Source organism: Pseudomonas sp. IT-P74 (assembly GCF_949768175.1).
Classification (GTDB): Bacteria; Pseudomonadota; Gammaproteobacteria; order Pseudomonadales; family Pseudomonadaceae; genus Aquipseudomonas.
The window spans coordinates 341,258-395,529 of record NZ_CATKQD010000044.1; the positions used below are offsets into that span (position 1 = coordinate 341,258).

Annotated in this window: 61 protein-coding genes, 1 tRNA gene and 1 riboswitch (1 of these 63 cut by a window edge); of the genes, 31 read left to right on the forward strand and 31 right to left on the reverse strand. The window is 60.8% G+C overall.

Annotated elements, in window-relative coordinates:
• Nucleotides 1-297 carry the beginning of an L-ornithine N(alpha)-acyltransferase gene (olsB, locus tag ACM6J5_RS19990; RefSeq protein WP_150673107.1) on the reverse strand. 459 nt of this gene lie to the left of the window's left edge, so 297 of the gene's 756 nt are visible here — the first part of the coding sequence; its start codon is at nt 295-297; its stop codon lies off the left edge, out of view.
• Between the two features lie 155 nt (nt 298-452).
• Here olsB and ACM6J5_RS19995 point away from each other — a divergent pair, with 155 nt between their 5' ends.
• The 5 genes from ACM6J5_RS19995 (at nt 453) to ACM6J5_RS20015 (ending at nt 4,789) form a co-directional block, all read left to right on the forward strand.
• Entirely contained in the window at nt 453-1,340 is an 888-nt protein-coding gene (locus ACM6J5_RS19995; protein WP_414929197.1) for an acyl-CoA dehydrogenase family protein, read from the forward strand.
• Between the two features lie 155 nt (nt 1,341-1,495).
• Nucleotides 1,496-2,590: a serine hydrolase domain-containing protein gene (locus tag ACM6J5_RS20000; protein WP_150673105.1), complete on the forward strand. Its 1,095-nt coding sequence runs from the start codon at nt 1,496-1,498 to the stop codon at nt 2,588-2,590.
• Nucleotides 2,587-2,910 carry an amidase gene (locus ACM6J5_RS20005; RefSeq protein ID WP_095945417.1) on the forward strand — a complete coding sequence of 108 codons (324 nt, stop codon included), beginning with the start codon at nt 2,587-2,589 and terminating at the stop codon, nt 2,908-2,910. The genes ACM6J5_RS20000 and ACM6J5_RS20005 overlap by 4 nt, the downstream gene beginning before the upstream one ends.
• 129 nt (nt 2,911-3,039) lie before the next feature.
• Nucleotides 3,040-3,630, forward strand: coding sequence for a YceI family protein (locus ACM6J5_RS20010; protein ID WP_414929198.1), 591 nt, complete (start codon nt 3,040-3,042; stop codon nt 3,628-3,630).
• Nucleotide 3,631: 1 nt separating this feature from the next.
• On the forward strand, nt 3,632-4,789 hold the full coding sequence (locus ACM6J5_RS20015; protein ID WP_095945419.1) for a phospholipase D-like domain-containing protein: 1,158 nt from the start codon (nt 3,632-3,634) through the stop codon (nt 4,787-4,789).
• 141 nt (nt 4,790-4,930) lie between these two features.
• On the opposite strand, the gene bglX is transcribed toward ACM6J5_RS20015, so the two are convergent.
• Nucleotides 4,931-7,222 carry a beta-glucosidase BglX gene (gene bglX / locus ACM6J5_RS20020; protein WP_095945420.1) on the reverse strand — a complete coding sequence of 764 codons (2,292 nt, stop codon included), beginning with the start codon at nt 7,220-7,222 and terminating at the stop codon, nt 4,931-4,933.
• A 263-nt stretch (nt 7,223-7,485) separates the two neighbouring features.
• Between bglX and ACM6J5_RS20025 the strand changes: the two genes are divergently transcribed.
• The 6 genes from ACM6J5_RS20025 to ACM6J5_RS20050 all read left to right on the forward strand — a co-directional run bounded on the left by ACM6J5_RS20025 (nt 7,486) and on the right by ACM6J5_RS20050 (nt 10,588).
• Nucleotides 7,486-8,091 carry a LemA family protein gene (locus ACM6J5_RS20025; RefSeq protein ID WP_095945421.1) on the forward strand — a complete coding sequence of 202 codons (606 nt, stop codon included), beginning with the start codon at nt 7,486-7,488 and terminating at the stop codon, nt 8,089-8,091.
• 37 nt (nt 8,092-8,128) lie between these two features.
• Nucleotides 8,129-8,884 carry a TPM domain-containing protein gene (locus ACM6J5_RS20030; protein WP_414929199.1) on the forward strand — a complete coding sequence of 252 codons (756 nt, stop codon included), beginning with the start codon at nt 8,129-8,131 and terminating at the stop codon, nt 8,882-8,884.
• 28 nt (nt 8,885-8,912) lie between these two features.
• A complete protein-coding gene (locus ACM6J5_RS20035) occupies nt 8,913-9,530 on the forward strand; it encodes a TPM domain-containing protein (RefSeq protein WP_095945155.1) in 618 nt (205 codons plus the stop codon).
• A gap of 131 nt (nt 9,531-9,661) precedes the next feature.
• The gene (locus ACM6J5_RS20040; RefSeq protein WP_095945154.1) at nt 9,662-9,964 is read left to right on the forward strand and encodes a helix-turn-helix domain-containing protein; all 303 of its coding nucleotides are present in this window, start codon (nt 9,662-9,664) and stop codon (nt 9,962-9,964) included.
• Nucleotides 9,951-10,310 (forward strand): putative holin, encoded by a 360-nt coding sequence (locus tag ACM6J5_RS20045; protein ID WP_095945153.1) that lies wholly within the window; start codon nt 9,951-9,953, stop codon nt 10,308-10,310. The genes ACM6J5_RS20040 and ACM6J5_RS20045 overlap by 14 nt, the downstream gene beginning before the upstream one ends.
• Nucleotides 10,307-10,588: a phage holin family protein gene (locus tag ACM6J5_RS20050; RefSeq protein WP_095945152.1), complete on the forward strand. Its 282-nt coding sequence runs from the start codon at nt 10,307-10,309 to the stop codon at nt 10,586-10,588. Before ACM6J5_RS20045 ends, ACM6J5_RS20050 begins: the two co-directional genes overlap by 4 nt.
• A 16-nt stretch (nt 10,589-10,604) precedes the next feature.
• On the opposite strand, the gene ACM6J5_RS20055 is transcribed toward ACM6J5_RS20050, so the two are convergent.
• Nucleotides 10,605-11,033, reverse strand: a complete 429-nt coding sequence (locus ACM6J5_RS20055) for a helix-turn-helix domain-containing protein (protein WP_095945151.1) — start codon at nt 11,031-11,033, stop codon at nt 10,605-10,607.
• Between the two features lie 300 nt (nt 11,034-11,333).
• On the opposite strand from ACM6J5_RS20055, the gene ACM6J5_RS20060 reads away from it, so the two are divergent.
• The 3 genes from ACM6J5_RS20060 (at nt 11,334) to ACM6J5_RS20070 (ending at nt 13,324) form a co-directional block, all read left to right on the forward strand.
• Complete coding sequence (locus tag ACM6J5_RS20060) at nt 11,334-11,612, forward strand: ogr/Delta-like zinc finger family protein (RefSeq protein ID WP_095945150.1); 279 nt, start codon at nt 11,334-11,336, stop codon at nt 11,610-11,612.
• A 2-nt stretch (nt 11,613-11,614) separates the two neighbouring features.
• Nucleotides 11,615-11,977 (forward strand): hypothetical protein, encoded by a 363-nt coding sequence (locus ACM6J5_RS20065; RefSeq protein WP_095945149.1) that lies wholly within the window; start codon nt 11,615-11,617, stop codon nt 11,975-11,977.
• 132 nt (nt 11,978-12,109) lie between these two features.
• Nucleotides 12,110-13,324, forward strand: a complete 1,215-nt coding sequence (locus tag ACM6J5_RS20070; protein ID WP_095945148.1) for a class I SAM-dependent methyltransferase — start codon at nt 12,110-12,112, stop codon at nt 13,322-13,324.
• A 48-nt stretch (nt 13,325-13,372) separates the two neighbouring features.
• Here the strand turns inward: ACM6J5_RS20070 and ACM6J5_RS20075 are convergent, their stop codons facing one another.
• Nucleotides 13,373-14,293: a DMT family transporter gene (locus ACM6J5_RS20075; RefSeq protein WP_150673101.1), complete on the reverse strand. Its 921-nt coding sequence runs from the start codon at nt 14,291-14,293 to the stop codon at nt 13,373-13,375.
• A gap of 266 nt (nt 14,294-14,559) precedes the next feature.
• On the opposite strand from ACM6J5_RS20075, the gene ACM6J5_RS20080 reads away from it, so the two are divergent.
• The 3 genes from ACM6J5_RS20080 (at nt 14,560) to ACM6J5_RS20090 (ending at nt 15,992) form a co-directional block, all read left to right on the forward strand.
• Complete coding sequence (locus ACM6J5_RS20080; RefSeq protein ID WP_008051822.1) at nt 14,560-15,141, forward strand: DJ-1/PfpI family protein; 582 nt, start codon at nt 14,560-14,562, stop codon at nt 15,139-15,141.
• Between the two features lie 14 nt (nt 15,142-15,155).
• A complete protein-coding gene (locus ACM6J5_RS20085; RefSeq protein WP_095945146.1) occupies nt 15,156-15,461 on the forward strand; it encodes a ribbon-helix-helix domain-containing protein in 306 nt (101 codons plus the stop codon).
• Between the two features lie 186 nt (nt 15,462-15,647).
• Entirely contained in the window at nt 15,648-15,992 is a 345-nt protein-coding gene (locus tag ACM6J5_RS20090) for a YegP family protein (protein ID WP_150673100.1), read from the forward strand.
• Between the two features lie 80 nt (nt 15,993-16,072).
• Here the strand turns inward: ACM6J5_RS20090 and ACM6J5_RS20095 are convergent, their stop codons facing one another.
• Together ACM6J5_RS20095 and ACM6J5_RS20100 are read right to left on the reverse strand one after the other, a co-directional pair.
• A complete protein-coding gene (locus tag ACM6J5_RS20095; RefSeq protein ID WP_414929200.1) occupies nt 16,073-16,960 on the reverse strand; it encodes a dihydrodipicolinate synthase family protein in 888 nt (295 codons plus the stop codon).
• 26 nt (nt 16,961-16,986) lie between these two features.
• Nucleotides 16,987-17,769 (reverse strand): aldolase, encoded by a 783-nt coding sequence (locus ACM6J5_RS20100; protein WP_095945143.1) that lies wholly within the window; start codon nt 17,767-17,769, stop codon nt 16,987-16,989.
• Between the two features lie 159 nt (nt 17,770-17,928).
• Here ACM6J5_RS20100 and ACM6J5_RS20105 point away from each other — a divergent pair, with 159 nt between their 5' ends.
• Nucleotides 17,929-18,471: a helix-turn-helix domain-containing protein gene (locus tag ACM6J5_RS20105; protein WP_095945142.1), complete on the forward strand. Its 543-nt coding sequence runs from the start codon at nt 17,929-17,931 to the stop codon at nt 18,469-18,471.
• Between the two features lie 117 nt (nt 18,472-18,588).
• Here ACM6J5_RS20105 and ACM6J5_RS20110 read toward each other — a convergent pair whose 3' ends face one another.
• Nucleotides 18,589-19,608, reverse strand: coding sequence for a DUF4917 family protein (locus ACM6J5_RS20110; RefSeq protein ID WP_414929201.1), 1,020 nt, complete (start codon nt 19,606-19,608; stop codon nt 18,589-18,591).
• A 131-nt stretch (nt 19,609-19,739) separates the two neighbouring features.
• On the opposite strand from ACM6J5_RS20110, the gene ACM6J5_RS20115 reads away from it, so the two are divergent.
• From ACM6J5_RS20115 to ACM6J5_RS20130, 4 genes are all read left to right on the forward strand, one after another.
• Nucleotides 19,740-20,648 (forward strand): LysR family transcriptional regulator, encoded by a 909-nt coding sequence (locus ACM6J5_RS20115; protein WP_095945140.1) that lies wholly within the window; start codon nt 19,740-19,742, stop codon nt 20,646-20,648.
• 225 nt (nt 20,649-20,873) lie between these two features.
• Nucleotides 20,874-22,067 (forward strand): CaiB/BaiF CoA transferase family protein, encoded by a 1,194-nt coding sequence (locus ACM6J5_RS20120; protein ID WP_414929202.1) that lies wholly within the window; start codon nt 20,874-20,876, stop codon nt 22,065-22,067.
• A complete protein-coding gene (locus tag ACM6J5_RS20125) occupies nt 22,064-22,990 on the forward strand; it encodes a hydroxymethylglutaryl-CoA lyase (RefSeq protein ID WP_414929203.1) in 927 nt (308 codons plus the stop codon). Before ACM6J5_RS20120 ends, ACM6J5_RS20125 begins: the two co-directional genes overlap by 4 nt.
• A gap of 172 nt (nt 22,991-23,162) precedes the next feature.
• On the forward strand, nt 23,163-24,494 hold the full coding sequence (locus ACM6J5_RS20130) for an MFS transporter (RefSeq protein ID WP_150673096.1): 1,332 nt from the start codon (nt 23,163-23,165) through the stop codon (nt 24,492-24,494).
• 131 nt (nt 24,495-24,625) lie between these two features.
• Here ACM6J5_RS20130 and ACM6J5_RS20135 read toward each other — a convergent pair whose 3' ends face one another.
• Nucleotides 24,626-25,111 carry a DMT family transporter gene (locus ACM6J5_RS20135; RefSeq protein ID WP_095945136.1) on the reverse strand — a complete coding sequence of 162 codons (486 nt, stop codon included), beginning with the start codon at nt 25,109-25,111 and terminating at the stop codon, nt 24,626-24,628.
• Nucleotides 25,112-25,188: 77 nt separating this feature from the next.
• Between ACM6J5_RS20135 and ACM6J5_RS20140 the strand changes: the two genes are divergently transcribed.
• From ACM6J5_RS20140 to ACM6J5_RS20160, 5 genes are all read left to right on the forward strand, one after another.
• Nucleotides 25,189-26,097 carry a LysR family transcriptional regulator gene (locus ACM6J5_RS20140; RefSeq protein ID WP_150673095.1) on the forward strand — a complete coding sequence of 303 codons (909 nt, stop codon included), beginning with the start codon at nt 25,189-25,191 and terminating at the stop codon, nt 26,095-26,097.
• Nucleotides 26,098-26,184: 87 nt separating this feature from the next.
• Complete coding sequence (locus ACM6J5_RS20145) at nt 26,185-26,823, forward strand: LysE family translocator (RefSeq protein ID WP_095945134.1); 639 nt, start codon at nt 26,185-26,187, stop codon at nt 26,821-26,823.
• 79 nt (nt 26,824-26,902) lie between these two features.
• Entirely contained in the window at nt 26,903-28,249 is a 1,347-nt protein-coding gene (locus ACM6J5_RS20150) for a diguanylate cyclase domain-containing protein (protein ID WP_414929204.1), read from the forward strand.
• A gap of 118 nt (nt 28,250-28,367) precedes the next feature.
• Nucleotides 28,368-28,526: a KGG domain-containing protein gene (locus ACM6J5_RS20155; protein ID WP_150673094.1), complete on the forward strand. Its 159-nt coding sequence runs from the start codon at nt 28,368-28,370 to the stop codon at nt 28,524-28,526.
• A 72-nt stretch (nt 28,527-28,598) separates the two neighbouring features.
• Entirely contained in the window at nt 28,599-29,102 is a 504-nt protein-coding gene (locus ACM6J5_RS20160; protein ID WP_095945131.1) for a DUF4142 domain-containing protein, read from the forward strand.
• Between the two features lie 55 nt (nt 29,103-29,157).
• On the opposite strand, the gene ACM6J5_RS20165 is transcribed toward ACM6J5_RS20160, so the two are convergent.
• A complete protein-coding gene (locus tag ACM6J5_RS20165; RefSeq protein ID WP_095945130.1) occupies nt 29,158-29,568 on the reverse strand; it encodes a low affinity iron permease family protein in 411 nt (136 codons plus the stop codon).
• Between the two features lie 154 nt (nt 29,569-29,722).
• On the opposite strand from ACM6J5_RS20165, the gene tam reads away from it, so the two are divergent.
• Nucleotides 29,723-30,493, forward strand: a complete 771-nt coding sequence (gene tam / locus ACM6J5_RS20170) for a trans-aconitate 2-methyltransferase (protein ID WP_095945129.1) — start codon at nt 29,723-29,725, stop codon at nt 30,491-30,493.
• A gap of 40 nt (nt 30,494-30,533) precedes the next feature.
• Here tam and ACM6J5_RS20175 read toward each other — a convergent pair whose 3' ends face one another.
• From ACM6J5_RS20175 to ACM6J5_RS20260, 18 genes are all read right to left on the reverse strand, one after another.
• On the reverse strand, nt 30,534-31,262 hold the full coding sequence (locus tag ACM6J5_RS20175; RefSeq protein WP_150673092.1) for a class I SAM-dependent methyltransferase: 729 nt from the start codon (nt 31,260-31,262) through the stop codon (nt 30,534-30,536).
• An 80-nt stretch (nt 31,263-31,342) separates the two neighbouring features.
• Complete coding sequence (locus ACM6J5_RS20180) at nt 31,343-31,612, reverse strand: short-chain dehydrogenase (RefSeq protein ID WP_414929205.1); 270 nt, start codon at nt 31,610-31,612, stop codon at nt 31,343-31,345.
• A gap of 442 nt (nt 31,613-32,054) precedes the next feature.
• A complete protein-coding gene (locus ACM6J5_RS20185) occupies nt 32,055-32,462 on the reverse strand; it encodes a type II toxin-antitoxin system HicB family antitoxin (RefSeq protein ID WP_095945156.1) in 408 nt (135 codons plus the stop codon).
• Between the two features lie 37 nt (nt 32,463-32,499).
• The gene (locus ACM6J5_RS20190) at nt 32,500-32,679 is read right to left on the reverse strand and encodes a type II toxin-antitoxin system HicA family toxin (RefSeq protein ID WP_077184214.1); all 180 of its coding nucleotides are present in this window, start codon (nt 32,677-32,679) and stop codon (nt 32,500-32,502) included.
• Between the two features lie 301 nt (nt 32,680-32,980).
• Nucleotides 32,981-33,340 (reverse strand): helix-turn-helix domain-containing protein, encoded by a 360-nt coding sequence (locus ACM6J5_RS20195; protein WP_414929206.1) that lies wholly within the window; start codon nt 33,338-33,340, stop codon nt 32,981-32,983.
• Entirely contained in the window at nt 33,340-33,642 is a 303-nt protein-coding gene (locus ACM6J5_RS20200) for a type II toxin-antitoxin system HigB family toxin (protein ID WP_414929207.1), read from the reverse strand. Before ACM6J5_RS20200 ends, ACM6J5_RS20195 begins: the two co-directional genes overlap by 1 nt.
• Before the next feature lie 252 nt (nt 33,643-33,894).
• Nucleotides 33,895-33,968 (reverse strand) — tRNA-Gly (locus tag ACM6J5_RS20205).
• Between the two features lie 180 nt (nt 33,969-34,148).
• A complete protein-coding gene (locus ACM6J5_RS20210; protein WP_046041531.1) occupies nt 34,149-35,033 on the reverse strand; it encodes an alpha/beta fold hydrolase in 885 nt (294 codons plus the stop codon).
• Nucleotides 35,034-35,346: 313 nt separating this feature from the next.
• Complete coding sequence (locus ACM6J5_RS20215) at nt 35,347-36,039, reverse strand: pseudouridine synthase (protein ID WP_150673091.1); 693 nt, start codon at nt 36,037-36,039, stop codon at nt 35,347-35,349.
• A gap of 37 nt (nt 36,040-36,076) precedes the next feature.
• On the reverse strand, nt 36,077-36,292 hold the full coding sequence (locus ACM6J5_RS20220) for a cysteine-rich CWC family protein (RefSeq protein WP_150673090.1): 216 nt from the start codon (nt 36,290-36,292) through the stop codon (nt 36,077-36,079).
• Nucleotides 36,279-37,772, reverse strand: a complete 1,494-nt coding sequence (locus ACM6J5_RS20225) for a diguanylate cyclase (protein WP_414929208.1) — start codon at nt 37,770-37,772, stop codon at nt 36,279-36,281. The genes ACM6J5_RS20220 and ACM6J5_RS20225 overlap by 14 nt, the downstream gene beginning before the upstream one ends.
• A 219-nt stretch (nt 37,773-37,991) precedes the next feature.
• A complete protein-coding gene (atzF, locus tag ACM6J5_RS20230) occupies nt 37,992-39,770 on the reverse strand; it encodes an allophanate hydrolase (RefSeq protein ID WP_414929209.1) in 1,779 nt (592 codons plus the stop codon).
• Between the two features lie 25 nt (nt 39,771-39,795).
• The gene (gene uca, locus ACM6J5_RS20235; RefSeq protein ID WP_414929210.1) at nt 39,796-43,443 is read right to left on the reverse strand and encodes an urea carboxylase; all 3,648 of its coding nucleotides are present in this window, start codon (nt 43,441-43,443) and stop codon (nt 39,796-39,798) included.
• A gap of 266 nt (nt 43,444-43,709) precedes the next feature.
• Nucleotides 43,710-44,351, reverse strand: coding sequence for an urea amidolyase associated protein UAAP2 (locus ACM6J5_RS20240; protein WP_150673087.1), 642 nt, complete (start codon nt 44,349-44,351; stop codon nt 43,710-43,712).
• A gap of 11 nt (nt 44,352-44,362) precedes the next feature.
• The gene (locus ACM6J5_RS20245; protein ID WP_150673086.1) at nt 44,363-45,088 is read right to left on the reverse strand and encodes an urea amidolyase associated protein UAAP1; all 726 of its coding nucleotides are present in this window, start codon (nt 45,086-45,088) and stop codon (nt 44,363-44,365) included.
• A 13-nt stretch (nt 45,089-45,101) separates the two neighbouring features.
• Nucleotides 45,102-45,890 (reverse strand): ABC transporter ATP-binding protein, encoded by a 789-nt coding sequence (locus ACM6J5_RS20250; protein WP_150673085.1) that lies wholly within the window; start codon nt 45,888-45,890, stop codon nt 45,102-45,104.
• Nucleotides 45,887-46,702 carry an ABC transporter permease gene (locus tag ACM6J5_RS20255; RefSeq protein WP_150673084.1) on the reverse strand — a complete coding sequence of 272 codons (816 nt, stop codon included), beginning with the start codon at nt 46,700-46,702 and terminating at the stop codon, nt 45,887-45,889. The genes ACM6J5_RS20250 and ACM6J5_RS20255 overlap by 4 nt, the downstream gene beginning before the upstream one ends.
• A gap of 15 nt (nt 46,703-46,717) precedes the next feature.
• Nucleotides 46,718-47,785, reverse strand: coding sequence for a putative urea ABC transporter substrate-binding protein (locus tag ACM6J5_RS20260; protein ID WP_414929211.1), 1,068 nt, complete (start codon nt 47,783-47,785; stop codon nt 46,718-46,720).
• Nucleotides 47,786-47,845: 60 nt separating this feature from the next.
• A riboswitch (guanidine-I (ykkC/yxkD leader) is annotated at nt 47,846-47,946 on the reverse strand.
• Nucleotides 47,947-48,225: 279 nt separating this feature from the next.
• On the opposite strand from ACM6J5_RS20260, the gene ACM6J5_RS20265 reads away from it, so the two are divergent.
• Both ACM6J5_RS20265 and ACM6J5_RS20270 read left to right on the forward strand, forming a co-directional pair.
• A complete protein-coding gene (locus ACM6J5_RS20265; RefSeq protein WP_150673082.1) occupies nt 48,226-48,474 on the forward strand; it encodes a hypothetical protein in 249 nt (82 codons plus the stop codon).
• A gap of 167 nt (nt 48,475-48,641) precedes the next feature.
• Complete coding sequence (locus ACM6J5_RS20270; RefSeq protein WP_414929212.1) at nt 48,642-49,097, forward strand: hypothetical protein; 456 nt, start codon at nt 48,642-48,644, stop codon at nt 49,095-49,097.
• Between the two features lie 133 nt (nt 49,098-49,230).
• On the opposite strand, the gene ACM6J5_RS20275 is transcribed toward ACM6J5_RS20270, so the two are convergent.
• Nucleotides 49,231-50,343: an enoyl-CoA hydratase/isomerase family protein gene (locus ACM6J5_RS20275; protein ID WP_095945112.1), complete on the reverse strand. Its 1,113-nt coding sequence runs from the start codon at nt 50,341-50,343 to the stop codon at nt 49,231-49,233.
• 132 nt (nt 50,344-50,475) lie between these two features.
• Here ACM6J5_RS20275 and ung point away from each other — a divergent pair, with 132 nt between their 5' ends.
• Nucleotides 50,476-51,168 carry a uracil-DNA glycosylase gene (gene ung, locus ACM6J5_RS20280; protein ID WP_008050720.1) on the forward strand — a complete coding sequence of 231 codons (693 nt, stop codon included), beginning with the start codon at nt 50,476-50,478 and terminating at the stop codon, nt 51,166-51,168.
• Between the two features lie 92 nt (nt 51,169-51,260).
• Here ung and ACM6J5_RS20285 read toward each other — a convergent pair whose 3' ends face one another.
• From ACM6J5_RS20285 to ACM6J5_RS20295, 3 genes are read right to left on the reverse strand one after another with little or no spacing between them, the layout of a single operon-like run.
• Nucleotides 51,261-52,295: an AbrB family transcriptional regulator gene (locus tag ACM6J5_RS20285; protein ID WP_414929213.1), complete on the reverse strand. Its 1,035-nt coding sequence runs from the start codon at nt 52,293-52,295 to the stop codon at nt 51,261-51,263.
• Nucleotides 52,288-53,802: a tripartite tricarboxylate transporter permease gene (locus tag ACM6J5_RS20290; protein ID WP_095945110.1), complete on the reverse strand. Its 1,515-nt coding sequence runs from the start codon at nt 53,800-53,802 to the stop codon at nt 52,288-52,290. Before ACM6J5_RS20290 ends, ACM6J5_RS20285 begins: the two co-directional genes overlap by 8 nt.
• A 1-nt stretch (nt 53,803) precedes the next feature.
• Entirely contained in the window at nt 53,804-54,262 is a 459-nt protein-coding gene (locus ACM6J5_RS20295) for a tripartite tricarboxylate transporter TctB family protein (protein WP_095945109.1), read from the reverse strand.
• Between the last annotated feature and the right edge of the window lie 10 nt (nt 54,263-54,272).

Sequence of the window (54,272 nt, forward strand, 5' to 3'; positions counted from 1 at the left end):
GAATTCTTCTTCGCTGTAGAACTTGCCCAGGCTACTGGCGGCGGTGTGGTCGAGCAAACGGGTGGTCGCCACTAGACGGCCGGTGTTCAGGTCACGCACGCCGATGTGGGCGCAGTGAACATCATAGTCATCCATGTCCAGACCCAGTTCCGCGCCTTTCAGCTTGGCGTTGAATTCGCCGCTGAACACGTTGAAACGCAAGGCCTGAGCTTCCTGCAAAGCCTCGGCGCCCATCAGGCGTTCGGCTTGCAGGCGGCGTTCGTTGCCGGTGTCGCTGATGCGGGCGATCTGAGTCATGGCGAATCTCCGTGCGGGCTGCTCACCCGTCTCTGGGCTACAGCGAATCGACTTTCTTTGTCTAGCCGTGTTGTGCAAAGTCAGGCTATGTAGCCCCGGTGTCATCGCCATTAAGCTTTGGTGATGCTTATATGACAGCCCTCGAGGAGCCTCTTATGCCCTGGCAAACCCTGTTGAACCGCCGTGATCGCTTGCCCGCCAACCCGGACCTGGCCGAAGGTTTCGCGACCTTGTTGCAACAGCTGGGAACGGTCACGCCATTTGAGTTGGCGGTGCTTGGCGGGCGGTTGATGGCGACGCCGGGGCTGGCGTTTCTGGTGGGGTATCAAGCGGCCTTGCGCATGCTCTGGCCGAGCGCGCCCCTGAGTCTTGGCGCGCTGTGCGCCACCGAACAGCGCAGCCTGCGCCCGGCCGACATGCAAACCCGACTGAGCGATTTGCGCCTGAGTGGACGCAAGGATTTCGTCACGGCCGGCGATGCCGCCGACTGGCTGCTGGTGGCGGCGCGCAGCGAGGAGCCCGGCACCGACCCTCGCTTGAGCCTGGCGGTGATCTATCGCGATGAACCGGGTGTGCGGGTTGAAAAACTGGCGTCGATCCCGTTGATGCCGGACATCAGCCATGGTCGGTTGTTTCTGGATAACGCACTGTGCGAGTTGCTCGCGGGGGATGGTTGGGACGCGTACGTCAAACCGTTCCGCACGCTGGAAGACATCTATGTGCTGAGTGCGATGACGGCGTGGTTGTATGGCGTCGGCCAGGAATGCGCTTGGCCGCAAGGCCTGCAGCTGCGGTTGCTGGGGTTGCTGGTCGGGTGCGCGGAAACCAGCCGCCAGCCACCGAGCCATCCGACCGGGCATGTGTTGCTTGGCGGGTTGTTTGCGCAGTTCGAAGGGCTCAAGGCTGAGGTGAACGAGTCGCTGGCTGGAGGGTCGCCGGAGTGGGCGGCGATGTGGCAGCGGGACCAGGCCGTGATGGATTTGGCGGCGGGGGCTCGGGGGAAGCGGTTGGCCAAGGCTTTGGCGGAATCTTCATTGAACTGACTGGCCTCATCGCGAGCCGGCTCGCTCCTACATTTGGAACGCATTCCCCTGTAGGAGTGAGCCTGCTCGCGATAGCAATCTTTCAGGCAATACAAATTTCAGAACTGTCATCAACCTCGACTAGGCTCAGCAGGTTCAACCTCCGAGCCCCCGCCATGTCCAAAGGCTTGTCCCTGACTTTCCTGCTGTTGCTCAGCCTCACGGCCCAGGCCGAAAACTGGCCCGCCGAGCAATGGCCGACCGCCCCGACGCCGACCGGACCGGCGCTTCAAGCCCTGGAGGCTTACGCCTTTCCATCCCGCGATGACAGCACTCGCCAGGGCATCCGCACCGATGCTTTGTTGGTAATCCGCGACGGCCAGTTGATCTACGAACGCTACGTCGGCCCGACGACGGCCGAGACGCCGCACCTGACCTGGTCGATCAGCAAGAGCCTGATGGCGACGGTCCTCGGTGTGGCCTACGGTGAAGGCTTGTTCAAGCTTGGCGACCCTGTCGCGAAGTTTTATCCGCCCCTGCAAAAACACCCCGACATGACCATGGCCGACCTGCTGCACTGGGCCTCGGGTCTGGATTGGCAGGAAGACTACGAATACGCACCGCTGAAGTCTTCGGTGGTGGCCATGCTCTACACCCGCGGTCACCACGACATGGCCGCGTTCACCGCAGCCCATGATTCATACGCGATGCCGGGCCAGGCATTTCGCTACTCCAGCGGTGACAGCAACCTGTTGTCGGCCGCATTGAAAACCATCGTCGGTCCCAGCCGCTATCCGGACTATCCGTGGATTGCGCTGTTCGAGCCGCTGGGCATTCGCCATGCCGTGTGGGAAACCGATGCCACCGGCACTTTCGTCGCGTCGTCCTATGCCTACCTCACGGCACGGGATCTGGCCCGGATCGGTCTGTTGATGGCCCGCGAGGGGCGCTGGGGCGACAGGCAACTGCTGCCCAAGGACTGGGTGGCGTTCAACCGCGAGCCGTTCGTTCACTATCACACGCACCAGGACGATGCCGTCCCCGGCGGCCAGTGGTGGCTCAATCGGGCCGTTGAGGGCGCGGCACGACCCTGGCCCGATGCTCCCGCCGACACCTTCGCCGCACTGGGGCATTGGGGGCAGGCGATGTATGTGATCCCCAGTGAACAGCTGGTGATCGTGCGCTACGGCGATGACCGCGACGGTACTTACCGGCACAACCAACTGCTCCAGCTCGCACTCAAGGCCTTTGCCGGAAAGGTGCAGCCATGAGCGGTTTCATTCGCCGTCGACCGGTCAGCTCCCTGTTGCTGATCCCGCTGATCGCCTTGCTTGGCTGGATCTGGCACGAGCGGGTGGCGCTGTGGGCGTTCCCCGACATCATCAGCGCCTACACCGCCAAGGAATACTGTTCGTGCCGCTACGTGATGAACAACGACCTCGAGTACTGCCACGGTTATGTGAAACAGTGGCTGCCCGCCAGCGCCTTTGTCGATGATCCGGCCGGCAAGCGTGTCACGGTCAGCGGCATGGGTCGCAGCAACAGTGCGGTGTGGATCGGCGAACGCCAGGGCTGTCGCTTGCAGCCCTGACTGCGATGAAATTGTGAGGCCGGGCGAGGGCTCCCTCGCCACAAAGGCAGGTTTGGAGTAATAGACGGCTTGCAATGCGCTGAAGGCCAGTTAAGGTTCAGCACAGGTTTATCTGCCCTACGAGTCTCTATGTTCAAGCGCTCCACCTTCCAGACCATCACTTTCCTGCTGCTGGCCAGCGCCGCATTGTCGGCCCGTGCCGACTGGTACCTCGACGGCGAGTCTTCGCGCCTGTCGTTTGTCAGCACCAAGAATGCCAATGTTTCCGAAGTGCAGCGCTTCCTGGTGCTGCACGGCAAGGTCGACCCAGAGGGGCTGGCGCAGGTGGAAGTCGAGCTGGAATCGATCAACAGCGGCGTACCGCTGCGCGATGAACGCATGCGTAAGGAGCTGTTCCAGATCGACCGGTTTCCCGACGCCTTGATCACCACGAAAATCGATCTGCGCCCGATCAATGATCTCGCTCCCGGCGCACAGCTGGAATTGCGCCTGCCACTGACCGTCGACCTGCATGGCAAGCAACACGAATACAACGCACAGCTACTGGCGACCCGTCTCGATGACCGGCGCTTTCAGGTGGTGACCCTCGAACCGCTGGTGATCAACGCCGAGGATTTCGATTTGGCTCCCGGCCTGGAGTCGTTGCGCAACCTGGCCGGTCTGTCGGCGATCAGTTTTTCAGTGCCGGTGAGTGCGGTGCTGATTTTCACGGCGCGCTGACATGGCCGGAGCGATTTTTCCGTGGCGTGAAGGCAACCACTTTGAACTGCTGGTCGATGGCCCGCAGTTTTTTCCGCGCATGCTGGTGGCGATTGCCCGGGCTGAAGAACAGGTCGAACTGGAGCTGTATCTGGTGGAGGCGGGCGCCTGCGCCGAAGCCATGGTCCAGGCCTTGGTGCAGGCCGCCGAGCGCGGTGTGCGGGTGCGTTGTCTGTTCGATGATTACGGCAGCCTCGCTTTCACCCTGACCTTGCGCCAGCGGCTGATGTCTGCCGGTGTGGAGCTGCGTTTTTACAATCGCCTGAGCTGGCGACGCTGGGTCGGCAACTTCTACCGCGATCACCGCAAGCTGTTACTGGTGGACCAGAGCCTGGCCGTGGTCGGCGGCACCGGTGTCACTGATGAGTTCTGGACACCGGGCGAAGACGTCAGCGAATGGCATGAAGTGATGGTGGAAATCACCGGTCCGCTGGTGCTCGACTGGCAACTGCTGTTCGATCGTCAGTGGATTGCCAACCGCCATCGACGTGCCTGGCGACCGGCCTCGCATTTCGGTCTGCCGCGCCTGCCACGGGTGCCGTCGATAGGCGAGGGTATGGGCCGGGTGGCCTATGCCGATGCCCGTCAACACCGGGACATTCTGCAGTCGCTGGTGCGCGCCCTGAACAGCGGTCAGCGACGGATCTGGCTGGCCACGCCGTACTTTTTGCCGACCTGGAAAGTCCGCCGCTCCCTGCGCCGGGCAGCTGCCCGGGGCGTTGATGTGCGGTTGCTGCTGACCGGGCCCCGAACCGATCACCCGTCCGTGCGCTATGCCGGCCATCGCTACTACCCGCGACTGCTCAGGGCCGGCGTGACGATTTACGAATACCAGCCGTGTTTCCTGCACTTGAAAATGGTCCTGATCGATGACTGGGTGAGCATCGGCTCGTGCAATTTCGATCACTGGAACCTGCGCTTCAATCTGGAAGCCAACCTGGAAGCGCTGGACCCCGGATTGACCCGAGCGGTAGCCGCGAGTTTCGAACGGGACTTCGGGTTGAGTGAGCAAGTCAGTCTGGAAGAGTGGAAGCGTCGGCCACTGTGGCGGCGGATCAAGCAGCGGGTGTGGGGATGGGTGGATCGGGTGGTGGTGAATCTGCTGGATCGACGGGGTTGAACGGGATTTTTCAAACACCCTGAAACCACCGTAGGAGCGAGCCTGCTCGCGATGAGGCCATAACATTCAACATCATTGTTGACTGTCAGGCCGCCATCGCGAGCAGGCTCGCTCCTACAAGTTTTTGCGTTGTTTCAGGTATTACAGCAACTCAAAACTCTGCTGCGTCACGTCCTCTGAATCCAGGCCGATCTGTACGTTGAACTTGCCCGGTTCCGCCGCGTACTTGAGCTGGGTGTTGTAGAACTTCAGGTCGTCCTCGGTGATGGTGAAGTGCACGACTTTCTGTTCGCCGGCCTTGATCATCACTTTCTGGAAGTTCTTCAGTTCCTTGATCGGGCGGATCATCGAGCCTGCCACGTCCTGGATGTACAACTGCACCACGGTTTCGCCGTCGCGCTTGCCGGTGTTTTTCACCGTGACGCTGGCGTCGAGCTTGCCGGTCTTGTTCAGAGTGGTCGACGACAGGGCCATGTCGCTCAGGCTGAACTCGGTGTAGCTCAGGCCGTAACCGAACGGATACAGGGGACCGGTGGTGTCATCGAAGTACTGCGAGGTGTAGTTGCCCGGCTTGCCCGGAGTGAACGGCCGGCCAATGGTCAGGTGGTTGTAGTAGGTCGGAATCTGGCCGACCGAACGCGGGATGCTGATCGGTAGTTTGCCCGACGGGTTGTAGTCGCCGAACAGCACATCGGCGATGGCGTTGCCGCCCTCGGTGCCGGTGAACCAGGTTTCCAGGATCGCGTCGGCCTGTTCTTTCTCTTCGAGGATCGTCAGCGGACGGCCGTTCATCAACACCAGTACCAGCGGTTTGCCGGTGGCTTTCAAGGCTCGGATCAGCTCGCGCTGGTTTTCCGGGATGTTCAGGTCGGTGCGGCTCGACGATTCGTGGGACATGCCACGGGATTCACCGACGGCGGCAACGACCACATCGGCATCCTTGGCCGCTTTCACCGCTTCGTCGATCAGCACCTTCGCCGGGCGCGGGTCATCCACCACTTCCGGGGCGTCGAAGTTGAGGAAGTTCAGGTAGCCGAGGATTTTCGGGTCGCTGGTGATGTTGGCGCCACGGGCGTAGATCAGTGTCGATTTGCCGCCCAGCGCGTTGGTCATGCCGTCGAACAGGGTCACCGACTGGGCTGGCTTACCGGCGGCAGCCCAACTGCCCATCATGTCGATGGGCGCCTTGGCCAGCGGACCGACCAGGGCGATTTTCGCGGTTTTCTTCAGTGGCAGGGTTTCGTTGCGGTTTTTCAGCAGCACCTGGCTGCGGCGTGCCACATCACGGGCCTCGGCGCGATGCAGGCGACTGTCGGCGTAGGTGTCGACCGGATCATCCTCGGCCTTGCCGATGCGCAGGTACGGGTCCTTGAACAGGCCCATGTCGTACTTGGCGCCGAGCACCGCACGCACGGCATTGTCGATGTCGCTCTGCTGGATATCGCCGGACTTCAGCAGCCCTGGCAGCTCTTTGCCGTACAGGGTGTCGTTCATGCTCATGTGGATACCGGCCTTGATCGCCAGCTTCGCCGCTTCGCGACCGTCGGCGGCAACGCCGTGCTTGATCAGCTCGAAAATCGCTCCGTGGTCGCTGACCGCCAGGCCCTTGAAGCCCCACTCCTTGCGCAGCAGGTCATTCATCAGCCAGGTGTTGGCAGTGGCGGGCACGCCGTTGATCGAGTTCAGCGCAACCATCACGCCGCCCGCGCCGGCCTCAATCGCCGCGTGGTAGGGCGGCAGGTAGTCCTGGTACATCTTGACCGGGCTCATGTCGACCACGTTGTAGTCGCGGCCACCCTCGACCGCGCCGTACAGGGCGAAGTGCTTGACGCTGGCCATGATGCTGTCGGCCGCGTTCGCGCCTGTGCCCTGGAACGCCTTGACCATCACGCCGGCAATGCGCGACACCAGGTAGGTGTCTTCGCCGAAGCCTTCGGAGGTACGGCCCCAGCGCGGATCGCGGGAGATGTCGACCATCGGCGCGAAGGTGATGTCGAGGCTGTCAGCCGCGGCTTCCTTGGCGGCAATGCGCCCGGACAGGCCGATGGCGTCCATGTCCCAGCTCGAGGCCAGGGCCAGCGGGATCGGGAAAATGGTGCGGTGGCCGTGGATCACGTCGTAGGCGAAGAACATCGGGATCTTCAGGCGGCTGCGCATGGCCGCGTCCTGCATCGGGCGGTTTTCCGGGCGGGTGATCGAGTTGAACGTACCGCCGATGTTGCCGGCCGCGATCTCCTTGCGGATCATTTCGCGCGGCATTTCCGGGCCGATGCTGATCAGGCGCAGCTGGCCGATTTTTTCATCGAGGGTCATTTGCTTCATCAGGTTGCTGACGAAGGCTTCCTTGTTCTCCAGGGGTGCGGGCGTCGTGGCGGCCAATACGTTATGACTGGCCAGGCTGACGAACAGGCCCAGCAAACACAGCTTCTTCATGAATAGTTTTCTCAAGGGCCCAAACGGCGATGTACACGCCGGCCAGCCAAAATTTAGGGAGCGTCTATTGTTGTTCGGGTGCCGGCTCAAAAGACCAGAGCCAAAAAACCACAGCCAGATGGCGGATGCGTTTTCGCGCAGGGCCTCTTTTTAGCCCATCGGCCCGCTGCAATCCAGAGGCGCGGGCGATTATGCCCCAAGAGCCGGCCCAGAAGGTTTCGCGGTCGGTTTTTTCATGAAATGTACAAGGGAGCATCATCCTGATGAATGTAAGTCCAACCTACCGTTCGCGTTTGCAGGTCGTCACGCTGCTGATGCTGGCCTCGTTGCTGACCGCCTGCGGCATCAACAACATCCCCACCCTCGACGAGCAGGCCAAGGCCGCCTGGGGCCAGGTGCAGAACCAGTATCAGCGGCGCGCCGACCTGATTCCCAACCTGGTGGAAACCGTCAAGGGCTATGCGGCCCACGAGCAGGAAACCCTGACCGCCGTCATCGAGGCCCGGGCCAAGGCTACGTCGATCCAGGTGGATGCCTCGACCCTCGACAACCCGGAAAAGCTCAAGCAGTACCAACAGGCCCAGGACCAGCTCAGCGGCGCATTGAGCCGTTTGATGGTGGTTTCCGAGCGTTACCCGGATCTCAAGGCCAACCAGAATTTCCTCGCCTTGCAATCGCAGCTTGAAGGCACTGAGAACCGCATCAGCGTGGCCCGGCGCGATTTCATCCTCGCGGTGCAGAAATACAACACCGAGATCCGCACGTTCCCCGGTCGCCTGTGGCACACCGTGATGTACAGCGACCTGCCGATGCGCGAGACCTTCGAAGCCACGCCGGGTTCGGAAAAGGCCCCCGAGGTCAAGTTCTGAACAGCGGTAATCGGCGTCGCCATACAAGAGGTTGCCCATGCGCGTCCTGAAAACAGGCCTGTTGCTGTTGTTGTGGGTGGTGACGATCGCTGCCCGGGCCGAGCTGAACTTTCCGGCGCTGACCGGGCGGGTGGTCGACAACGCGCAGATGATCGAGCCATCGGTGCGCCAACAGCTCACCCAACAACTTCAGGCCCATGAACAAGCCACCGGCGAACAGCTTGTGGTCGTGACTTTGCCGGATTTGCAAGGTGCCGACATCGCCGACTTCGGTTACCAACTCGGCCGCCACTGGGGCATTGGGCAGAAGGACAAGAACAACGGCGCCTTGCTGATCATCGCCCGGGACGAGCGCCGGCTGCGCATCGAAGTCGGCTATGGTCTGGAGGATCGACTGACCGATGCCCAGAGTTCGGTGATCATCAATCAGGTCATCACCCCGTCATTCAAGACCGGCAACTTCAGTAAGGGAATCAGTGACGGTGTGGCGGCGATGCTGGTGGTGCTGGGCGGCAATCCCCTGGACGAACCCTCCACGGCGTATGAATCCAGAGGCGATCCGGGGGACGATTTCATCGCACGGCATCCCGGTTTGTTCGTGTTTTTGGTGATGTTGCTCATCCTGGCTGTTTTTGTGTGCCAGATGCTCGGTATCCTCCCTGCTGGCCGGGGCGGTTCCGGTGGATCCGGGGGTGGATTTGGCGGTGGTGGATTTGGCGGCGGCGGTGGAGGGGGAGGCTTCAGCGGCGGCGGGGGCAGTTTCGGCGGGGGCGGTTCATCCGGCGGCTGGTGATAATAAAAACGAGCAGGCACTTCACGACATGGCATTACTGACTGAACACGAACAACGCAAGGTGGCCGAGGCCATTGCCCGGGTCGAGCGCGACACCGACGCGGAGCTGGTGACCGTGCTCGCGGCCCGCGCCGACGACTATGCGTACATCCCGCTGCTGTGGGCCAGTCTGCTGGCGCTGCTGGTACCGGGCATCGTGCATTACTTCACCGGTTGGCTGACCCTGCACAGCCTGCTGCTGGTGCAGTGGGCCATCTTCATCGTGCTGTGCCTGGTGTTCCGCCTGCCGAAAGTCACCACCCATCTGGTCCCGCGCTCGGTGCGCCACTGGCGCGCCTCGAACCTGGCGCGCCGGCAGTTCCTGGAGCAGAACCTGCACCACACCGAGGGCAGCACCGGCATGCTGATTTTCGTTTCCGAGGCCGAGCGTTACGTGGAGATCCTGGTGGATGAGGGGATTTCCAGTCGCCTGGACAACAAGAACTGGGACGCGATCGTCGCGACGTTCACCCGGCAGGTTAAGCAGGGGCAGACGCTGCAGGGCTTTGTCAGTTGCGTCGAGGCCTGTGGCGAGTTGCTCAAGGTGCATGTGCCGGTGACCCATGTGCGCAATGAGCTGCCGAATCGTCTGGTGGTGCTGGGGTAAGCCTGGGCTTCACCAGCTTTTGTAGTACGCCGCGACACAGTTCCCGAGCGTTGTCCGCCGGGGAGCTTGTCTTCAACATCTCTCACATGGTGCACGCCCTGCGATGGGCGTTCTGTGTAGAGGGAGTTCTTATGAAAACGCAACAATCGCTGGACATCTCGGTGGAGGATGCCCCCAGTCGCGCAATGTACGCTCCGCCAGTGCAACTGACAGCGAAAGAGACGCAAGCCCTGGAGTGGTGCCTCAAAGGCAAAACGTCCTGGGAAATCGCCAGGATTCAGAGTTGCTCGGAATCCACTATCAACTTCCATTTCTCCAATATCCGCCGCAAGTTCGCCGTCGGTTCTCGCAACGCTGCCGTATTCAAGGCGCTGAAGTCGGGAGCCATTTCTGTTGAGCCATTGCAGTCGCGAGATATCCATGAGCCTGACTGATTCGACTTACAACAGTATCAGCGGGCTCATGGTGGGGTTGGGTATTGCGACGTTGCCGGTTATCGATGGAGAAGTCCTGTTCGGGGCAACGCTTGGCGCGTGGCTGGTCACGACCACTCGCGCCAACTTCAAGGCCTGGCAACGCATCGGCTCCTGGCTGTTGTCGGCGGGTGTCGGTTACCTGTTTGCCCCGGTCGCCCAGCCATTGGCGCCTTTTCTGACAGCCGGTGTGACGGCCTTCCTGTGCGCGTTGCTGGTCATTCCCCTCAGCATCAAGCTCATGCAATGGATCGATGGCGCCGGCCTCGGGGACATCCTTCGTCATCTCAGAGGGCGAGGGCAATGACCTTTGAGATGGCGGCTCTGGTGTGGGTGACGGGCGTGGCTCACCTGATCAGTGCGTTCAGGCTGGCGTGTTACCAGCGCGACGAGCAGCGCTACAACTGGCGAGACAGGATATTGATCAACTTGTGTGGCGCAGTGTTCTATATCGCCGGCATCGATATATTGCTGACATTCCTGCCGGTGAGCCCATGGCATGCAGCGGTGAGTGTTTTTTCATGCGTAATGATTGTTCGCAGTAGTGGCAACATTATTGTTTTGTGGCATGCCTTCAAGCATTGAAACGTCGGGCTTCAAGTCAGGTTTTGTTCGAATGTCCAAGTGTTGCCAGGATAGCGGCCATTTCCGAAAGTTGCGTTTCCAGATCCCGCAGGCGTCGCTTTTCTTCCAATGCGTTTTGTATTGCGCGGCGGTCATCCTCATCAAGCAATCGCCACAGCGAAAGGATGGTGCTTTCCTGCGTTGTTGCGGTTTGCGCAACATTTGCAGGGGTGTTTAGAGGCGTTTGCCGCAGCATCGGCCCCTCGCCCAGCAGCAACCAGTCAAGGGAGATGCCGCGAGTCTGCGCGATTTCTACGCATAATGAGTATGGCGTGCTGTCGCGGCCTTTCCAGCTACTGAGTGTCTGCGGGCTGATCTGTAGCGCAGAAGACAGGGAAGCGTCAGTTTTTGTGCCCGTAATTTGTTTCAGACGAGCCAAAACAGCTTGTGATTTTTTGCTACGCAATTTGAGCCTCTTCCTTTTGACATATGCTTTTTGAGTGCTTAACGTATGCGTAATGAGTACTTTTTTTCTTGTAAGTAATCAATCATCAACTATGAATCAGAAGAATACGATGTCGAAACTTCCTAATGGTATCAGGGTGATTTCCTACGAGCTTGGCTCGTATCTATTACGTGTCCGCCGGTTGCACTTCCTTTTGTCTGGCGGACGTTATTTGCAGCACCCGTCTTTCACGAATTGTGTTTCAAGCAGTATTGCGTTTGATCAATTCGATTACCACCGGATGGCGCTAGGGAAGCACGTATGAGTACTTACAAGATGGTGTGCCCGCACTGCTTGAGCAGGATGCGCATACGTACCAGCGAAGGGCGGCATATTTTCCTGCGGGTGGCGTACTTGCAATGTACGTCGGAGGCCTGTGGCTGGTCGGTAAGGGCCGAGTTCGAAATGACCCACGAGCTTTCCCCCAGTGGCATGCCCAATCCGGCCGTGCACCTGCCATGCGCCGGACCTGACTTGCGTCGCGCCGCGCGGCCTGTCGCCGAAAGCGCCCCGGCGACGCAAGTGCAACAGGAGTCTTGAGCATGAAGGAGGTTGATGAACAGGCCCATTTGAATGAGGAGCTATTGGCCATAGCGCAGACGTTTCTGGCCCGTCATGAGGGCGAGGGTGTGATTGATGATCAAGTGCTGTTCTGCCGCGCGGTTAGGCATTTGCAGAGTCTGGATATGCCGATGCACCAAGCGGAGCGGCTGGTCAGCCACGCCTACGGATTGCTCAAGTCCAGCAACGATCGCCGGCGTCTGGATCTGGACGCAAGTTCCGAAACTGTCGCCGTGGTCACTGATCCGGCCAACGGTCTGACGTGGGCGGTGCCGGTAGGGTTGATCGTCAAGTTCGTCATTAACTCGCCGACCAATCGCAAACTTCGGCTGGTGGAGCCCTGAGGTAGCGACGGTTGGATTCAGGTCCCGATCGGCGGGAACGGGACCTGGCGCAAAATTACCCCGTGCCCAAAACCCTCGTCCCCCCTAAAATACCCGGCATCCCCCGATTCGTATTGCCGAGGCCGTTTTTCCATGTCCGTCACCGCCACTCCCGCCAGCCTCGCGCCGGATCATCACGCCCAGTTCATCGACCTGCTGCAAACCAGCCTCGAGCACAACGCGTTCATCAAACTGGTGCTGGCCAAGTACGTGGGTGATGAAACGGACCTGCAGCGGATCATCATCAAGCCGGTGACGGTCAAGGCACAGCCTTGCCTGTCTTTTGTCTACCGCTACAAGACCCGCGATATCACCAAGAACCTGCCGCTGGCCGAAGGCGTGGCGAGCATTGCCGGGTTGCTGCCAGCGTCGTTCAAAAATGCGCATTTGTTGTCGTTGACCGACGAAGCCCAGCTCGAATACAGCAAAAAGGGCAAGTCATCGCTGTTCAAGAGCCAACCTCAGCAATTGCGCGAAGTGCCTTCGGCCGAGCACAACCGTGAGAAAAACCGTTTTCTTGACCTGAGCCGGCCGTTTCTCGCCGACCTGGGGGTGACCAACAAGCAGCATGAGCTGATCCCGGCGATGTCGCGCAAGTGGAAGCAGATCAACAAGTTCATCGAAGTGTTCAGCCACGCGCTGACCTCGTCGCCCCTGGCGCTGGACAAACCGGTGCGGGTGGCGGACTTCGGATCGGGCAAGGGCTACCTGACTTTCGCCATCCACGATTACCTGTGCAACACCTTGAAGGCCGAAGGCGAGGTGACCGGCGTCGAACTGCGTGAAGACATGGTCACCCTGTGCAACACCGCGGCCGCCAGGCTTGAACACCCCGGCCTGGTGTTCAAGTGCGGTGACGTGCGCAGCGTGGCGCCGAGCGAGCTGGACGTGATGATCGCCCTGCATGCCTGCGATATCGCCACCGACTATGCGATCCACACCGGCATCCGTTCCGGCGCTTCGATCATCATGTGCTCGCCGTGCTGCCACAAACAGATCCGCCTGCAAATCCAGAGCCCGGCGCTGCTCAAGCCGATGCTGCAATACGGCTTGCACCTGGGCCAGCAGGCGGAGATGGTCACCGACAGTTTGCGCGCGTTGTTCCTTGAGGCCTGCGGCTACGAGACCAAGGTGTTCGAGTTCATCTCACTGGACCACACCAACAAGAACAAGATGATCCTGGCAGTCAAGCGCGCCGAGCCGGTGGACCCGACCCGGTTGCTGGCGAAGATTCAGGAACTGAAGGATTTCTATCACATCAGCGAGCATTGCCTGGAAACCCTGCTGCGCGCTGACGGCTTTCTCTAACCCCTGTGGGAGCGAGCTTGCTCGCGATTGCGGACTGACATTCAACACCTATGTTGGATGTGACGACCCCTTCGCGAGCAAGCTCGCTCCCACAGGATTGGATTTGACCGCTGTCTTGCGTCCCAGCATCACTGTCACGATCACCCCGCCAGCAAACAGCCAGGTAATCGGCTCCACATGTTCACCGAAGAACAGCGCCGAGAAGGCGATGGTGAAGAAAATCTGCAGCAACTGGATTTGACTGACCCGGGCAATGCCCCCCATGGCCAGCCCGGCGTACCAGGCGAAGAAGCCGATGAATTGCGAAAACAGCGAGACATAACCGAAGGCCCACCAGGTCTTGGCGGAAATCTCGCCCTGATGTTGCAGTGCCAGATATACCACCGGCCCGATCAGCAGCGGCGTCGACAGCACCAGCGCCCAGCAGATCACCTGCCAACCGCCCATTTCCCTGGCCAGTCGGCCTCCCTCGGCGTAGCCCAGTCCGCCCACTGCAATGGCGCCAAGCATCAGCAAGTCACCGACCTGAATGCTGCCGGCACCGCTGATCAGTGCATAACCGAGCACCAGCGCGCTGCCCAATGCGGCGCAGGCCCAGAAGGCTTTCGACGGCCGCTCATGGGACAGCCACGCGGCATACAGCGCCACGCACAGCGGCTGCAAACCGTTGACCAGCGCACCGTGGGACGCCGGCAAGGTTTGCATGGCCCAGGCCGACAACACCGGGAAACCGAGGATCACCCCGGCCATCACCAACGTCAGGCCTTTGACTTGTTTCCAGGTCGGCCATTTTTCCCGGTGCCACAGCAACAGCAACGCCGCCGGAACCGCCGCAAACAGTGCCCGGCCCAGGCCGTTGAGCAGCGGGTGCAGTTCCTGCACGACGATCCGCGTGAAGGGCAGGGTAAGGCTGAAAATCACAACGCCGAGCAGGCCCAGGGCCATGCCGGTGTTTTCGCGCGAGGACATGATGGCAACCAGAATATTGGGAAATGGGATAGGGCTTCATATAGCCATAAACCGTGGGTTTCCCGCTGTTACAGCTAGGCGCAGAGTTATCCGTACAGTTTGCGGGCCACTTCGCGAGCAGGCTCGCTCCCACAGGGATTGTGTCGTCCTTGTGCGAGCCTGCTCGCGAAGAACGATTACACAGTAGTAGCTGGTTATTACCCACTCCCGCGGAATCGGACTAACTTGAATACTCCTGCAAGCCCACTTCCAGAGGAGTCCTCCCCATGGCGGCAAAAAAAATTCTGATGCTGGTCGGTGATTACGTCGAAGACTATGAAGTGATGGTGCCGTTCCAGGCGTTGCTGATGGTCGGCCACACGGTGCACGCCGTTTGCCCGGACAAAGCCGCCGGCCAGACCGTGCGCACGGCGATCCATGACTTTGAAGGCGACCAGACCTACAGTGAAAAACCCGGTCACCTGTTTGCCCTGAACTTCGATTTCGCCAAGGTCAACGCCGCCGATTATGACGCGGTGCTGATTCCGGGCGGCCGCGCGCCGGAGTACCTGCGCCTGAACGAAAAAGTCCTGGAACTGGTGCGCGCATTCGACAAGGCCGGCAAGCCGATCGCTGCCGTGTGCCACGGCGCGCAGTTGCTGGCGGCAGCGGGTGTTCTCGAAGGTCGCGAATGCAGCGCTTATCCGGCCTGCGCTCCGGAAGTGCGACTGGCGGGCGGTACCTATATCGATATTCCGGTGACGGACGGCCATGTCCAGGGCAATCTGGCCACGGCGCCGGCCTGGCCTGCACACCCGAACTGGCTGGCCGGTTTCCTGGGGTTGCTGGGCACCAAAATCACGCTGTAACGAGGGCCATGTCCATGTGCGAGCTGTATGTCAAAGCCGACCCGATACTCTACGAATCGCGCTCCCGCTCGCTGCGCATCTGCGGGGTGGTCACCACCCTGCGGCTGGAGAATCAGTTCTGGGACATCCTCAGTGAAATCGCCGAGGTCGATGGCATGACCACCAATCAGTTGATCGCCAAGCTGTATGAAGAGGTGATGGACTACCGCGGCGAGGTGGTCAATTTCGCTTCGTTCCTGAGGGTGAGTTGTACGCGGTATCTGAGCCAGCGGCGCACGTCGGCGCCGGAGTTGTCGGTGGTGCGGGCTGCGGCGAAGTAAGGAAGATCGTGTCGACTCCATCGTCGGAACGCCGCCCGGAGCAGGCTCGCTCCCACAATGATCTGGTGTACACAAATCTACTGTGGGAGCGAGCTTGCTCGCGATGGCGATGGTGCAGGCGACAGAAATCCCGGCTTGGTCTTTACTGTGAAGCGCGCAACCTCTCAATCGCCAAGGAGAAAGAGCATGTCCGGATGGTATGAAGTGAGCAAAAGCAGCAGTGGCCAGTTCAGGTTTGTCCTCAAGGCGGCCAACGCCGAGACCATTCTGACCAGCGAGCTGTACACCACCCACGCCGCCGCCGACAAAGGCATCGCCTCGGTCCAGGCCAACAGCCAGCTGGATGAGCGTTACGAGAAGAAAACCACCAAGGATGGCCACCCGTATTTCAACCTCAAGGCGGGCAACCACGAGATCATCGGCAGCAGCGAAGCCTATTCCTCTGATGCCGCCATGGAGAAAGGAATTGCCAGCGTGAAGGCCAACGGCTCGTCCAAGGTGGTCAAGGACAAGACGTTGCCGGTGCTTTGAATCACTGTTTCAACTTCACTGAGTATCCCTGTGGGAGCGAGCAAGCTCGCTCCCACAGTGGTTTTATGTACGGCTGAAGATCAGCGCAGGGTCTTCAACAGATCTTGCAACTGAGCACAACCCACCTCGCTCAACGCAAACACCGGCAGCCGCGGATCCCCCGCCTCCAGCCCCGTCGCCCGCAAGCCCGCCTTGATCGTCGCCGGCAAGCCACCCTTGAGTATGAAATCCAGCAGCGGCAACTGGCGATAGAACAGCTCGCGTGCCTTGCGCAAATCGTTGGCCAGCACCGCTTCGTACAAGTCCAGGTTGAGCTGCGGGATCAGGTTCGGCGCAGCGGTGCACCAGCCTTTTGCGCCAGCGGCAAAGGCTTCCAGGGCCAACGGGTTGCAGCCGTTGTAGAACGGCACCTGGCCTTCGCCGAGGCGTTGCAGTTGGTGCATGCGCTGGATGTCGCCGGTGCTCTCCTTGACCATGGTCACGTTTTCCACGGCCTTGACGATACGCAGGATCAAGTCCACCGACATGTCGGTGCCGCTGGTGGCCGGGTTGTTGTAGAGCATGATCGGTACGCCGATGCTGTCGCCGATGGCGCGGTAATGGGCGAGGATTTCCGCTTCGCTGAGTTTCCAGTAGGACGTCGGCAGCACCATCACCACATCGGCGCCATGGGCTTCGGCGAAACGCGCGCGACGCACCGCTTTAGCGGTGGTCAGGTCGGACACGCTGACGACGGTCGGCACGCGTTTGGCCACGTGCCTGATGCTGAACTCGCTGACCTGATCCCACTCCGCGTCGCTCAGGTAGGCACCTTCACCGGTGCTGCCCAGCGGGGCGATGGCGTGCACGCCGCCCTCGATCAGTCGATCGATGGAGCGCCCGAGGGCGTCCAGGTCGATGTCTTCGCCATTGGCGGTAAAAGGCGTGATGGTGTAGCCGATGATGCCGTGAATGTTTGCGGTGGACATGGCGTCTCTCCGTTCTATCAATGGGTTCAGTTCAGGCAATCGGCGTGTTGGCGCAGGATCTGCCGGGTGTAGTAGTTGAAAGCGGCGGCGTGGCGTTTCGGCCGGGCAATCCAGTCATGGGCTTCGCGCCCCAGTTCGGGGATGATCGGTTTGATGTTCCCGGCGCTCATCGCCAGCAATTGCAGCTTCGCGGCGCGTTCGATCAGTTGCGCGATGACACAGGCTTGCTCGATGGTGCTGCCGGTGGACAATTGGCCATGGTGGGAAAGCAGGATCGCCCGTTTGTCGCCCAGCGCCCCGGCAATCAACTCGCCTTCTTCATTACCCACCGGCACACCCGGCCAGCCTTCAAGAAACGCACAATCGTCGTAGAGCGGGCAAAGGTCCATGTGGGAAATCTGCAGCGGCACCTCCAGCATCGACAAGGCCGCAACGTGTGTCGGATGGGTGTGAATGATGCAGTTCACATCCGGGCGGGCGCGGTACACCCAACTGTGAAAACGATTGGCCGGGTTGGGCATGCCGTGGCCCTCGAGCACCTCCAGGTCTTCGTTGACCAGCAGCAGGTTGCTCGCGATGATTTCGTCGAAACCCAGGCCCAGTTGCTGAGTGTAGTAAGTGCCGGGTTGCGGACCACGGGCGGTGATTTGCCCGGCAAGGCCGGAGTCGTGACCGTGCTCGAACAGGACGCGGCAGGTCAGGGCCAGCTTTTGTCGGGCAGTCCACGTATTATCCGCCAGGGTATTTTGCATTTGGCTCAGCGCTTGCTTGACCAGTTGCTCTTTGGGCAGTGCTAATGTCTTGGCCATATCGGTGTCCTTTGGGTGATTCAATGGACGTCGGGTTTGCCGCTCATCGGTTCCTCGCGAAGTCGTCGATGAGTGCAAATGACACTAAAGAGGCTATATGACACCCTGTGTCATTAGCAAGGACAAATCGCTGCCTCCTTGATGGATTAATCGCTCTACATGTCTATCCGTTTGAAATTACTCAGAAAAAAACTTGGCGTGACCTTGGAAGCCCTGGCCGAAAAATCCGGCATGACCAAGAGTTACCTGTCGAAAGTCGAACGGGGGTTGAATACGCCATCGATTGCGGCGGCGTTGAAACTGGCCAAGGCGCTGAACGTGAAGGTCGAAGAGTTGTTCTCTGAAGACAACGTCAGCCTCGACAGCTACAGCCTGGTGCGCAGCCACGAGCGGCAACCTTTGGGTGCCAGTGACAGCAATTCGGGTTATGCGGTGCTGGCCCATCAGGTCAGCGAACGCAGCCTGTTGCCGTTCATCATTTACCCGCCGGCCGAATTCGCCGACAAGACCTTCAAGGAGCATTTGGGCGAGGAGTTTCTGTTTGTCCATGAAGGGCGTGTGGAAGTGGACTTCATGAACGAGCGCGTGCTGCTCGAACGTGGCGATGCGTTGCACTTCAATGCGCAGAAGCCGCACCGGATTCGTTCGGTGGGCGAGGTGCAGGCGCAGTTGCTGGTGGTGGTGCACAGCAGCGAAGAATGAGTCGACTGCCAAAAGCATCGCGAGCAGGCTCGCTCCCACATTTGACTGCATTTCTCCTGTAGAAACCCGGTCACTGTGGGAGCGAGCCTGCTCGCGATAGCGTCAGCCGCGTCGCCGCTAAACCTCGACAGGAACCGTGAGCTTCGTGCCACCTAACGCATGGCTCTTGGAATCAAAAAACCGCAACTCAACCCCCGTCCCCTCAAACACCTTCGCGTAATGCCGCTTCTGGTGCTGGATGAACGCCTTGCTGCGCGGGTAAATCGAGATCGCCACCACCTGTGGTTTCGCCAGGCGCAAGGCATGGATGATGTGGCTGTCCTGCTCCCCCAACGCATGGCCGAAGATGCACAGCGCCTGGCCGTGACCGAGTAATTGCTCGTAGCAGAACGACAGATAGTCCGAACTGCGAATGGTCTTGAGCTTGTCCGCACTCGGCCCTTCGTTGACGAACAGCGGCACGTCGTCGAGGGTCTTGATCGTGTTGTTGATGGCGAAACTGCCCAGCAACGTGCCCTCGGTCGACATCAGCTTGCGCGCCGTACCGTCCTGGTTGCGCACCAGATGCAGACCGCCGTGCAGGTACAGCAAACGGGTTTTATCGGTGGCCGTGTCGCTCAGGTCGAAACCGGGCTCGGTGCCCAGGAACAGATCGGTGATCGCCTCAGGCTGGTGTTGCACTGCCCAATAGTTGAGCAAGTCGTAATTAGTGGTGAACACCGTGCGATAGCTGGTCAGTTCCTGATTGATGGTCGCCAGCGTCGAAGGCACTACCAGTCGCCATGGGATATGCACCGCATGCACGGTATTGATCAGCGCTTCCTTGATCGCATAGTAGCGGTTGCGCGGGGCGGCAGAGCTGACAGCCAGGGCCTTGTTGACCCGGCTGGTGGTTTTCAAGGCGCTCAGTACCTGCTCGAAACTGCGGGTCTGCAGCGCATCGAACACGCTCAGCTCGGACGGGCTCAGGGGTTTTTCTTCAACGGTGCGGGCGTTGTCGAACAGCGACTCGTAGCCAAAATCGTCCCACACCGCGCGACTGGCACCGTTGCCCACCAGCAAACCACTGAACGAAGCAGTGCTGCGCAAGGCGTTCCAGTCTTCAAGTTGAGCATCGACATCCTGGAAATCGGTCATTGCGGTCTTCGTCTCACGGCAAAAGGTCTGTGGGCGGCGACTTTATCACGACCGGTGACCGGACCACGGCACGACGTGGGCGAAGAACGTTATGCTGCGACTTCGCCTGAGCCGACTTCGCCGAGTACCCGATGCTGCAAAAAAGCCTGATCCGCCGTCTCGACCTGATCACCCTGCAACTGTTCGTCGCTGTGCATGAAGAAGGCACGCTGACCCGTGCCGCCTCGCGCGAAGCGATTGCAGTTTCGGCGGCGAGCAAGCGCTTGATGGAGCTGGAGGAGGCGCTGGGCATCAGCCTGTTCGTGCGCCAGGCCAAGGGCATGTCCCTGACGCCGGCCGGTGAAACCCTGCTGCACCATGCCCGGCAAATGTTGTTCAACGTCGAGAAAATGGGGCTTGAACTGGGGGAGCACAGTCACGGTGTGCGCGGCTATGTGCGGATGCTCGCCAACCTGTCGGCGATCATTCAGTTTTTGCCCGAGGACCTGCGGGATTTTTCCGAGCGTCACCCACAGGTCAAGACCGACCTCGAAGAACGCCCCAGCGCCGGGGTGATTCAGGGCGTGCTCGACGGGGTGGCCGACTTCGGGATCTGTTCCATCGACAGTGACATCAAGGGCCTGCACAGCGTGCTGTATCGCCGGGACAAACTGATGGTGTTGATGCCGCCGCACCATCCATTGGCGAGCCGGTCGAGCGTGGCGTTCGCCGATACGCTGGGCAGCGATTACGTTGGGTTGCATGCCGCCAGTTCGATCAACATGCGCACCCACGCCGCAGCTCGTGAGGCCGGCAAGGTGTTGCGGGTGCGCATTCATGTGCCAGGGTTCGATGCCATGTGCCGCATGGTCCAGGCCAACATGGGGATTGGCATCCTTCCGCAGCGCGCCTATGAGCTGTTTGGCCGGGCGCTGGGGTTGCACGCGGTGCCGTTGACGGACGAGTGGTCGGATCGGGCGTTGATTCTGGTGGTGCGCGATGAGGCGTTGCTGTCGCCGGTGAGCCGGATGTTGTTTGAGCATTTGCGGGGTCATGTCTGACAGTTCTCGGCTGAATGCACCGGCCTCATCGCGCGCAGGCTCGCTCCCACATTGGAATGCGTTCCCCTGTGGGAGCGAGCTTGCTCGCGATGACTGACCTGAGGCCACGACAATCTCCCCGAGCGTTCGCATTTCGCGAACGCCCGTTGCCAACTGAAGGTTGGATTCCCGAGCCCCCTGTCCTCTAGCCTTGGCGCATATTCCAAGAACAAGAGGTACCCCGCGATGACTGCCCCCTTGAGTGCGATCAAAGTGATCGAGATCGGCACGCTGATCGCCGCGCCGTTTGCGGCGCGCATGCTGGCCGAGTTCGGCGCCGAGGTGATCAAGATCGAAGCCATGGGCCAGGGCGATCCCCTGCGCAAATGGCGCAAGCTGCACGAAGGCACCTCGCTGTGGTGGTACCTGCAATCGCGCAACAAGAAGTCCCTGGCGCTGAACCTCAAATCCCCCGAAGGCATCGAACTGGTCAAGCAACTGGCGACCAGTGCCGATGTGCTGATCGAAAACCTGCGTCCTGGCGCCCTGGAGAAACTGGGCCTCGGTTGGGACGTGTTGCACGCGCTCAATCCCAATCTGACGCTGGTGCGGATTTCCGGTTACGGCCAGACCGGCCCATACCGTGATCGCCCGGGTTTCGGTGCCATAGGCGAAGCCATGGGCGGGATTCGCTACACCACCGGCACCCCCGGTTCGCCACCGGCGCGGGTCGGCGTGAGCCTCGGCGATTCCCTGGCGTCGCTGCATGCGGTGATCGGTGCGCTGATGTCGCTACTCAGGGTCAAGACCGGGCAGGGTGGCGGGCAAATCGTCGATGTGTCCCTGGCCGAAAGCGTGTTCAACGTCATGGAGAGCCTGGTGCCGGAATACGACATGCTTGGCCATGTGCGCGAACGCAGCGGCGGCGCCTTGCCGGGCATCGCGCCGTCCAACACCTACCTGACGGCCGACGGCGCCTACGTGGTGATTGCCGGCAACAGCGATCCGATCTACAGGCGTCTGATGCAAACCATCGGCCGCGCCGATCTGGCCGAAGCGCCGGAGTTCGCCCACAACGACGGGCGTGCAGCCAAAAGCAATGTGCTCGACGCCGCCATTACCCACTGGACCAGCAGCCTGCCGATCGATGAGGTACTGGTCGCCCTGGAAGCCGCCGAAGTCCCGGCCGGGCGCATCTACTCGGTGGCCGACATCGTCGCCGATCCGCACTATCAGGCGCGGGACATGCTGCTCAATGCCGAACTGCCCGGTGGCGCCACGGTGAAGATGCCGGGCATCGTGCCGAAACTCTCGGAAACCCCTGGCGGCGTGAACTGGTCCGGCCCCGGACTGGGCCAGCACACCGACGGCATCCTCGCGCAATTGGGCCTGACCGCGATGGACATCGAACGCCTGAAAGTCGAAGGAGTAGTGCAATGATCACCGATTATTCCGACAGCCTGATCGTGCAGGAAGTGTCCCCGCGCGACGGTTTGCAAATCGAGCCGACCTGGGTTGAAACCCACGACAAGATTGCTCTGATCGATCAATTGTCGCAGGCCGGATTCAGCCGCATCGAAGCCGGTTCGTTCGTGTCGCCCAAGGCCATTCCGGCACTGCGCGATGGCGAACTGGTGTTCAAGGGCATCACCCGGCAACCGGGGGTGATCTACGTCGCGTTGATTCCCAACCTCAAGGGCGCGCAACGGGCGCTGGCATGCCGTGCCGATGAACTGAACCTGGTGATGTCCGCCAGCCAGACCCACAACCTGGCGAACATGCGCATGCGCTGTGAAGATTCATTGGCCGCGTTCGGCGAGATTGTGCAGTTCGCTGGCGACAGTTCCGTGCGACTCAACGGCAGTATCGCCACCACCTTCGGCTGCCCGTTCGAAGGCAAGATCGATGAGGACCGCGTGGTGCAAATCGTCGAGGCCTATCAGGAACTCGGCATCCAGGGCATCACCCTGGCCGACACCACCGGCATGGCCAATCCGCGTCAGGTCGACCGGCTGGTGCGCCGGGTGCTGCAGCGTGTGTCCGCGGCGGACCTGACCCTGCACTTTCACAACACCCGCGGCCTTGGCCTGTGCAACGTGCTGGCCGCTTACGAGGCTGGCGCCCGACGTTTCGACGCGGCCCTCGGCGGCCTCGGCGGCTGCCCGTTTGCGCCGGGGGCGTCGGGAAACATCTGCACCGAGGATCTGCTGAACCTGTGCGATGAAGTCGGCATCCACACCGGTATCGATCTGCCGCTGCTACTGAAACTGTCCCGAGGACTGCCGGAGCTGCTCGGCCATGAAGTGCCCGGACAACTGGCCAAGGCCGGGCGTAATTGTGACCTGCACCCGATCCCTACCTGACACCAACCCCCCTGTAGGAGCGAGCCTGCTCGCGATAGCGGTGTGTCAGTCGACATCAATGTTGGATGTGACTCAGTCATCGCGAGCAGGCTCGCTCCTACAGTAAAAAAGCACCTTAACCAGACAACAAAAACAATCGGACACCCACGGGAAGTCCGCCTGGAGAACTGCAATGAGCCTTAATGCACTGGAGGCCGGCGCGAGCCCGGCCGTTAGCCACGACGAAGAAAAAGCCCTGGTCAGCAAAGTCGCCTGGCGCCTGATGCCGCTGATCATGGTCTGCTACCTGTTCGCCTTTTTCGACCGCATCAACATCAGCTTCGCCAAGTTTCAGCTGCAGGCCGACCTGAGTCTGAGCGACACCGCTTACGGCCTGGGTGCCGGGTTGTTCGTGGTCGGTTATGTGATTTTCGAAGTGCCCAGCAACATGATGCTGTACAAGGTCGGCGCCCGGCGCTGGATCGCCCGGATCATGATGTCCTGGGGCCTGGCCACGGCGGCCATGGTGTTCGTCAACAGCGAATGGCAGTTCTACGTGCTGCGCTTCGTGATCGGTGCGATGGAGGCGGGTTTTGCCCCGGGCGTGCTGTATTACCTGACGTTGTGGTTCCCGCAACACTATCGCGGGCGCATCACCTCGATGCTGTTCCTGGCGTCGGCGTTCGCCGGCCTGGTGGGCGCGCCGTTCTCGGGCCTTGTGCTGCAACACCTCGACGGCGTGCTGCAAATGCGTGGCTGGCACTGGCTGTTCCTGCTCGGTGGCGTGCCGTGCATCGGCCTTGGCTTGTTGGTGCTGACCCTGCTCAAGGACCGCATCGAAGACGCCCATTGGCTGACGCCCTCGGAGAAGACCCTGCTGGCCAGCCGCATCGCTCAACATGAACCGCACAAGAGCGGTGGTTCGCTGCTCGCCGCACTGCGGATTCCGGGCTTCCTGACCTTGGGCCTGATCTATTTCCTGATTCAGGTGGCGTCCTACGGCTTGAATTTCTGGGCACCGCAACTGATCCGTAGTGCAGGGACCGAGAGTCCGGTGATGATCGGCTTGCTGACAGCCATCCCTTATATCTGCGGTGCCATCAGCATGGTGGTGATCGGACGCCTGTCCGATGCTACTGGCGAGCGACGCAAGTTTGTCGCCGGTCTGGTGGCGGTTGGTGCGGTCGGGTTCTTCAGCGCGGGGATCTTCGCCAGTCACACGACCTTCCTGATTGTCGCGTTGGGCCTGCTCGGTGCCGGGATCATCGCCTCCATCCCGAGCTTCTGGACCCTGCCGCCAAAACTGCTGGCCGGTGCCGGCGCGGGCGCTGCCGGCGGGATCGCGGTGATCAACACCCTGGGCCAGTTCGGCGGCATCGTCAGCCCGGTGATGGTCGGCCGGATCAAGGACCTGACCGGCAGCACCACGCCGGCGCTGTATGTCATTGGTGTGTGTGCGCTGATCGCGGTGGCGCTGTTGCTATGGGGGTTGCCGCAGAAGTTGCGCACGCTGGATAAGTTCTAAACGGTTCGCAGGCTACGCCGGTCCCGGCACGGACCACGCATCCGTGCCGGGGCTGGCGAAGGCTGTGATCAAAGGTCTGAAGTCTGTGGTGACAACGCTGACGCCATCGCGAGCACCACAGCACTGTCGCCTTACCCCGTCACCAAAGTTTTGCTCGGTGTGGCACCGAATTGAATCAACACCACCCCTGCAATCAACAACACCGCCCCGAACACCTTGGGCAATGTCACCTGCCGCTCCGCCAACCCGAACCAGCCAAAGTGGTCAAGTAACAGTGAAGCCACCACTTGCCCCGCCAACGCCAATGCCATGAACCCCGAAGCCCCCAGCTTGGGCAGTAGCACCAGCGCCAGCGAAATAAAACACACCCCAAATGCGCCACCGGTCCACATCCACAGTGATGCCTTGCTGATAAACGCCAGCGAGGGCAGGGGTAAACGCAGCGCCAGCATGATCGGCAACAACACCAGAACGCTCACCACCAACGATGCCAGTGTTGCCCACAACGGATGGCCCAACCCGCGCCCGAGGTTGACGTTGATTGCGCTTTGAAACGGCACCACCGCCCCGGCGATCATCGCCAGCCCTATCAGACCGGCCCAATGCAACGTACTCATGATCGATCTCCAACAGGTTTTGCTGGACTCTAGGGTATTCGTCGCGCAGATTTAAATTCCGTTTTGTTATCCAGAACATGCAGCAGATGAATGATCTTCGACGTATCGACCTCAACTTGCTGGTGATCCTCGACGCTTTGCTCAGCGAGCAACACGTGACCCGGGCGGCCGAGCGTCTGCACTTGAGTCAGCCAGCGGTCAGTCATGCGCTGGCGCGATTGCGTGACCTGCTTGGCGATCCGCTGCTGGTGCGCGCTGGTGCCGGCCTTGTACCAACTCCGCGAGCGCTGGAGCTGGTGGCGCCGCTGGCCGAAGCCCTGGCCCAGGTGCAAGCGCTGCTGGCGCCGAACGCCTTCGATCCTGCGACCACCCAGCGGACCTTTCGCCTGGCGATGTCCGACTACGGCGCAGCCATTGTCCTGCCGGGACTGATCCGGACCTTGCGCCGCGAAGCGCCGGGCATCGACCTGCAAATCAGCCATGGCAGCCGCGAAAGCATGCTCGAAGGGGTGCTCAACGGTGACATTGATGTCGCCGCCGGTGTATTCCCGGAAATGCCCAATGAATTGCGCAGCACTCCGCTGTTCGAAGAGCACTATGCCTGCCTGGTGGACCGCGACAGCCTGCCCGCCGATGGTGTGCTCGACCTGCCCACCTACCTGGCACGACCTCACGTCCTGCTGGAGATGCGCGGCAGCGGCACCCCGGAGATCGAGCGTGCCTTGACCGCATTGCGCGAACGTCGTCGTGTGGCTGTCAGCCTGCCGCACTGGCGCGTCGCCCCGGAATTCATCAGTGGAACCGACCTGATCCTCACTGTCGCGTCGCGAGGCTTGCGCGATATCGATGAGCAATCGCTGATTGTCGTCCCGCCGCCATTTCACATCCCGTCGTTCACCTTTGTGCTGGTCTGGCACAAGCGTCGGGGCGGAGATCAGGCGTTGAACTGGTTGAATGAACGGATCGTGCAGGGGACCCACCGCTGAAGAATTTCTGTCGCGATCAGGCAGTCGACAGCTGAAGACCTGATATAGACTGGCCACCATTCACCAGGCAGTTCAAAAGGACTCCCCATGACCCCATCCTTGCTAATGGCCGTGCTTGCCTCGGGTTTTATCTACGGCATCACCCCGGGACCGGGTGTGCTGGCGGTTTTCGGCATTGGCGCGGCCCATGGGCGACGGGCCGGGGCGGGGTTTCTGTGCGGGCATTTGCTCGGCGATGTGATGTGGTGCAGCACGGCGCTGATCGCGATTGTCGGTGCACGGGAGATCGGCAGTACCGCGTTCGACGTGCTCGGAGTGCTCAGCGGACTGTACCTGTTCTGGCTCGGCTGGCGTGCGGTGCGCGCCCGTCGCAGCAGCGCTGATGCGCCACAGGGCCCGGCGCGGCAGCCGTTCTGGCACGGCATTCTGTTTGGTCTGACCAACCCCAAGGCCTATCCGGTGGCGGTGGCGACGTTCACGGCACTGCTGTCGAGCCGCGCGGAACTGCTCAACTGGTCGATGCTGCCGGCGCTGATCGCCCTGAGTTTCGTCGGCGGTTTGCTCGCCTACGCTATTCTCATTGGCGTTGTCGGTGCGCGGCGGGTGCGCAGCCTGTACCAGCGTCATGAACTGGCAATCACCCGGTTGTGCGGGGTGATGTTCATCGGTTTCGCCATCAACGCGCTGGTACATGCGTTGCCGGGGCTGATGCCGAACAAGGCTTGAACGTGATCACAAGGACGCAAGGCTGGCAGGGCAGGGATGATTGATGAGCGCTGCATTATCGGGACACCCACGCTGAACCATGGAAAACCGGAATTCCGCGCCGCTGGCGAGCTATATCGATTTGTTGCTGGACGCCGTCTGTGCGGTGGATAAGCAGGGCCGCTTCGTCTTTGTCAGCGCGGCGTGCGATCGTATTTTCGGCTACAGCGCCGAAGAGATGATCGGCGAGGCGATGATCGACATGGTGCACCCGGGCGATCGCCAGCGCACCCTCGACGCCGCTCGGGAAATCATGGGCGGCGAGCCCAAGCTCAACTTCGAAAACCGCTACCTGCGCAAGGATGGCAGCGTGGTGCACATTCTCTGGTCGGCACGTTGGTCCGAGGACGATCAGTTGCGCATCGCGGTGGCTCGCGACATCACCGAACGCAAGCAGGCCGAATCCCGGCAGGCCGCGTTGTATGCGATTTCCGAGGCGGCCCATGCGGCAGAGGATCTGCTGGCGTTGTTCAAACGCATCCACATGATCATCGGCGAATGGCTGCCGGCACTGAATTTTTCCGTGGCGCTGTACGACGAGCGCTGCGCGCAGTTGAATTTCCCTTATCACGTCGATGACCATGAGCCACAGCCCGAGCAGCCCGGAACCATGACCGGGCGCCTGTGCGCCGAAGTGATCCGCACGGGGCAGCCGATCCTGTTGACCCCGGACCAGCGCCCACCGCCTGCCGGCTTCGAAGTGCTGCTGACCGAGCAGAACGCACCCTGTTGGCTGGGGGTGCCGCTGAATTCGCAGAACGGCACCATCGGCGCGTTGATCGTCAAAAGCATTCCGGGCGGCGAGCGCTACACCGAGCAGGACAAAGAACTGCTGCAATACGTCTGCGCCCAGGTCGCGACCGCCATTGAGCGCAAGCAATTGCACGCCCGTCTGCAATACATGGCCCAGTACGACCAACTGACCCAGTTACCCAACCGCGAGCTGCTGCGCGACCGGCTCAAGGCGTCACTGCAAGTGGCTCGGGAGGACAGCGGGCGCATGGCGTTGTTGTACGTCGACCTCGACCGCTTCAAGCAAGTCAACGACACCCATGGCCACGCGGTCGGCGACATGCTGCTGCAAGCGGTGGCCAACCGGCTCAAGGGCTGCGTGCGGGAAACCGACACCGTGGCCCGCATCGGCGGCGATGAATTCGTGGTGTTGCTGCACAGCATTCATGCGGCGGACGATACCGACATCGTGGTCGAGAAAGTCCGTCAGGTCCTGGCCCAGCCTCTGCGGCTGGACGGGCACAGCCTGAACATCCATCCAAGTATCGGCGTCGCTCGATACCCCGATCACGGCACTGAAGAGAAGCAATTGTTTCGGCATGCCGACGAGGCGATGTACTGCGCCAAACGCGAACATCACCTGCGACTGGTCTGAAAAACCGCGCACCGTTCGTCGTGGCAGCCAAGTAATTTTCTAAACCTTTTGGGGCGCGCAAATTCAGATTCTATGCGGGCTACAGCTCGCCGCGACTACCACCAAGAGGAAGAGAATCATGCCTAATTCAAGAAACTCGAACTCGGGGAACTTCGCCAACGATCGAACGAAGGCTTCTGAAGCCGGTCGCAAGGGTGGGAAAACCACCACTACGACCGTCGAAAAAGACCCGGCGAAACCCGACGTGGGCCGCAAGGGCGGTCAGAAATCCCGCTAAAGGATGCAGGTGGTTTTGATTGAGAGGCGGGGGCGAAAGCTCCCGTTTGAATTTAACGAGGAGGGCGCGACCATGAACCGGATGGCCACCCGATTATGTAAGACCAGTCTTGCCACGTTACTGGGCCTGTTTGCCAGCGGCGTCTTTGCCCAGTCGACTGCCGAATTCATCGACGAGGCCTCGGCAAAAGGTATTGCCGATATTGAAACGAGTCGCTTGGCGCATCAGAAAGCCGAATCCAAAGAGGTCAAGGACTACACCATTATCGTCATCAACGACCGCACCACGGCGAACCAGCACCTGGCGAAAATCGCCAGGCAACTGGATATACCGGTCGCCCCCCGCGAAGAAATTGTCGAAAAGGCCAAAGCCCTGATGCCACAAGTCATGGATGGGGCGACCTACGACGAGGCCTATACCGCCAGTCAGGTGAAGACCACCCAGGAAGCCATCGATCAGTTGCAGCAGGAGGCGCAGACCACCGACGTACCGCAAATCAAGGCATTCGCCGAAGAAACCCTGCCTAAATTGCAAAATCACCTGGAAATGGCCAAGGCGTTGCAGGCCAAAAGTTAAGCGAAAAGTTTGAGCACAAACGGCGCGGGGCTTCAGTCACGCGCCGTTTTTCTGATCAGCACTGATCCAGATGCGGCTTGGGATTATGCGTTGGGTTCAGGCCATCGAGGTCGAACACCTGGTTCTCGCCCATGGCGCGGTAATGCCTGCGCAGCGCCTCCAGCTGCTTGAGGTCCAACGCCTCAAGCCCGAGCATGGCCTTTTGCGCCTCCTTGGTCACCCGCAACAACTCGTCGACTTTCAAATGCAGGATGTCGGTGTCGCGGTTCTGCGTGTTCTGGATCAGGAACACCATCAGGAACGTGATGATGGTGGTCGAGGTATTGATGATCAGCTGCCACGTATCGTTGAAATGAAAAATCGGTCCGCTCAACCCCCACAGGAAAATCAGGATCAACGCGCTCATGAACGTCTTGGGGCTACCGGCCCAGAGGGCGAGTTTCTGCGCGATTTTTGCGAATTTCATGACCGAGTTCCTTTTGAGGGGGCGCCTGATTTTTCAGACAGTGGCGGTGGGATGAAAATTCGAAATGTTCGAAAAGGTGATTCTCTGAAACCTTTAGCGGTGTTCATCGCGGTATCGTAGCGTCCCGAGGACAACGTACCGACAGGAGAACACAATGAGTTGGTCCGCCAAACAGTACGTCGCTTTTGAAGATGAACGCACCCGTCCCGCCCGTGACCTGCTGGCGGCCATCCCCGCCGGGGACGTGCGCTTGGCCATCGATATCGGTTGTGGGCCCGGCAACTCCACCGAGTTGCTGGTGGAGCGCTTTGCCAATGCCAAGGTGTGTGGGCTGGACAGTTCCAGCGACATGATCGAAGCCGCTCGCAAGCGCCTGCCGCAGGTGCAGTTCGACATCGCCGACATCGACACCTGGAATGACAGTGGCCCGTTCGATGTGATTTTCGCCAACGCGGTGTTGCAGTGGGTGCCTGATCACGCGACGTTGCTACCCTCGCTGGTTAGCAAACTGGCGCCGAGTGGCAGCCTGGCTATCCAGATGCCTGACAACCTGAATGAGCACTCGCACCGCTTGATGCGCGAAGTCGCCGCTGATGGCCCATGGGTCGGCAAACTGGCAGGCACCGCCGGGCTGCGGACCGAAATGGCCGATGCCAGCGCTTATTACTCGATACTCAAAGCCTGTTGCACCCGCGTCGATGTGTGGCGCACCACTTACCATCATCCGCTCGCGGGCGGTGCGTCTGGCGTGGTGGAGTGGTTCAAGGGTAGTGGCCTGCGGCCGTTTCTCGAACCGCTGGACGAGGCGGAACGGGCGCAGTATCTGAACCAATATCAGACTGCTATTGAGCGGGCGTATCCGGCCCTGGCCGATGGTTCGGTGCTGTTGCCGTTTCCGCGACTGTTTATCGTCGCGACCCGCTGACGGGAAAAAGGGACGGCGTGATCTGTCCCTTTTTGATCCATCAACGCTGAACGCCGACCAGCATCATCATTGGCCGCTCCCGCTCTTCGGCAAGGGCTGGTTGCGCCGCCACCTCGGCATCGCTCGGCCCCCATTCGTTGACGTGCCGGATGCTGAACCCTGCGCCAATCAGCGTGTTGAGCAACGTGCCAATGGTGCGATGCTGCTTGATCACACCGTCCGCGAGCCAGTTGGTCACACGCTCGCCTTCCAGCTGATAACCATTCACGGGCCAACTCTTGCGGCCCTCGGCATCGATGATCCAGCCAGGGTTACGCGGCGCCATGAAGATCGGGTGTTCGATGGAAAACACGAAATGCGAGCCGGGCTTGAGCGCTGCGTGGACACTGGCGAACAGCCCAGGCAAGTCCTTGATGTAATGCAGCGCCAGGGAACTGTAGGCCAGATCGAAACCGGCGGCGGGCAGATCGAGATGCTCCAGGTCGGCGCGCTCATAACGGATGTTTGATGCGGATGTGGTCTTGCGCGCCTGCTCCAGCATCTTTTCCGAAACATCCAGACCGAGCACGCTATCAGCGCCTTGCTCGCTGGCCCAGCGACAAAACCAACCGTATCCGCAACCGAGATCCACCACCTTCAGGTCTTGCATGGGCGGCAGCATGGCCTTCAGTGCAGGCCATTCCGGTGCGGCATCGAGGCCGCTGATGGAGCGGGGCATCTGGCTGTAGCCCTGGAAGAATTCAGGGTCGTCGTAGATGTTTTGAGTCATGTGAAAGTCCATGTCCCGGAAAGAAAAGGCCCGAACATAGTACCGGACCAAGCCAGCACTGGAAGATCGGGCATGGGGCATCAGGACGGCTCTGCATCCATGCGTCGAGCGATTACATCCAGCACATCGCAACCGTCGCGCAAAGGCACGCAGCAGAGCAATGCGAAGTCGCTCAGCACCACGGTGTCAGAGGTCAGGTCGCCGCGCATTACGAGGTTTTCAAGAAGCTGCGTCACGGCGCGAATTCTGTAGCTGGCGGTGCTGAGCAGGGAATGCAGGGGCTGGGTGGTGTTGACGTAGAGGGAGGGGAGGTCGTCGGCGTTGCTGGTTAGAGCCATGTATTCGTTCATGAGTGATTCCTTGAATTGAGGTGAACTACCACTCAGAGTCGCCAAACAATGGGTGGCAGCTGTACGCAGGTTGGCGAACCGGGACAAGGCAAACCGGCAGACCCAAAGGTCTCCCACGCACAGCCACCATAAACAGGTAGCCAAGTGCATTCAGAAACGCTCCGAGATAGCTCGGAGGTTTCTATGCTTTGCCATCGAGTCGCCAAACCCGATACGCCATTTGGGCGCGGTCGGACTATAGGTCTCATGACAAAGGCACAGCAATGCGCAAGTCTACGGACATTTCCCAGTGTCGTGTAGGACGTTGCTTTTTCTGGCGTTGATCTCCGTTGGGCCTTTAAAAGTGGGTCTTTGCACTGACTTCGACGGGCCCTTTATCAAATCCCGCCCACAAAAAAACCGGCCACTTGGGACCGGTTTATTCATGTCGAAAGCAAGGTTTTCAGCTCTGTTGCAAGACCTTGAGTGCCGCCGAGGCCAGAAAACCCGAACGGCTTTTCTCTTCCGGGTGATGCAGTACGTACTCATCAATCCGGTTGAGGAGGTAGCCAGGCAACGTGATGTTCAGCTTCTGGGCCTTGCCCAGATATTTGGTTACGTCGATGTCCACCAGCGCCCACGCACACCCCGCATACTTTGGGTTGGCAGCATGTAAGGTCACTTTATTGGCGGGGGGAATTGGCGAACCGTCTTCGGCCAGAATCTCGAAGTGGCCTTCAATGGCTTCCCGCGCCATGGCCATCGCGTCATCCAGGTCTTCCCCAGCGGAAAAGCAGCCCGGAATGTCGGGGACTTCCACACCCCAGGCGTGTTGGTCGTCGCCCATTGAAATTGCAATTGGGTACAGCATGTTCATTGTCCTCCACGGACCTAGCGCATCGGGCTCCTTAGAGCAGCGCCTGTTGCAAAATACTGATGGCCGTTTTCTTGAGCAGATCTTTCTTCGGGTGAGGGACTGTCACTAGCCCCGGTTTGGTCGGGTGCTTGAAGTGATGATGGCTGCCTCTGATTCGTACCAGATACCAGCCGTCCGCAACGAGTTGGCTTATCAAAAATCGGCTATTCACATCACCTCCCTGTGGTGTGCTTGTGGTTACTATACCTACTGCTATTTGTTAATCAACACTATAACCACCGGATCCTTCCTGGGGCCGGCGGGAACGCTATAGGAATCGAGTCTAGAAGGGTGTTCTGGCAAAGGCTTGGGGCAAACCTGAATTGATCTGTTTTGTGTATTGCGAGGTTTTGCCGTGAACACGGGATCCAAATTTCAGGCACAAAAAAACCGGTACCTGAACCGGTTTTTCTATCTCTGCATCTCCCTCCACCATCCTGACGTGAGGTTGAAATTGGGGGAGGCCTACGTTATCAGGCAACACCCGCCAGCAAGCTTTCGTAAGGAATCCGCAACCCGTCGTGCAGGCGCTTGATCATCGACAGGCTCAATTTATGTTTACGGTTCAGCACCTCAGATACCCTTCCGCTCGTGCCAATGAAGGGTTCCAGATCGCGAGGGGGCAGGCCTTGCTGGTCCATGCGAAATTTAATTGCCTCAATCGGATCGGAGGGCGGCATCGGGTAATGCTCGTCTTCGTACTTTTCGATGAGCAGCGCCAGATTTTCCAGCTCATCGCCCTCAGGCGAACCCATTTCAGCTCCCCACAATTGCTCCACGCGTGCAAATGCAGCGGTCAGGTCTTCTTGGTTGCGAATAGGTTTAATGTCCATCACACGGTCTCCGCGTTGATCTGATCGTACTGGGTGTGGGTGCCAACGAATCGTATGAAACCGAGCTGGCGCTGATAGTCGATTGCCATGATTACCCGGTATTTATTGCCACCGATGTTGAATACAACCCTGCCACCCTTGAGGATGCTGGCCGTTCTCAGCTCCGCTTTAACCTCTTGCGGCGTGCCGTAAACGGCTTTCTCCATGTGCCGATACCATTCAACCAGTGGTGTTTCGGAGTCAGCATAAGCCGGGCTACTTTCCCAGGACTCCCGCAATGTCCCTTTTGCAATCACACGCACTGCACTTCCTCCCGTTTTGGGAGGTGGTAGTCTTCGTTTCGAAGAGATGCAATCTCTGATTCCGTGGAGGAAATCCTTTATCGGGATAAGTAAAACGTTAACAAAACCCGGTTCTTGCGCCAAAACGCTAATTTTCAGAGTTTGGAGACGCTAATCCAAATTCCGGACACAAAAAAACCGGCCACTTGGACCGGTTTTTTCTGTCTCTACATCCCCCGTCAAAACCACCCTGACGTGAGATCAAAATTCGATTGGAGCGGGTGAAGGGAATCGAACCCTCGTTATCAGCTTGGGAAGCTGGAGTAATGCCATTATACGACACCCGCTTAGAGCGGTGACTTTGTACCAGATACGGCCGCGGATTTGAAGTTTTTCTTTACGTGGAGCGGGTTTAACGCAGATGTGACAAAAAGCCCGGACCGCATGACGGTCGATCGCGGGCAAGCCTCGCGCCTGCAGAATACGTTTAACGCAGCAGGGCGGGGCTTGCTCGCGATGACGCTACTTCAGCTTGCCAATGCATGGTGTTCCTGGACGTTGTGGTAACGCGGTCGGCTTTCGAGTTGCGCTGGTTTAAGGAAGCCCATCAGTGCGTTGCGGCTGTCTCGGCAGGCGGCTTTGTGCTCCATGTCGAGAAAGTGGCCGGTGGCCTGAAGGGTGCTGAACGTGCTGTGTTGCACGTGGCCGGCGAACAACCGGGCGTCGTCGGCGGCGGTGTATTCGTCCCATTCGCCGTTTAGGAACAGCACCGGCACGTCGATCTTCTTCGCCGCGTGCAGGTAGCACTGGCGGTCGCTGTGAAGCACGTCGCTGATGTGGAAGTGCATCTGCCCGTACTCATGTTCGGCCAGGGAGCTGACGTGGCGATAGTTGAAGCGCTTGAACAACGACGGCAGGTGTTTGCCGATGGTGTCGTTCACCAGGTGTCCGACCCGGTCGCGGTCCAGGTTGCCGAGGTGTTCGACGCCGCGCTCGAGGTAGTCGAGCATATGCGCGTTGATCACCGGGGAGAACGAGCTGATCACGGCTTTTTCGATGCGCCGTGGCCGTTGCGACAACGCCATCATGGTCGCGGCACCGCCCCAGGAAAAGGACAGCACGTGTTCGGCGGCGAAGTGGTCGATCAGCTCAAGCAGGATCTGCCCTTCGATTTCCTTGGTGAGCATTTTTTCATGCAGGTTGTGGGCTTTTGACCGGCCCGCGTAGGGCTGGTCGTAGCAGACGACGTTGAACTGCGGATGGAGGTTTTTCACGGTTTGTGCAAACGACGCAGTCGTGGCCATCGAGCCGTTGACCAAGATAATGGTCTTCTCTGCGGCGTCTGCGCGATAGAACTCCGTGTAAACCCGATACTGACCCTGTATATCCAACACAGCGATTTCTGGCCTCATGTCATAAGACTCCTGGCAAGCGGGTATGCGCGCAAATGAGATTGCACGAGCTTTGTGACAGGTAGGCATACGCCTGGAATTTGAGAGGCCCATGTCGATCCATTGCAGTCCGGTCGACGGGTATTGTTATTGGCGGGCAGTCTGCCGGATGAGGCCGGAACCCTTGGGCTCCTACCGGCAAAAAGTTTCTTAGAGGTATGTGGTGACTCGTCGGTCACATTTCGGCCGACGTCCTGATTCAAGCAGGGGTCACATCAATGCGCAAGTGCCATTGGTAAATTGTTCGACAACTTTCTGCTGAGCGGTCGCTGGCTTAGATCGAGCCGATCTCTTCATCGCTCAGCGGGCGGTATTCGCCCGGTTTCAACGCGTCGTCGAGTACCAGCGGCCCCATGCATTCGCGGTGCAGGCGCATGACCTTGTTGTTGAAGTGGCCGAACATGCGCTTGACCTGGTGATAGCGGCCTTCGACGATACTCAGGCGCGCGCATTTTGGCCCGAGCAACTCTAGCCCGGCCGGTTGCGTGGTGAGGTCTTCGAAGGCGAAGTACAGCCCTTCGTTGAATTTGATCGCGTATTCGGGGCCGATGTCCTGTTCGGTTTCAACGTAATAGACCTTGGGCAGTTTGGTCTGCGGCTGGGTCAGGCGCCGCGACCAGCTGCCGTCGTTGGTGATCAACATCAAACCCGTGGTGTTGAAGTCCAGGCGCCCGGCGATGTGCAGTTCGTCCTTGTCCGGTTCATCGATCAGATCGAGCACGGTCGGGTGCTGCGGATCCCGGGTGGCGCTGACGCATCCGGCGGGCTTGTGCAACATGAAGTGGCGCAGGGGTTTACCGACTTGCAGCACGTCATTGTCGACCTCGACGCGGCTGAATTCGCGGACTTCGCTGTGCGGGTCGCTGACGATTATTCCGTCAACCCTGACGCGTTTTTCCACCAGCAACAGGCGTACCTGCTTACGGTTGAAGCACGGCAGGTTGCTGAGAAACCGGTCGACACGCATGACTTAAGGATCGGTAGGGAAAGGGGCGCGCATCTTACTAGATCGATTCGGGCGCTGCTTGCAACTGCGCCTCGACCTCGGCGCAGCGCGGGCACAGGCACGAGGCGTCGCGCAGTTCCGCCGGCAGCGCCTGGAGCACGGCCGGGTCGATGCTGACGCCGTAGCACCAGCAGGCGCGGTCAGCGGTTCGCGGATCGGCCAGGGTGCAGTCGTTGGGGGCGCCGCAGGCGGGGCAGAGGTCAGGCTGGTTCATAGCTGGAGTGAGACATTTCCATGCAGGTTCGGTTGCGGCCACTTTGCTTGGCCCGATACATCGCATGATCCGCCCGTGACAGCAGGCTGTGCAAGGTGTCATCGGGCTGCAGGGTGGTGAGTCCGATGCTCACCGTCAGTTGCAAGGTCTTGTCGTTGTAGGCATAGCGCTGTTGTTCCACATGCTGACGAATTTTCTCGGCAATCATCAGACCGGTCTTACCGTCAGTGTCCTTGAGCAGCACGATGAACTCTTCACCGCCCCAGCGGCAGACGATGTCGGAGTGCCGCAGGCAACTTTCCAGGTCCCGGGCGAAACCGATCAGTACCTGGTCGCCGGCCAGGTGGCCGTAGGTGTCGTTCAGCGCCTTGAAGTGGTCGAGGTCCAACAGCAAAGCGGTCAGCGGCTTGGGTTCGCGCCGGGCTTCGTGCATGGCTTGCGCGGCCAGCAGGTCGAAGCCACGACGGTTGGGCAGTTCGGTCAGGCTGTCGAGGATGGCCTGGGCCTGGATCTTGTCCTGATAGCGCTTGATCACCCGGTTGAGCAGGGCCAGCACAATCAAGGTCACCAGCAGACAGATCAGCAGGTTGAGGTACAGCGAGTGGCGGATTTCACCAAGGGCGCTGTCTTCGCGTTTGTCGACGAACAGGTACCAGTTCAGCTCCGGGATAAACCGCACGTTGAGGAAATGCCCCTGGCCCTGCACGGAATATTCATAGCTGCCGCTGTGGGGTTTGGGCAGCCGGCTGACCAGGTCTTTCATGCTGTCGAGTTCGCTGAGTTTCTGCCCGATGTGCGCACCCTGCGGACCCCCTTCGGCGCCGGTGAGCACCAGGCGCCCGAAGTTGTCGACGAAATACACACTGCGTTGATAGCGCTGCTGGTACTTGTCGATCAGCTTGATCACGGCGTCGACGGTCAGGCCAACCCCGGCCGCGCCGATGAATCGGCTGTTGTAGTCGTAGACCTTGTAGTTGATGAAGAAGGTCAGGTTGTCCTTGTTGGCGAGGTCCGGGTCGACGTTGATCTCGTACGGATCCTTCATGTCTCTCACGCGAAAGTACCAGGCGTCGCGGGGCTCGGTGGTCTTGACCTGTTTGAGCACGCCCTTGGCGTGGTAGTAGGTCAGGCTGGTGTTGGAGACGAAGAACGCGGTGTAGGCGCCGTAGTGGGTCATGACCTCGTTGAGGTAGCGGGTCATCTGGTCGGAATCCTTTTCACCATTGACCACCCAGTCGCGCATGAAGGTGTCGCGGGCCATCATCGAGGAAATCAGGATCGGCCTGACGAGGTCTTTCTGGATTTCCGAGTAGACCGTGTCCGATGTCAGCGGCAACTCGGTGTTGACGATGTTGTCGCGGATCGAAGCCCGGGAGGCGTAGTAACTGAGGAAGGAGGTGGCGAGGAAACCTGCGCCCAGCAACGCGACCAGCGTGAGCACCAACGAGCGTTGAGAGTACAGCGGCGAGCGAAGCGGCATGGCAGTTCCATTGGCAGTCATCCGATGGTCGCATTCTAATGGCACTGCGGGGAAATAACTGCTCTATGTGTGCCGCGAATGGTCGTTCCCATGTTCCACGGAGGGTTGTGCAGGACCTTGTGGGAGCGAGCCTGCTCGCGATTGCGATGTGTCAGTCACATCAATCGTGAATGTGCTGGAGCCATCGCGAGCAGGCTCGCTCCCACAGGGGATGTGTGTTTAACCCAGTGATTTCAGATACATCCGCCAACCACCCAAATGGCTGATGTTCACCGCGCCTTCCAGCCCGTACGCCTCACAGATAAACCCGCTCTCCCAGCGACCGTCCGCCAGTTGCACCTTGCCCAACCCCAGTGGCGCCGGGATTCCGGTCAGGAATGAACCCAACTCGCTGCTCGGCAACTCCCAGATCTCCACCGCAATCGCCACGCCGCCGTCCTTCACGCGGACCATGCCCGGACGAAACGGCGGGCCGCCGGCCAGGGCATGGAGTTGATAATCCGGCGAGCTGAATGTCGTTTCCACCAAACGGGCCCCGCGCTGCTTGAGTTGCCAGTTCAACGCCAACCCGTCCAGGTGTGCACCACAGACCACCAGCCGCGCCCGATCATGGCGGGCAACCGTCGTCGGTGCAGGCGCGACCAGGCCTTGCTGACGCTGCAGGGTATCCGCCACGCTCAACAGGTACTGATCGGTAAAGGCCCGGCCAAACAGCGTCACCCCCCAGGGCATGCCGTTGTCCATGAACGCGCTGGGCACGGCGACGGCGGCGTAGTCGAGCAGGTTCATGAAGTTGGTGTAGTAGCCCAGTTCCGAATTGCGCAGCACCGGTTCGGCCTCGAGCTGCGCCAGCGTCACCGGGCGGCCGATGGTCGGTGTGACGACGCAATCCAGGCCTTCCAGAGCTGTGTCGCACAGGGCTTTGAGCGCTTGCAGCCGGTATTGGGCGCGGAAGGTTTGCACGCCATCGACGGCGGGTGCCTTGGCCAACACGGCGCGAATCACCGGCAACACGGCCTCGGGATTTTGCGCCATCAACTTCCCGGCCACGCTGTAGCGTTCGGCCACCCACGGACCCTCATAGAGCAAGCGTGCGGCCTCCAGAAACGGCGACAGGTCCAGTTCCACCGCTTCGCCACCCAGGGCCTTGAGGCGGTCGATGGCATCACCGAACAACAGCGGACCCTCAGGGCAACCGAAGAATTGCAGGTCCTGTGCACGGGGTACGCCGAAACGGAAGGGGCGCGGTGTACCGAACGCCGAACCGTCGTTCCACAGGGGGTTGCTGCGGCTGTATTCGTCCCGAGGGTCGAGGCGTGCGGTGAGCGCCAGCAACTGACTGGCTTCCCGCGCCGTGGCGGTGAAGGTGGTGACGCAATCCAGCGTACGACAGGCCGGAACCACGCCAGCCGTCGAGATCAGGCCCTTGGTGGCCTTCATGCCGACCAGATTGTTCAACGCCGCCGGCACACGCCCTGAGCCGGCGGTGTCTGTGCCCAGCGCAAAACTCGCGACCCCGAGCGCCACCGCCAGCGATGATCCGGCGCTGGAGCCGCCCGACGGATACTCCGGCAACACGCTGTTGGGGCACGCGCCATACGGTGAGCGGCTGCCGTTGAGCCCCGTGGCGAACTGGTCGAGATTGGTCTTGCCCAACGGAATCGCACCAAGGGCCAGCAATTGTTCGACGATGGTCGCCGAACGCTCCGGCACGTAGGCGAATGCCGGGCACGCCGCCGTGGTCGGAATGCCCGCCAGGTCGATGTTGTCCTTGATCGCGAATGGCACGCCATACAGCGGCAGGCTAGCGAGGTCGCGACCGTCGAGGGCGGCGAGGTAAGGCTCCAGTTCATCGACACTGAGCAAGTGGATGAACAGGTGATAGTCCGGGTTCAGCGCGGCGGCTTTGTCCCGCAGTTGCAGCAGCAATTGCCGTGGCGTGATGCGGCCGTCGCGATAAGCGCCGCGCAGGGTGTCGAGTTGCAGATCGATGTTCATGGCGTTAGTCCTTTTCAACATGGGTTCAGTCAAGTTCCAGCACCACAACGCGCTGCCCGGCGCGCACCGCCGAACCCGGTTGCACGCGAATCTCGCGTACCACGCCGGCCATTGGCGCGAGCAGGGGGATTTCCATCTTCATCGACTCCAGGATCACCAGCACGTCACCGGCCTCGACACGGCTACCGGTCTCGACCTGAACCTGCCAGAGGTTGCCGGCGATGTGGCTGTCGACGCTTTGCTGACCGCTGGTCAGCGGTGCATCTTCGGTCGCCTCCGGGGCCAGTTCTTCACTGTCGAAATGCGCCTGGCCACTGGCGATCCAGCGTTCGCGCTCGGCGTTGAATGCGCCTTTTTGCTGCTCGCGAAACGCGTCGATGGTCTCGGCTTCCCGGGCCAGGAACGCCTGGTATTGCGCCAGGTTCAACTGACTGTGCTCGATGTTCAGGTCGAAGCGCCCGAGGGGGAAATCCCGGCGGATGCGCAGCAGTTCATCGGCGCTGGCCGGGTAGAAACGGATCTGGTCGAAAAACCGCAGCAACCAGGGTTTGCCATCGAACGCGGCGACTTCGCGGTAGCGGTTCCACATCTGCAAGGTGCGCCCGACAAACTGATAGCCGCCGGGGCCTTCCATGCCGTAGACGCACATGTAGGCGCCACCGATGCCCACGGAGTTTTCCGCGGTCCAGGTGCGCGCCGGGTTGTACTTGGTGGTCACCAGGCGATGGCGCGGGTCGAGCGGGGTGGCGACCGGTGCGCCGAGGTAGACGTCGCCCAGGCCCATCACCAGGTAACTGGCGTCGAACACCGTGCGCTGCACTTCATCGAGGTTCGGCAGGTCGTTGATGCGGCGGATGAACTCCAGGTTGCTCGGGCACCACGGCGCGTCCTTGCGCACCGTGGTCATGTATTTCTCGATGGCCAACCGGCACGCCGGGTCGTCCCAGGAAAGGGGCAGATGCACGATGCGCGAGGGCACTTGCAGGTCCTTGGCGGCGCACACGGCGTCCCATTCGCCGGCGACGATGCCGAGCAGGTCGGACAGCGGCAGTTGCTCGGGCTGATAGTGGATTTGCAGTGAGCGGATGCCGGGGGTGAGGTCTATCACGCCGTGCAGGTCTTTGCTTTCCAGCGCCTGCATCAGGGCGTGGGCGCGGAAGCGCAGGACCAGGTCCAGTTCCGGGGCGCCGATTTCCAGCAGCAGGTGGGTGTCGCCGGACAGGCGCGCCACCAACCGCGTATTGTCCTGACCCAAATCCAACACAACAGGCGACACAATCCCCTGTAGGAGTGAGCCTGCTCGCGATTGCGGTGTTTCAGTCACAGAGATGTCGCAGGTGATGCCGTCATCACGAGCAGGCTCATTCCTACAGGAGGGATTCCATTTCAAGGCGAGGGCTCGGGCAGTTTTGATATCGACCGGCAGGAACTGCACCTTGTCCCCGGCCTTGAGCTGCCCCAGTTGCCAAAGATCCGCCTCGATCACCGTCACCGGGCACACGAACCCGCCGAGGCTCGGGCCATCCGGGCCGAGGATGACCGGCATGTCACCGGTAAAATCCACCGCACCGATCGCATACGGATTGTCGTGGATGTTCGACGGATGCAAACCGGCTTCACCACCGTCGGCACGCACCCACTCAGGCTTCGGTCCGATCAGGCGAACGCCAGTGCGGCTGGAGTTGAAGTGCACTTCCCACTGTGTGGCGAAGAAGGTGCCAATGTAGTTTCGCGTGAAGTATTCCGGCGCACCGTGGGGGCCGTAGATCACCCGGATCTGCCGAATCGCCGGCAACTCGGTGAGCTGTTCTTCAGCCAGTTGCTGACCGGCACAGCGGTCATTGAGGGCTGGCAGGTGCAACACATCACCGGCTCGCAACGCGCGGCCACCGTGGCCACCAAACTGGCCGAGGGTAAAGGTGCTTTTGCTGCCCAGATAATCCGGTACTTGCAGGCCGCCACGCAGGCACAGATAGCTGCGTGCACCTGTGCCTGCGATGGTGCCGAGGCTCAACGTCGCGCCCGCTGGAATCAGTAGTGCCGTGCTCATCGGTACGCTTTCACCGTTGAGCAGCAATGGAATCACCGCGCCGGTCACCGCCACCACCGCCTCGCAATTGAAGCGCAGCAACGGCCCGCTCATGGTGATTTCCAGCGCCGCCGCGCCTTCGTCGTTGCCCAGCAAACGGTTACCCAGACGCAACGCCCGACTGTCCATCGGCCCCGATGGCGGCACGCCGACCGCCCAGTAACCGAGACGGCCGGGATAATCCTGAACGCTGGTCTGGGTGCCGGCGCTGAGCACCTCGAACGTATTGGCCTGATAGACCAGGCCTTCCAGGCAACGGGTCCACGGCTGGCCGCTGGCGAAAGGCGCATCGAGCAGAATCTGTCGCAGGTAATCGCGGTTGGTTTCCACGCCATAGAGCAGGCTGGCCCCCAGCGCCTGATGCAGATCCGCAGCGGCCTCCTCGCGAGTCGGCGCCCAACTGATGACCTTGGCGATCATCGGGTCGAAGTAGGGCGGGATCTCGCAGCCAGCCTCGACCCAGGTGTCGATACGCAGTTCAATGCCATTGGCCACGGGGAAATCCACGGCGGTGAGCAAGCCTGGGCTCGGTTGAAAATCCCGCCCCGGATCTTCGGCATACAAACGCGCCTGAATCGCATGGCCCACCGGTTTCAAACCCTGTACCAGATCGCTCAGGGGCGGCAGGTCGCCGGCCGCCAGTTGCACCATCCAGCGCACCAGGTCGACACCCCACACCTGTTCGGTGACACCGTGCTCCACCTGCAAACGGGTGTTCACTTCCAGGAAGTAGAAGCGCCGGGCCTCGCTGTCGAAGACGAATTCCACGGTGCCGGCGCTGCGGTAATTCACTGCCTTGGCCAATTTGATCGCCGCTGCGCACAGCTCATCGGCCATGCCGTCGGGCAGGTTCGGCGCCGGGGTTTCTTCGAGGACTTTCTGGTTGCGTCGTTGCACCGAGCAATCACGCACGCCGAGGGCGATCACTTCGCCGTGACCGTCGCCGAACACCTGCACTTCCAGGTGGCGGGCGCGCTGGATGTACTTCTCGATGAACACCCCGGCGTCGCTGAAGTTGTTCTGGCCCAGGCGCTTGACCGCTTCGAAGGATTCGCTCAACTCGGCCGCGCTACGGCACACGCGCATGCCGATCCCGCCACCGCCAGCCGTGCTCTTGAGCATCACCGGGTAGCCAACCTGTTCACCGGCCAGCAGCGCGGCATCGAGGCTGTCGAGCAGTTCGGTGCCTTCGAGCATCGGCACGCCGTGTTGTCTGGCCAGGGCGCGTGCGGTGTGCTTGAGGCCGAACACCCGCAGTTGTTCCGGCGTTGGGCCGATGAAGGCAATGTTGACGGCCTCGCAGGCTTCGGCGAACGCGGCATTTTCCGAAAGAAAGCCGTAGCCGGGATGGATCGCGGTGGTGCCGGTGGACTTGGCGATGGCGAGGATCTTGTCGACCGCCAGGTAAGTTCCAGCCGCTGCACCCTCACCGAGGCAGTGGGCCTCATCGGCTTGCAGGATGTGCAGGCTGGCGGCATCGGCTTCGGAGTACACGGCAACGCCCTGCACTTGCAGTTCACGCAGGGTCCGCAGGATGCGACAGGCAATGGCGCCACGGTTGGCAATCAGGACTTTTTCGAACATGGCATAACCCCTGATGGGGATGCGGGCCGTCCCGCAGTTTTTCGAAAGGCACCGGGGTCGTCCCCGACGGCAACATCAACGCAGATCACTGTGGGAGCGAGCCTGCTCGCGATAGCGGTGGGTCAGCCAACACAAGTGGTGAAGGTGCTGACGCCATCGCGAGCAGGCTCGCTCCCACAGGGTTTAGTGGTGTTTGGACGGTTTGAAGCACTGCCCGGAACGTGCCTGGCACAAGACAAACAACCAGCGGCGCAGTCTCGGGAATTTCAGTTCCATACCAGCAGCTCCGCAGGGGTGGGGTTGTAGGCGTTGCAGGGGTTGTTCAGTTGCGGGCAGTTGGAGATCAGCACGATCACGTCCATATCGGCCCGCAGGTCGACGTACTTGCCCGGTGCGGATATCCCGTCTTCAAAGGTCAGCCCACCGTCGGCGGTGACCGGTACGTTCATGAAGAAGTTGATGTTCGGCCCGATGTCGCTCTTGCCCAGGCGGCCATCGTGAGCACAGGCGCGCAGGTAGTTGTCGCGGCAGCTGTGCATGTGGCGTTTTTCCAGGGCGTAGCGCACGGTGTTGCTCTCTTGTGCGCAGGCGCCGCCGAGGGTGTCGTGACGCCCGCAAGTGTCGGCGACGATGGTCAGCATCGGCTTGCCGAGGTTGGAATAGAGCACGCTGCCGGTGCTCAGGTACACGCTGTTCTGCCGACGCAGGGTGCGCTGCACGTCGTAGCGCTCCCTGGGATTGGCGACGCTGTAGAACAAGGTGTCGACAGCCTGGTTGCCCTCAAGGTCGAGGATGCGCAGGGTCTGTCCGGCCTTGACCTCCATCAGCCAGGGTTCGCCGGCGGGGATGGTGGCGCGGTAGACGGCCGTTTCAGGCGACTGTGGAGCGATGGCGATTGCGGGTGACATGGCAGCGATCCTCAGACAAACAAACGGTCGGTGTTGATGAAGCCGCGCTCGTTTTCCGGGCGCGAGGTGCGGCAGTGTTCGGCGACGCTGGCGTCGGCGTTCATCCAGCTGAGCTTCAGCGGTTTCGGTGCATATTCCGGCGACGGGTCCATCGGGTGCTGCAGGGCGGTGAGCACCACGAGGGTGTCCATCGGCGCGTACAACTCGATGTAGTCGCCAGCCTTGGAGTTGCCCTCGACGAAATGGAAGCGCCCGGCGTCATCGACGCTCACGCGGCTGAACAGGTTGAGGGTCATCAGCAGATCGGACAGGCCCAGCCCCCATTTGCCCAGCTCCACCAACAGGTTGTCGGTGCCGTTGCGGAAGAAGCCGTTGCGCAGTTCCTGATAGCGGCCCGCGCCGTACTTTTGCGCCACTTCTTCAGCGCAGAGCACGCCACCCAGGCTGTCGCTCCAGCCGCAGGTGTCGGCGGTGATGGCAGCCAGCACACGGCCCATGTCCGAGTACAGGCAGTGGCCTGTGGTGAGCTTGGTGGTGTGTTGGCATTTGAGGCTGTCGGGCAGGTTCAGGCGTTCGGTTTTTTCATTGGCGTTGAGTAATGTCAGGCTGACGTTGGCGCCGCCACGCAGGTCGGTCAGGCGCAGCAGTTGTCCGCGTTTCAAGACGAAGGAACGATGGCCGCCGCCGGGGAGCATTTCTTCGGCGAAGGGCGGGAACAGTCGGGTCGAATCAGTCATTTGCAAAATTCCTCTAAGCGATACGAAGCGTGCCCGCCAAAGGAGCCGGCAAGGCATCGACGGCGGCACGGAGGGTGCGGCGGTCGCTGTTCAAAGGGATGTCGTAGGTGATGCGTGCGCCATAGCGGCCGGGCGCATGCGGGTCGAGGCGGACCTTGTCGAACACCAGCAGGCGTGTGCCGAGGCTGAAGCCTTCGGACAGGTCATGGGTGACCATGAACACCGTCAGTCGGGTCTCGCGCCACAGCTCCAGGAGCAAGGCGTGCATGTCTTTGCGGATGCCCGGGTCGAGGGCGCCGAACGGTTCGTCGAGCAGCAACACACGCGGCTTCATGATCAGCGCCTGGGCGATGGCCAGCCGTTGTTGCATGCCGCCGGAGAGCTGCGCCGGGTACTTGTCCAGCGAGTGGCCAAGGCCGACTTTGTGCAGCAGCACCGAAGCCTGTTCGCGGGCCTCTTTTTTCGCGCTGCCGAACAGGCGTCCGAGTAGCGGCGAGCAGGGCAGTTCAAGGCCGAGGGCGACGTTGTCCAGCACGCTGAGATGGGGGAACACCGAGTAGCGCTGGAACACCACGCCACGGCTGGCGTCCGGCTCGCCGGCCAAGGGCTGACCGTCGAGCAGGATCTCGCCGCGACTGGTGCGTTCCTGGCCGAGCAGCAGGCGAAGGAAGGTCGATTTACCGCAACCGGAAGCCCCCACGAGGGTGCAGAACTCACCTTCGTTGACGTTCAGGTTGAGGCCTTCGAGTACCACTTGATCGGCGTATTGCTGCCAGACGTTTTTCACCGTGATGAAGCTCATTTGGCCGCACCTTCATACCAAGGGAATGCGTGGCGGGTCAGTTGCTTGAGCCCCCAATCCATCAGCCAGGCGAGCAAGGTGATCCACACCACGTAGGGCAAAATCACGTCCATCGCCAGGTAGCGGCGCACCAGGAAAATCCGGTAGCCGAGGCCGTCGGTGGAGGCGATGGCTTCGGCGGCAATCAGGAACAGCCACGCCGAGCCGAGCATCAGTCGCAGCGCAATCAGCAGTCGTGGCAGCAGTTGCGGCAACACCACCCGCAGCATCAAGGTCCAGGTAGACGCGCCGAGGGTCTGGGCCTTGATCAGCAACTCCACGGGTATTTCCCGGGCGCGCTGTTCCAGGTCCCGGGCCAGGGCCGGGGTGATGCCGATCACGATCAGCATCACTTTCGACAACTCACCCAGACCGAAGACGATGAACAGAATCGGCAGGATCGCCAGCGGTGGCACCATCGACAGCACGGTCAGCAAGGGTGACAGCGGCGCACCGAACAGCGGCAGGGTACCGGCGGCGATCCCCAGGCACAGCCCGGCCAGGGCGCTGATGCCCAGGCCGATGGCCAGACGCCGCAGGCTGGATGCCGTGTCCTGCCAGAGCAGGTATTCGCCGGTGCGGCTGTCGGCGACGAAGGCCAGGCGTTTCACCGCATCGGTCATCTGCACGGCGCTGGGCAGCAGCTTGTCGTTGGGGTTTTGCGCTAATCGCTCGGCCGAGCCCATGAAGTAGGCGAACAGCACCAGGGCGAACGGCAGGATCACCAGCAACAGGCGACTCGGGCGGTCCGGGTGACGGTTGATCAGGCGCATGGCCAGGTCTCCTGATTACAGCTTGGCGTCGGCGGCCATCTGCACGTAACTCGGGTCGAAGCGCAGTTTGAGGTTGCCCTTGTCGCCGCTGGTCACGCCGTTGGCGAAGGCCATGCCGACCGCGCTGGTGTCCTTGGCGCCTTCACCCAGCAAGCCGTGCTGGAAGGAGAACTCGGCGACCTTGCGCATGGTTTCCGGCAGTTGCTTGCTGGTGCTGAACGCCAGGGCTTCTTTCGGGGTGGCGAACAATCTGGTGGTGTCCAGTTGCGCCTGAAAACCCGCCAGGTCAGTGCCGGAGGCCTTGGCCATGTGCTCCAGGGCGGCTTTGCTGGCGGCGTTTTTCGCGCTCATCAACTCGACCACTTCGAACCAGGCGCCGGTCAGTGCCTTGCCGAGGGCCGGGTTGTCTTTGAGGGTCTGGGAATTGACCACCATCATGTCCATGATTTCGCCGGGGATCTGGCTGGAGTTGAACACTTCAGTCACCGCGGGCTTGGCCTTGATGTCCGAGAGCATCGGGTTCCAGGTGGTGACGGCGTTGACCTGATCGGTGTTGAAGGCGGCCGAGATATCGGCGTCGGAGGTATTGACCACTTTCAGGTCTTTCTCGGTGAGGTCCACCGAATCCAGGGCCCGGGCCAGCAGGTAGTGGGAGACAGAGAGCTCCACGAGGTTGACGTCCATGCCCTTGAGGTCGGTGACTTTCCTGCCTTCGCCCTTGAGCACGATGCCGTCGTTGCCGTTGGAGAAATCACTGACGATCAGCGCGGTACTGTCGACGCCGCCAGCGGCCGGAATGGTCAGCGCGTCCATGTTGGTCATGGTGCAACCGTCGAACTGGCCGGCGGTGTACTGGTTGATGGATTCGACGTAGTCATTGAGCTGCACCACATCAATTTTGATGCCGTACTTTTTTGCCCATTTGTCGACGATGCCCTGGCTGCCGGCATATTCCCACGGCATCCAGCCGGCGTAGATCGTCCAGCACACGCTGAAGTGGTCTTTCTGGGCGGCCTGGGACGAGAAGCTCACGAGGGCGGCGAACGCAGCGGCGAGCAGGGCGGGTAAACGAAGCTGAGACATGGTGGTTCTCCAGTTGATCAAGAACGGACAGGACGGCAGCGGCACCGCTAACGGTGGCTTGTCTCCCGGGCTTTTGTCCCGCCGTGTAACCTCAACTGGAGGTCGCCAACTCTCGGACCAGTCACTCGCGATTGCGAGCCGGAACCCTAGTCAGCCATTGCAAATTGTGGTGCCGCGAACCTGTAGTGACGCCTGCACTTTTTTTGGAACAAGTGCGCTAAAGCGAGAGACGTGCCAAGTTGGTCCGAGCGCTCTAGCATGGGGGCCAGGGAGGTCGACGGTGTTGGTTGGAAAGGCGCGCTGCCTTGTGATGGTGCGCGGGTGCACCGCAATGGAACCTGTCCGCCGCTGATCAGACGGTGGATGCAACGTCGCACTTGGCAGGGGATTGCCAGTCAAAAAAGGTGTCACTGCTGTCGCAGGTCTTTACGGAGGCCGCCATGTTACGTCGATTGTTGTTAGGTGCAGTACTCGGTCTTGGGTTGTCTGGCTGCTACTACTACGCCGGTCCTGCCGACGTCTACGGGGGACCTTATTACTACCCCGGCTACTACTCGCCCTATTACTACGGTTACTACGGTCCACGTTATTACGGTGGCCATCGCTCTTATTACTACGGTGGGCATGGTTACTACCGTGGCCACGGCGGTGGACATCATGGCGGTGGCCATCGCGGTGGCCACCGTTGATCAGGGCGTGAATGGATGAAAAACCTTTCATCGGCCAGATGTTTCTACTTGTTTCAGGGGCGCACCAGATTCCGAATTCGGTGTCTGATATTTCGACAGTCAGAGAACATTTGACTGTCGCCTGCCAGCGTCGCTGGTGTGGTTTGCCCGCGGTCCAGGAGGCCGCTATGTATCGCCGAATACTTCTGCTAGCTGTGTTGGGATTATCCCTTGGTGGGTGCGTGCCTTATTACGATGAAGGAGGCAGTTACTACAGTTCCGAGGCCTATACCTCGCCGGCGCCAACCCATTACGCCGGGGGGAGTTCCTACTACTACAATGGTGGCGGTTACTACACACCGCCGCCCCGGTATTACGTGCCTCCAGCGCGCTACTACCAGCCGACACCGCGCTATTACTCACAGCCGCGGATCTATCAACCGTCGCGCTATTACTCGCATCCGCGGATGTATCAACCCTCGCGCCATTACCAGTCGGCCCCTCGTTACTATCAGCCGTCGCGGGGCGACTACCGCATGCATCAGAACCATCACTGGGACGGCCGTAACCGCGGGAACTGGAACAACGACTATCGCGGTCACGACGGTCGCGGCTATCGCAGCGGGCGGAGTAATCACCGCTAACCGTTAAACCGAATAAATACAAAACCTGTGGGAGCGAGCCTGCTCGCGAAGGCGGTGTGTCAGACAGCAATAACGTCGACTGACACGCCCTCATCGCGAGCAGGATCGCTCCCACATTTTTTATGCCTGGACTTCAGTATTCGGACAGATCCGCCAACGGATGCCGACCTTCCCACGCCTTGTGAAAGTGCGCTTCTACCACCGCGTCCGGCACTTTGTTGATGTCCGGCCAGTGCCAGTGCGGTTTCTGGTCCTTGTCGATCAATCGGGCACGTACGCCTTCGCTGAATTCCGGATGACGACAGCAGTTGAGGCTCAGGGTGTATTCCATCTGGAAGACTTCGGCCAGCGACAGGTGCCGGGCACGGATGATCTGCTCCCACACCAGATGAGCGGTCAGCGGCGCGCCTTCGCTCAGGGTCCTGGCTGCACGGCTCAGCAACAGGTCGGTGTGATCGCGCAAGGCGCTGATGGCCTTCCAGGCGCAACGCACGTCGCTGACATCCAGCAACTCGTCGATCTGCTGTCGGCGCGGCAGCCACTGGGCTTCGGGCATCTGCGCCACGGCTTCCTGCTGCAAGGCCTTGAGCAGGCTGTTGAGCTGCATCGGTGTCTGTTCCTGCCAGTTCAATTGCAACAGGCCTTCGATCAATTGCGGCTGCTGCTCATCGAGCAGGAAACGATCGGCCAGGTCCAGGTCGATGGCATCGCGGCCGTTCATGTGCGCGCCGGTCAGGCCCAGGAACAGCCCGAGCTTGCCAGGCAGGCGCGACAGAAACCAACTGGCGCCGACGTCCGGGTACAGGCCGATGCTGATCTCGGGCATGGCCAAGCGGCTGCTCGGCGTGACGATACGGGTGCTTGCCCCTTGCAACAGCCCCATGCCACCGCCGAGCACATAGCCATGGCCCCAGCAGATCAGCGGTTTAGGGTAGGTATGGAGTTTGAAGTCCAGGCGATATTCCGCCGCAAAAAACTGCGCGGCCAGTGGCGGTACTTCACCCGGATGGACGCGACAGGCCTCCACCAGGCTGCGCACTTCGCCGCCGGCGCAAAAGGCCTTGGCGCCGTTGCCGCGCAACAGGACGCAGACGATTTGCGGGTCCTTGGCCCAGGTTCCCATGCGGTCGCGCAGGGCGTTGATCATCGGCAGGGACAGGGCGTTCAGGGATTTTTCGGCATCCAGGCTGGCGATGCCGATGCGTGCGCCGTCGGTGCCGGTGAGTTCTTCGAAGTGCAGATTCATCGTGACCTCGATCGGGAATTTGAGGGTTAAGTATGATCGCTGTGTGGGAAAGTGCCGGATCTGCGACAGATCAATTGACAAGCGTGATGCGCTTTCCTAGGGTTCGCCCCATTGTTTTTTCCGGATGTAACCATGACTGCTGACGACCGTATCAAACTCGAACCGGGCTGGAAGGAAGCACTGCGTGCCGAATTCGACCAGCCCTACATGGCAGAGTTGCGAAACTTCCTGCAACAGGAGCGGGCGGCGGGCAAGGAGATCTATCCGCCGGGGCCGATGATTTTCAACGCGCTCAATTCCACGCCGCTGGACAAGGTCAAGGTGGTGATCCTCGGTCAGGACCCTTATCACGGCCCGGGCCAGGCCCATGGCTTGTGCTTCTCGGTGCAACCGGGCGTACCGGCGCCGCCGTCGCTGGTGAACATTTACAAAGAACTCAAGCGCGACCTGAACATCGACATCCCCAACCATGGCTACCTGCAGAGCTGGGCCGATCAGGGCGTGCTGATGCTCAACACCACCATGACCGTCGAGCGCGCCAACGCCAATGCGCACAAGGACAAGGGCTGGCAGTTTTTCACCGATCGGGTCATTGAAGTGGTCAGCCAACAGCAACCGCATCTGGTGTTCATGCTGTGGGGCGCTCATGCCCAGAGCAAGCAGAAGCTGATCGATGCGACCAAGCATCTGGTACTGACCTCGGTGCACCCGTCACCGCTGTCGGCCTATCGCGGCTTTCTCGGTTGCGGGCACTTCAGCCGCACCAACAAGTTTCTGGAGCAGAATGGCGAGACGCCGATCGAGTGGCGGTTGCCGCCGGTTTGAAAAGCATCGCCAGCAGGCTGGCTCCCACATTGGTTTGCGGTGTTTACAAAACCTGTGGGAGCCAGCCTGCTGGCGATGAATTCAACTCGGTCTTACTCCGGATTCCGGTTCCAATACTTGAACAACGGCTCCGCCAGAAACAGCACAAACAACAGCCGCATCACCTGCATCGCCGTCACCAGCGGCACCGACAGTTGCAGGGTCTCCGCCGTCAGGCTCATCTCGGCAATACCGCCAGGCATCATGCCCAAAGTCAGTGAACGCAGATCCAGATGGGTCAGCGCACTCAAGCCCAATGCCGCCACCGTGGCGATCAACATGGTCAACACCGTGCCGATCAAGGTGCGCCCCATGAACGATGGCGCATGCCGGAAAAACTGCCGGTTGAAGTGACAGCCCAGGCCGCTGCCGATCAACCATTGGCCAATCTGGCTACCACCATTGGGCAAACCGATGTGCAGATCCCAGCCGATGCTGACCGCCGCGCTGACCAGCAACGGCCCGAACAGCCAGGGGTTGGGTTGGCGCAGGCGCTCCCAGATCCAGGCCGCCAACGCACCCGCGGGGAACAACACCGCCAGCCAGCGCCAATCGATGCTGCCAACGTGGGAATTTGGCGTACCGTCGCCCAACAAATACTTGAAGGCTGCCGGTACGCACAGCACCACCACCAACACCCGCAAGCTCTGCCCCGCCGCCACACGGCTGAGCACCGCGCCATTGCGGGCGCCGAGGTTGACCATCTCCCCGGAACCGCCGGGCATGCTGGAAAAGAACGCCGTGGCGCGATCTTCACCGGTTCGGCGCATCAGCCACACGCCGACGACCGCCGACAGGCTGGTGACCAACGCACCGAAGTAGATCAGACCGAAATGACTGAGTACCTGCTCCACCACCACTGGAGTGAAGTGCAGGCCGATACCGATACCGACGATCCACTGGCCGCACTTGCGCCCGCCAGGGATTTCGGCCAATTGCCAGGGTGTCAGACAGCGCACGAGGATGATCGCCAGCAATGAGCCGACCATCCACGGCAAAGGCCAGCCGACCTGGCTGGCGAGGAAACCGCCCAGCAGGCCGACCAGCGGGGTTCCCCACCAGAGTGTGAAGGGGGACCGATCAGACATCGGCGATAACGCCTTGCGCGGCCGAACGTTTGCGCCAGATGCGGATGAGCGGCATCAGCAGCATGATCGCCGTCAGGATCCAGCAACCGAAGGTGATCGGGCTCGACCAGAGGATTTCCAGCGCACCGTTGGAAATCGACAGGGCGCGGCGCAGGTTTTGTTCCATCAGGCCTCCGAGGATGAAGCCCAGCAATACCGGCGACAGCGGGAAGTCCAGCTTGCGCAGGATATAACCGAAGATGCCGATGCCGATCATCAGGAACAGGTCGAACGTTGTCGCGTGCACCGCGTAGACGCCAATCCCGGTAATGATCGCGATCACCGGTACCAGCGCCCAGTTCGGCACGGCGAGGATGCGGGTGAAGATGCGGATCATCGGGATGTTGAGGATCACCAGCATCACGTTGGCGATGAACAACGAAGCGATCAGGCCCCAGACGATGTCCGGTTGCTGTTGGAACAGCAGCGGGCCCGGGGTGATGTTGTACAGCGACAATGCGCCGATCATCACCGCCGTGGTACCGGAACCTGGAACGCCGAGGGTCAGCATCGGCACCAGCGCACCGCAGGCCGCGCCACCGATGGCGGTTTCCGGCGCTGCGAGGCCGCGCATGTCACCCTGGCCGAAAGTACCCTTGGCACCCGCCATGCGTTTTTCGGTCATGTAGGCCACGGCACTGGCCAGGGTCGCACCGGCACCCGGCAACACGCCCATGATGAAACCCAGTACGCCGCAACGGATATTCACCGCGAACACCGACGCCGCTTCCTTGAAGTTGAACATCATGCGGCCGGTGGCTTTCACTGCTTCCTGGCCGTGATGGGTTTTTTCCAGCAGCAGAAGGATTTCGCTGATGGAGAACAGGCCCAGCACCAGCACGACGAACTGGATGCCGTCGGTCAGGTGGATGTTGTCCCCGGTGAAGCGATACACACCGCTGTTGGCGTCGATGCCGACGGTCGACAGGAACAGGCCGATCAGCGCCGCGATGAACGTCTTCAGCGGACGGTCACCGGCCATGCCGCCGAGGCAGACAATCGCAAACACCATCAGCACGAAGTATTCCGCCGGGCCGAAGGCAATCGCCCATTTCGCCAGCAGCGGGGCGAACAGCACCATGCCGCAGGTTGCGATGAAGGCACCGATGAACGAACTCCATGCCGACAGCGACAGCGCTACACCGGCCAGGCCTTTGCGGGCCATCGGGTAACCGTCGAGGGTGGTCATCACGGTGGACGCTTCGCCCGGGATGTTCAGCAGGATCGAGCTGATCCGGCCGCCGTATTCGCATCCCAGGTACACCGCCGCCAGCAGGATCAGCGCCGATTCCGGTGGCAGACCGAGGGCGAATGCGATCGGGATCAGCAACGCCACGCCGTTGATCGGCCCCAGGCCCGGCAACAGGCCGACCACGGTGCCGATCAGGGTGCCGCACAGTGCGGTCACCAGGTTGTACGGGCTCAGCGCGACGCCGAAACCCTGACCCAAATAGCCAAGAGTATCCATATCAGTTCTCCAGAACGTCGAGCACGCCAAGCGGCAGCGGCACGTCCATCAACTTGTCGAACAGCAGGTAGAGGCCGACGGCCATCAGACTGATGATCACGATGCTCGGCACCCAGCGACCGCCATACAGACGGGCCATGGGCACGCCGATCAGGATGCTGGCGACGATGAAACCCAGGGGTTCGAAGGTGCCGGCGAACACCAGCAACAGCGCCACACAGATGCCGATCTTGGTCAGGGTTTCGCGGTCCAGCGGCGGCTCGTCATCGCTGTGCTTGATCGGCGCGGGACGAAACACCATGTACAGCAGTGCCGAACCCATCAGACCGAGCATCAGCAACGGAAAGGCCCGAGGCCCCACCGGTTCGTAGGAAAAAGCCGCTTGATACGGCCACGCCATCAATGCCAGGCCGAGACAGGCCAGCAACAGCACCGAAGCAAAAATGCGTTGTAAGAGCATGGGGAACTCC

Coding starts and splice junctions, on each gene's coding strand:
- atzF (WP_414929209.1), bottom strand. CDS start 39,770: ATGAACATCGATCTGCAACTCGACACCCTGCGCGGCGCTTATCGCGAC.
- ACM6J5_RS19995 (WP_414929197.1), top strand. CDS start 453: ATGCCCTGGCAAACCCTGTTGAACCGCCGTGATCGCTTGCCCGCCAAC.
- ACM6J5_RS20000 (WP_150673105.1), top strand. CDS start 1,496: ATGTCCAAAGGCTTGTCCCTGACTTTCCTGCTGTTGCTCAGCCTCACG.
- ACM6J5_RS20040 (WP_095945154.1), top strand. CDS start 9,662: ATGAAAACGCAACAATCGCTGGACATCTCGGTGGAGGATGCCCCCAGT.
- ACM6J5_RS20265 (WP_150673082.1), top strand. CDS start 48,226: ATGTTACGTCGATTGTTGTTAGGTGCAGTACTCGGTCTTGGGTTGTCT.
- ung (WP_008050720.1), top strand. CDS start 50,476: ATGACTGCTGACGACCGTATCAAACTCGAACCGGGCTGGAAGGAAGCA.
- ACM6J5_RS20010 (WP_414929198.1), top strand. CDS start 3,040: ATGTTCAAGCGCTCCACCTTCCAGACCATCACTTTCCTGCTGCTGGCC.
- ACM6J5_RS20260 (WP_414929211.1), bottom strand. CDS start 47,785: ATGTCTCAGCTTCGTTTACCCGCCCTGCTCGCCGCTGCGTTCGCCGCC.
- ACM6J5_RS20035 (WP_095945155.1), top strand. CDS start 8,913: ATGGCATTACTGACTGAACACGAACAACGCAAGGTGGCCGAGGCCATT.
- ACM6J5_RS20075 (WP_150673101.1), bottom strand. CDS start 14,293: ATGTCCTCGCGCGAAAACACCGGCATGGCCCTGGGCCTGCTCGGCGTT.
- ACM6J5_RS20285 (WP_414929213.1), bottom strand. CDS start 52,295: ATGTCTGATCGGTCCCCCTTCACACTCTGGTGGGGAACCCCGCTGGTC.
- bglX (WP_095945420.1), bottom strand. CDS start 7,222: ATGAAGAAGCTGTGTTTGCTGGGCCTGTTCGTCAGCCTGGCCAGTCAT.
- ACM6J5_RS20110 (WP_414929201.1), bottom strand. CDS start 19,608: ATGACCGATTTCCAGGATGTCGATGCTCAACTTGAAGACTGGAACGCC.
- ACM6J5_RS20290 (WP_095945110.1), bottom strand. CDS start 53,802: ATGGATACTCTTGGCTATTTGGGTCAGGGTTTCGGCGTCGCGCTGAGC.
- ACM6J5_RS20185 (WP_095945156.1), bottom strand. CDS start 32,462: ATGCTGTACCCAATTGCAATTTCAATGGGCGACGACCAACACGCCTGG.
- ACM6J5_RS20195 (WP_414929206.1), bottom strand. CDS start 33,340: ATGGACATTAAACCTATTCGCAACCAAGAAGACCTGACCGCTGCATTT.
- ACM6J5_RS20060 (WP_095945150.1), top strand. CDS start 11,334: ATGAGTACTTACAAGATGGTGTGCCCGCACTGCTTGAGCAGGATGCGC.
- ACM6J5_RS20030 (WP_414929199.1), top strand. CDS start 8,129: ATGCGCGTCCTGAAAACAGGCCTGTTGCTGTTGTTGTGGGTGGTGACG.
- ACM6J5_RS20245 (WP_150673086.1), bottom strand. CDS start 45,088: ATGACTGATTCGACCCGACTGTTCCCGCCCTTCGCCGAAGAAATGCTC.
- ACM6J5_RS20100 (WP_095945143.1), bottom strand. CDS start 17,769: ATGGCCAAGACATTAGCACTGCCCAAAGAGCAACTGGTCAAGCAAGCG.
- ACM6J5_RS20135 (WP_095945136.1), bottom strand. CDS start 25,111: ATGAGTACGTTGCATTGGGCCGGTCTGATAGGGCTGGCGATGATCGCC.
- ACM6J5_RS20295 (WP_095945109.1), bottom strand. CDS start 54,262: ATGCTCTTACAACGCATTTTTGCTTCGGTGCTGTTGCTGGCCTGTCTC.
- ACM6J5_RS20090 (WP_150673100.1), top strand. CDS start 15,648: ATGTCCGGATGGTATGAAGTGAGCAAAAGCAGCAGTGGCCAGTTCAGG.
- ACM6J5_RS20150 (WP_414929204.1), top strand. CDS start 26,903: ATGGAAAACCGGAATTCCGCGCCGCTGGCGAGCTATATCGATTTGTTG.
- ACM6J5_RS20095 (WP_414929200.1), bottom strand. CDS start 16,960: ATGTCCACCGCAAACATTCACGGCATCATCGGCTACACCATCACGCCT.
- ACM6J5_RS20215 (WP_150673091.1), bottom strand. CDS start 36,039: ATGCGTGTCGACCGGTTTCTCAGCAACCTGCCGTGCTTCAACCGTAAG.
- ACM6J5_RS20125 (WP_414929203.1), top strand. CDS start 22,064: ATGATCACCGATTATTCCGACAGCCTGATCGTGCAGGAAGTGTCCCCG.
- ACM6J5_RS20080 (WP_008051822.1), top strand. CDS start 14,560: ATGGCGGCAAAAAAAATTCTGATGCTGGTCGGTGATTACGTCGAAGAC.
- ACM6J5_RS20120 (WP_414929202.1), top strand. CDS start 20,874: ATGACTGCCCCCTTGAGTGCGATCAAAGTGATCGAGATCGGCACGCTG.
- ACM6J5_RS20015 (WP_095945419.1), top strand. CDS start 3,632: ATGGCCGGAGCGATTTTTCCGTGGCGTGAAGGCAACCACTTTGAACTG.
- ACM6J5_RS20115 (WP_095945140.1), top strand. CDS start 19,740: ATGCTGCAAAAAAGCCTGATCCGCCGTCTCGACCTGATCACCCTGCAA.
- ACM6J5_RS20225 (WP_414929208.1), bottom strand. CDS start 37,772: ATGCCGCTTCGCTCGCCGCTGTACTCTCAACGCTCGTTGGTGCTCACG.
- ACM6J5_RS20175 (WP_150673092.1), bottom strand. CDS start 31,262: ATGACTCAAAACATCTACGACGACCCTGAATTCTTCCAGGGCTACAGC.
- ACM6J5_RS20005 (WP_095945417.1), top strand. CDS start 2,587: ATGAGCGGTTTCATTCGCCGTCGACCGGTCAGCTCCCTGTTGCTGATC.
- ACM6J5_RS20145 (WP_095945134.1), top strand. CDS start 26,185: ATGACCCCATCCTTGCTAATGGCCGTGCTTGCCTCGGGTTTTATCTAC.
- ACM6J5_RS20045 (WP_095945153.1), top strand. CDS start 9,951: ATGAGCCTGACTGATTCGACTTACAACAGTATCAGCGGGCTCATGGTG.
- ACM6J5_RS20165 (WP_095945130.1), bottom strand. CDS start 29,568: ATGAAATTCGCAAAAATCGCGCAGAAACTCGCCCTCTGGGCCGGTAGC.
- ACM6J5_RS20130 (WP_150673096.1), top strand. CDS start 23,163: ATGAGCCTTAATGCACTGGAGGCCGGCGCGAGCCCGGCCGTTAGCCAC.
- ACM6J5_RS20255 (WP_150673084.1), bottom strand. CDS start 46,702: ATGCGCCTGATCAACCGTCACCCGGACCGCCCGAGTCGCCTGTTGCTG.
- ACM6J5_RS20070 (WP_095945148.1), top strand. CDS start 12,110: ATGTCCGTCACCGCCACTCCCGCCAGCCTCGCGCCGGATCATCACGCC.
- ACM6J5_RS20025 (WP_095945421.1), top strand. CDS start 7,486: ATGAATGTAAGTCCAACCTACCGTTCGCGTTTGCAGGTCGTCACGCTG.
- ACM6J5_RS20275 (WP_095945112.1), bottom strand. CDS start 50,343: ATGAATCTGCACTTCGAAGAACTCACCGGCACCGACGGCGCACGCATC.
- ACM6J5_RS20050 (WP_095945152.1), top strand. CDS start 10,307: ATGACCTTTGAGATGGCGGCTCTGGTGTGGGTGACGGGCGTGGCTCAC.
- ACM6J5_RS20270 (WP_414929212.1), top strand. CDS start 48,642: ATGTATCGCCGAATACTTCTGCTAGCTGTGTTGGGATTATCCCTTGGT.
- ACM6J5_RS20140 (WP_150673095.1), top strand. CDS start 25,189: ATGCAGCAGATGAATGATCTTCGACGTATCGACCTCAACTTGCTGGTG.
- uca (WP_414929210.1), bottom strand. CDS start 43,443: ATGTTCGAAAAAGTCCTGATTGCCAACCGTGGCGCCATTGCCTGTCGC.
- ACM6J5_RS20160 (WP_095945131.1), top strand. CDS start 28,599: ATGAACCGGATGGCCACCCGATTATGTAAGACCAGTCTTGCCACGTTA.
- ACM6J5_RS20105 (WP_095945142.1), top strand. CDS start 17,929: ATGTCTATCCGTTTGAAATTACTCAGAAAAAAACTTGGCGTGACCTTG.
- ACM6J5_RS20065 (WP_095945149.1), top strand. CDS start 11,615: ATGAAGGAGGTTGATGAACAGGCCCATTTGAATGAGGAGCTATTGGCC.
- tam (WP_095945129.1), top strand. CDS start 29,723: ATGAGTTGGTCCGCCAAACAGTACGTCGCTTTTGAAGATGAACGCACC.
- ACM6J5_RS20180 (WP_414929205.1), bottom strand. CDS start 31,612: ATGAACGAATACATGGCTCTAACCAGCAACGCCGACGACCTCCCCTCC.
- ACM6J5_RS20210 (WP_046041531.1), bottom strand. CDS start 35,033: ATGAGGCCAGAAATCGCTGTGTTGGATATACAGGGTCAGTATCGGGTT.
- ACM6J5_RS20250 (WP_150673085.1), bottom strand. CDS start 45,890: ATGAGCTTCATCACGGTGAAAAACGTCTGGCAGCAATACGCCGATCAA.
- ACM6J5_RS20240 (WP_150673087.1), bottom strand. CDS start 44,351: ATGTCACCCGCAATCGCCATCGCTCCACAGTCGCCTGAAACGGCCGTC.
- ACM6J5_RS20220 (WP_150673090.1), bottom strand. CDS start 36,292: ATGAACCAGCCTGACCTCTGCCCCGCCTGCGGCGCCCCCAACGACTGC.
- ACM6J5_RS20085 (WP_095945146.1), top strand. CDS start 15,156: ATGTGCGAGCTGTATGTCAAAGCCGACCCGATACTCTACGAATCGCGC.
- ACM6J5_RS20155 (WP_150673094.1), top strand. CDS start 28,368: ATGCCTAATTCAAGAAACTCGAACTCGGGGAACTTCGCCAACGATCGA.